Origin of the sequence: Halanaerobium congolense (genome assembly GCF_004366375.1) — a bacterium.
Classification (GTDB): domain Bacteria; phylum Bacillota; class Halanaerobiia; order Halanaerobiales; family Halanaerobiaceae; genus Halanaerobium; species Halanaerobium congolense.
Genome location: NZ_SOEF01000002.1, coordinates 115,343 through 160,907 on the forward strand (window position 1 = coordinate 115,343; position 45,565 = coordinate 160,907).

The 45,565-nt window shown below is 30.9% G+C and carries 42 protein-coding genes, 6 tRNA genes and 1 other RNA gene (1 of these 49 only partly in view); 43 read left to right on the plus strand and 6 right to left on the minus strand.

Annotated features, from left to right (window positions below; all coding sequences use genetic code 11):
- From ssrA to C7954_RS01390, 3 genes are all read left to right on the plus strand, one after another.
- Nucleotides 1–326, plus strand: a transfer-messenger RNA (tmRNA) gene (ssrA, locus tag C7954_RS01380); it begins 31 nt to the left of the window's first position.
- A gap of 215 nt (nucleotides 327–541) precedes the next feature.
- On the plus strand, nucleotides 542–1,693 hold the full coding sequence (locus C7954_RS01385) for a mechanosensitive ion channel family protein (RefSeq protein WP_133505740.1): 1,152 nt from the start codon (nucleotides 542–544) through the stop codon (nucleotides 1,691–1,693).
- Between the two features lie 17 nt (nucleotides 1,694–1,710).
- Nucleotides 1,711–1,992: a DUF503 domain-containing protein gene (locus tag C7954_RS01390; RefSeq protein ID WP_073159637.1), complete on the plus strand. Its 282-nt coding sequence runs from the start codon at nucleotides 1,711–1,713 to the stop codon at nucleotides 1,990–1,992.
- Here C7954_RS01390 and nagB read toward each other — a convergent pair.
- From nagB to C7954_RS01405, 3 genes are all read right to left on the minus strand, one after another.
- Nucleotides 1,960–2,730 carry a glucosamine-6-phosphate deaminase gene (nagB, locus tag C7954_RS01395; RefSeq protein WP_133505735.1) on the minus strand — a complete coding sequence of 257 codons (771 nt, stop codon included), beginning with the start codon at nucleotides 2,728–2,730 and terminating at the stop codon, nucleotides 1,960–1,962. The genes C7954_RS01390 and nagB overlap by 33 nt on opposite strands.
- A 159-nt stretch (nucleotides 2,731–2,889) precedes the next feature.
- Nucleotides 2,890–3,453, minus strand: a complete 564-nt coding sequence (locus tag C7954_RS01400) for a chromate transporter (protein ID WP_073159641.1) — start codon at nucleotides 3,451–3,453, stop codon at nucleotides 2,890–2,892.
- Nucleotides 3,450–4,040 (minus strand): chromate transporter, encoded by a 591-nt coding sequence (locus tag C7954_RS01405; RefSeq protein ID WP_073159643.1) that lies wholly within the window; start codon nucleotides 4,038–4,040, stop codon nucleotides 3,450–3,452. Before C7954_RS01405 ends, C7954_RS01400 begins: the two co-directional genes overlap by 4 nt.
- A gap of 344 nt (nucleotides 4,041–4,384) precedes the next feature.
- Between C7954_RS01405 and C7954_RS01410 the strand changes: the two genes are divergently transcribed.
- The 22 genes from C7954_RS01410 (at nucleotide 4,385) to C7954_RS01515 (ending at nucleotide 23,127) form a co-directional block, all read left to right on the plus strand.
- Complete coding sequence (locus tag C7954_RS01410) at nucleotides 4,385–5,446, plus strand: ABC transporter permease (RefSeq protein ID WP_133505733.1); 1,062 nt, start codon at nucleotides 4,385–4,387, stop codon at nucleotides 5,444–5,446.
- Complete coding sequence (locus tag C7954_RS01415) at nucleotides 5,439–5,936, plus strand: hypothetical protein (RefSeq protein ID WP_235817798.1); 498 nt, start codon at nucleotides 5,439–5,441, stop codon at nucleotides 5,934–5,936. The genes C7954_RS01410 and C7954_RS01415 overlap by 8 nt, the downstream gene beginning before the upstream one ends.
- Nucleotides 5,929–6,852, plus strand: a complete 924-nt coding sequence (locus tag C7954_RS01420; protein ID WP_081374595.1) for an ABC transporter ATP-binding protein — start codon at nucleotides 5,929–5,931, stop codon at nucleotides 6,850–6,852. Before C7954_RS01415 ends, C7954_RS01420 begins: the two co-directional genes overlap by 8 nt.
- 33 nt (nucleotides 6,853–6,885) lie before the next feature.
- Nucleotides 6,886–8,454: a sensor histidine kinase gene (locus C7954_RS01425; protein WP_089655201.1), complete on the plus strand. Its 1,569-nt coding sequence runs from the start codon at nucleotides 6,886–6,888 to the stop codon at nucleotides 8,452–8,454.
- Nucleotides 8,455–8,472: 18 nt separating this feature from the next.
- Nucleotides 8,473–10,728: an N-acetylmuramoyl-L-alanine amidase family protein gene (locus C7954_RS01430; RefSeq protein WP_089719262.1), complete on the plus strand. Its 2,256-nt coding sequence runs from the start codon at nucleotides 8,473–8,475 to the stop codon at nucleotides 10,726–10,728.
- Between the two features lies 1 nt (nucleotide 10,729).
- Nucleotides 10,730–11,269 (plus strand): GerMN domain-containing protein, encoded by a 540-nt coding sequence (locus C7954_RS01435; protein ID WP_073159653.1) that lies wholly within the window; start codon nucleotides 10,730–10,732, stop codon nucleotides 11,267–11,269.
- A 24-nt stretch (nucleotides 11,270–11,293) separates the two neighbouring features.
- The gene (gene murI / locus C7954_RS01440; protein ID WP_073159655.1) at nucleotides 11,294–12,121 is read left to right on the plus strand and encodes a glutamate racemase; all 828 of its coding nucleotides are present in this window, start codon (nucleotides 11,294–11,296) and stop codon (nucleotides 12,119–12,121) included.
- Nucleotides 12,122–12,139: 18 nt separating this feature from the next.
- On the plus strand, nucleotides 12,140–12,859 hold the full coding sequence (rph, locus tag C7954_RS01445) for a ribonuclease PH (protein ID WP_073159657.1): 720 nt from the start codon (nucleotides 12,140–12,142) through the stop codon (nucleotides 12,857–12,859).
- Between the two features lies 1 nt (nucleotide 12,860).
- Nucleotides 12,861–13,463: an XTP/dITP diphosphatase gene (locus C7954_RS01450; protein ID WP_073159659.1), complete on the plus strand. Its 603-nt coding sequence runs from the start codon at nucleotides 12,861–12,863 to the stop codon at nucleotides 13,461–13,463.
- A gap of 136 nt (nucleotides 13,464–13,599) precedes the next feature.
- Nucleotides 13,600–13,676: transfer RNA gene (locus C7954_RS01455), tRNA-Pro, on the plus strand.
- 24 nt (nucleotides 13,677–13,700) lie between these two features.
- Nucleotides 13,701–13,777, plus strand: a tRNA-Gly gene (locus C7954_RS01460).
- Nucleotides 13,778–13,783: 6 nt separating this feature from the next.
- A tRNA-Arg gene (locus C7954_RS01465) sits at nucleotides 13,784–13,861 on the plus strand.
- A gap of 23 nt (nucleotides 13,862–13,884) precedes the next feature.
- Nucleotides 13,885–13,961: transfer RNA gene (locus C7954_RS01470), tRNA-His, on the plus strand.
- 202 nt (nucleotides 13,962–14,163) lie between these two features.
- Nucleotides 14,164–14,796: a TetR/AcrR family transcriptional regulator gene (locus tag C7954_RS01475; protein WP_073159661.1), complete on the plus strand. Its 633-nt coding sequence runs from the start codon at nucleotides 14,164–14,166 to the stop codon at nucleotides 14,794–14,796.
- 28 nt (nucleotides 14,797–14,824) lie between these two features.
- A complete protein-coding gene (locus C7954_RS01480) occupies nucleotides 14,825–15,238 on the plus strand; it encodes a YkvA family protein (protein WP_073159663.1) in 414 nt (137 codons plus the stop codon).
- Between the two features lie 205 nt (nucleotides 15,239–15,443).
- Nucleotides 15,444–15,529: transfer RNA gene (locus C7954_RS01485), tRNA-Leu, on the plus strand.
- A gap of 113 nt (nucleotides 15,530–15,642) precedes the next feature.
- Entirely contained in the window at nucleotides 15,643–16,923 is a 1,281-nt protein-coding gene (gene tig, locus C7954_RS01490) for a trigger factor (RefSeq protein WP_073159665.1), read from the plus strand.
- 116 nt (nucleotides 16,924–17,039) lie between these two features.
- The gene (gene clpP / locus C7954_RS01495; protein ID WP_073159667.1) at nucleotides 17,040–17,636 is read left to right on the plus strand and encodes an ATP-dependent Clp endopeptidase proteolytic subunit ClpP; all 597 of its coding nucleotides are present in this window, start codon (nucleotides 17,040–17,042) and stop codon (nucleotides 17,634–17,636) included.
- A gap of 21 nt (nucleotides 17,637–17,657) precedes the next feature.
- The gene (gene clpX / locus C7954_RS01500) at nucleotides 17,658–18,929 is read left to right on the plus strand and encodes an ATP-dependent Clp protease ATP-binding subunit ClpX (RefSeq protein ID WP_073159669.1); all 1,272 of its coding nucleotides are present in this window, start codon (nucleotides 17,658–17,660) and stop codon (nucleotides 18,927–18,929) included.
- Between the two features lie 325 nt (nucleotides 18,930–19,254).
- The gene (gene lon / locus C7954_RS01505; protein WP_073159671.1) at nucleotides 19,255–21,606 is read left to right on the plus strand and encodes an endopeptidase La; all 2,352 of its coding nucleotides are present in this window, start codon (nucleotides 19,255–19,257) and stop codon (nucleotides 21,604–21,606) included.
- Nucleotides 21,593–22,198 (plus strand): ribosome biogenesis GTP-binding protein YihA/YsxC, encoded by a 606-nt coding sequence (yihA, locus tag C7954_RS01510; protein ID WP_073159673.1) that lies wholly within the window; start codon nucleotides 21,593–21,595, stop codon nucleotides 22,196–22,198. The genes lon and yihA overlap by 14 nt, the downstream gene beginning before the upstream one ends.
- Before the next feature lie 2 nt (nucleotides 22,199–22,200).
- Nucleotides 22,201–23,127: a class I SAM-dependent DNA methyltransferase gene (locus tag C7954_RS01515; RefSeq protein WP_089655209.1), complete on the plus strand. Its 927-nt coding sequence runs from the start codon at nucleotides 22,201–22,203 to the stop codon at nucleotides 23,125–23,127.
- A 230-nt stretch (nucleotides 23,128–23,357) separates the two neighbouring features.
- Here the strand turns inward: C7954_RS01515 and C7954_RS01520 are convergent, their stop codons facing one another.
- On the minus strand, nucleotides 23,358–25,136 hold the full coding sequence (locus tag C7954_RS01520; protein ID WP_134058544.1) for an FAD-dependent oxidoreductase: 1,779 nt from the start codon (nucleotides 25,134–25,136) through the stop codon (nucleotides 23,358–23,360).
- A gap of 310 nt (nucleotides 25,137–25,446) precedes the next feature.
- On the opposite strand from C7954_RS01520, the gene C7954_RS01525 reads away from it, so the two are divergent.
- Both C7954_RS01525 and C7954_RS01530 read left to right on the plus strand, forming a co-directional pair.
- On the plus strand, nucleotides 25,447–26,496 hold the full coding sequence (locus C7954_RS01525; protein ID WP_089719269.1) for an FAD:protein FMN transferase: 1,050 nt from the start codon (nucleotides 25,447–25,449) through the stop codon (nucleotides 26,494–26,496).
- Entirely contained in the window at nucleotides 26,486–27,448 is a 963-nt protein-coding gene (locus C7954_RS01530; protein ID WP_073159681.1) for a polyprenyl synthetase family protein, read from the plus strand. The genes C7954_RS01525 and C7954_RS01530 overlap by 11 nt, the downstream gene beginning before the upstream one ends.
- Before the next feature lie 62 nt (nucleotides 27,449–27,510).
- Here C7954_RS01530 and C7954_RS01535 read toward each other — a convergent pair.
- Nucleotides 27,511–27,587, minus strand: a tRNA-Arg gene (locus C7954_RS01535).
- Between the two features lie 230 nt (nucleotides 27,588–27,817).
- On the opposite strand from C7954_RS01535, the gene C7954_RS13560 reads away from it, so the two are divergent.
- The 7 genes from C7954_RS13560 (at nucleotide 27,818) to C7954_RS01560 (ending at nucleotide 34,620) form a co-directional block, all read left to right on the plus strand.
- A complete protein-coding gene (locus C7954_RS13560) occupies nucleotides 27,818–27,973 on the plus strand; it encodes a hypothetical protein (protein WP_159429252.1) in 156 nt (51 codons plus the stop codon).
- A gap of 300 nt (nucleotides 27,974–28,273) precedes the next feature.
- Nucleotides 28,274–28,426 carry a glucose PTS transporter subunit EIIB gene (locus C7954_RS13565; protein ID WP_159429253.1) on the plus strand — a complete coding sequence of 51 codons (153 nt, stop codon included), beginning with the start codon at nucleotides 28,274–28,276 and terminating at the stop codon, nucleotides 28,424–28,426.
- Between the two features lie 203 nt (nucleotides 28,427–28,629).
- Nucleotides 28,630–30,027, plus strand: a complete 1,398-nt coding sequence (locus tag C7954_RS01540; RefSeq protein ID WP_089655216.1) for a sensor histidine kinase — start codon at nucleotides 28,630–28,632, stop codon at nucleotides 30,025–30,027.
- A 22-nt stretch (nucleotides 30,028–30,049) separates the two neighbouring features.
- Entirely contained in the window at nucleotides 30,050–31,558 is a 1,509-nt protein-coding gene (locus tag C7954_RS01545) for a response regulator transcription factor (RefSeq protein ID WP_166667663.1), read from the plus strand.
- 128 nt (nucleotides 31,559–31,686) lie between these two features.
- A complete protein-coding gene (locus tag C7954_RS01550; RefSeq protein WP_073159113.1) occupies nucleotides 31,687–32,667 on the plus strand; it encodes a TRAP transporter substrate-binding protein in 981 nt (326 codons plus the stop codon).
- Nucleotides 32,668–32,782: 115 nt separating this feature from the next.
- On the plus strand, nucleotides 32,783–33,331 hold the full coding sequence (locus C7954_RS01555; RefSeq protein ID WP_073159115.1) for a TRAP transporter small permease: 549 nt from the start codon (nucleotides 32,783–32,785) through the stop codon (nucleotides 33,329–33,331).
- Nucleotides 33,331–34,620: a TRAP transporter large permease gene (locus tag C7954_RS01560; RefSeq protein ID WP_089655220.1), complete on the plus strand. Its 1,290-nt coding sequence runs from the start codon at nucleotides 33,331–33,333 to the stop codon at nucleotides 34,618–34,620. The genes C7954_RS01555 and C7954_RS01560 overlap by 1 nt, the downstream gene beginning before the upstream one ends.
- 181 nt (nucleotides 34,621–34,801) lie before the next feature.
- On the opposite strand, the gene C7954_RS01565 is transcribed toward C7954_RS01560, so the two are convergent.
- Nucleotides 34,802–35,812 (minus strand): SDR family oxidoreductase, encoded by a 1,011-nt coding sequence (locus C7954_RS01565; RefSeq protein WP_089655222.1) that lies wholly within the window; start codon nucleotides 35,810–35,812, stop codon nucleotides 34,802–34,804.
- Nucleotides 35,813–36,063: 251 nt separating this feature from the next.
- On the opposite strand from C7954_RS01565, the gene C7954_RS01570 reads away from it, so the two are divergent.
- The 9 genes from C7954_RS01570 (at nucleotide 36,064) to holA (ending at nucleotide 45,379) form a co-directional block, all read left to right on the plus strand.
- Nucleotides 36,064–36,333, plus strand: coding sequence for an ACT domain-containing protein (locus C7954_RS01570; RefSeq protein WP_073159121.1), 270 nt, complete (start codon nucleotides 36,064–36,066; stop codon nucleotides 36,331–36,333).
- Nucleotides 36,334–36,393: 60 nt separating this feature from the next.
- On the plus strand, nucleotides 36,394–37,752 hold the full coding sequence (locus tag C7954_RS01575) for a PFL family protein (RefSeq protein WP_073159123.1): 1,359 nt from the start codon (nucleotides 36,394–36,396) through the stop codon (nucleotides 37,750–37,752).
- Between the two features lie 77 nt (nucleotides 37,753–37,829).
- On the plus strand, nucleotides 37,830–38,909 hold the full coding sequence (locus C7954_RS01580) for an aldose epimerase family protein (protein WP_089655224.1): 1,080 nt from the start codon (nucleotides 37,830–37,832) through the stop codon (nucleotides 38,907–38,909).
- A 177-nt stretch (nucleotides 38,910–39,086) separates the two neighbouring features.
- Nucleotides 39,087–40,283, plus strand: coding sequence for a patatin-like phospholipase family protein (locus C7954_RS01585; RefSeq protein ID WP_073159127.1), 1,197 nt, complete (start codon nucleotides 39,087–39,089; stop codon nucleotides 40,281–40,283).
- A 22-nt stretch (nucleotides 40,284–40,305) separates the two neighbouring features.
- Nucleotides 40,306–40,521 (plus strand): hypothetical protein, encoded by a 216-nt coding sequence (locus C7954_RS01590; protein WP_073159259.1) that lies wholly within the window; start codon nucleotides 40,306–40,308, stop codon nucleotides 40,519–40,521.
- Between the two features lie 36 nt (nucleotides 40,522–40,557).
- Nucleotides 40,558–41,169: a uridine kinase gene (udk, locus tag C7954_RS01595; protein WP_073159129.1), complete on the plus strand. Its 612-nt coding sequence runs from the start codon at nucleotides 40,558–40,560 to the stop codon at nucleotides 41,167–41,169.
- A gap of 91 nt (nucleotides 41,170–41,260) precedes the next feature.
- Entirely contained in the window at nucleotides 41,261–41,923 is a 663-nt protein-coding gene (locus C7954_RS01600; RefSeq protein ID WP_089717688.1) for a helix-hairpin-helix domain-containing protein, read from the plus strand.
- Nucleotides 41,920–44,247 (plus strand): DNA internalization-related competence protein ComEC/Rec2, encoded by a 2,328-nt coding sequence (locus C7954_RS01605; protein ID WP_133618212.1) that lies wholly within the window; start codon nucleotides 41,920–41,922, stop codon nucleotides 44,245–44,247. The genes C7954_RS01600 and C7954_RS01605 overlap by 4 nt, the downstream gene beginning before the upstream one ends.
- A gap of 124 nt (nucleotides 44,248–44,371) precedes the next feature.
- Nucleotides 44,372–45,379 carry a DNA polymerase III subunit delta gene (gene holA / locus C7954_RS01610; protein ID WP_073159135.1) on the plus strand — a complete coding sequence of 336 codons (1,008 nt, stop codon included), beginning with the start codon at nucleotides 44,372–44,374 and terminating at the stop codon, nucleotides 45,377–45,379.
- Nucleotides 45,380–45,565 lie beyond the last annotated feature (186 nt).

The following is a 45,565-nucleotide window of genomic DNA, read 5'->3' on the forward strand; positions in this document are numbered from 1 at the left end:
TCTTTTAGAAGCGGGTCGAGGAGTTCCTTTCACTCGTTAAACACTGGGAAATATAAAATTATCTGCAAACGATAATAATTACGCTTTAGCTGCCGCGTAGGCAGTTAACGCCTGAGCGGGTCCTGTCTGTGGAGTCGTTTCAGGTGTCATAAAAAGCAGACTAACCTTCTTCTGATGTCTGTAGGAAGAAGGGACATTTAACAGGCTGGCAGTAAGTAATCCAGTTCAGCGGAGTGCTTACTGTGAGACCAAAAGCTGAACTACACTCGTAGAAACTACTGGGTGAGCCATTCAGTACGTGGGTTCGACTCCCACCACCTCCACCATCAATATCCACAATATAATAAATTTTTTAAACAAAGAACCTGTAATCAGGGTTCTTTTTTTGATTATTTACATAAAAGAAGGAAATTTCTTTAAAACCTTTAATATATATAAGTATAAGGTAGAAGAAATGAGAGGAGTCTTATGTCCAGGAAAAAAAGATCTTAAGAAAATACTAGATAAAAATAAAAATGTAAAATTTGTAGGGGGTAGAATTATGCAGGAACTTGGTCTTGGTACAATGCTTTTAAATAATAGTATTGAGAATTATCTCTTGGCACTGTTATTTATTATGACAGTAGTTATAATTATCAAACTTTTTGATAAGTTTTTGTTAAAGCGGATGGATATTTTTATTAATAAATTTTCACATTCATTTTCGGTTTTGCTGAAAAATATAATACAAAAGAGAATTTATTTTCTTTTGTATTTATTTGCCTTTTATTTGGCTTTTAAAGAGCTTAAAGTAAGTAGTCAGATAGATAATTTTGTCAACTTAATCTTGATGATTCTAACTGTAATTTTTGTAGTTTTAGCTGCTCTTGATATTCTAACTTACAGTCTCAAAAAATACTGGTCCAAAAAACAGCGGAGTGAGGAACAGCAGAAGGTTTTAAATATTTCTTTATTTATGATTAGGATAGTTGTCTGGATTATTGCATTTTTATTTGTTTTAGATAACCTAAACATTCAAATTACAGGCCTGGTTACTGGGCTAGGAATTGGTGGTGTTGCTATTGCCTTTGCTGCTCAAAATGTTTTAACAGATCTTTTTAATTATTTTACAATATTTTTTGATAAACCCTTTGATATTGGTGATTTTATTATTACAGGCGAAAATCGAGGAACGATTGAGCATATTGGGGTTAAAACCACTAGAATTAGAAGTTTAAGTGGTGAGCAGCTTATTATTTCCAATACAGATCTCGTTAACTCACGCATAAACAACTACAAAAGAATGAAGCAGAGGCGGATTAATTTTAGTTTTGGTTTAACTTATAATACTCCATTAGAAAAATTAAAAATGGTTCCAGAGATTGTGGAAGAGATAATTAAATCGACAGACAAAACAGAATTTGATCGTGCTCATTTTGCAGAATTTGCTGCTTCGAGTTTACTTTTCCAGGTGGTTTATTATGTTAAGGATAGTGATTTTAAGGTATATATGGGAATTCAGCAGCAGATTAATTTTAAATTAAAAGCAAGAATAGAAGAATTAGGTCTTAGTTTTGCTTTTCCAACTCAGACTGTTCATTTTGCTCATAAAAATTCTGCTATTAATAATAAGTCAGATGAAATTCAGCATTTTCCAGCATCTGAAAATCAAGCAAATAATTCTGAAAATCAAGCAAATAATAAAGATAATTAAAGTAAGGAGAGTTCAAGATGTTAATTGCCAGCTGTGAATTTAAATTATATTTACCTGGAGCTTCAACTTTGAAAGATAAAAGGAAAATTATAAAAAGTTTGCTGCAGAAAAGCAAAAATAAATTTGAATTTTCTGCAGCTGAAGTAGATGCCCAAGATTATATCCAGACTGCAGTTCTTGGTGTGGCCGCAGTAGGTAATGATTATAATTATCTGCAGAGTAAGATGGATAAATATCTTGATTTTATTGAATCATTTCCAGAGTTTTTAGTCACAAATTTCGAAGTGACAATCAGCTGATAGCTCATCTTGGCTTATTAAGGAAGCAGCCTCTTGATCAAGTAATATTGTTATTTCAGGGTGAGTTTGGAGCAGTGAAGCTGGAATCTCAGTTGAAATTTTACCACTTACAGTTTTTTGGATAGCTTCTGCTTTATTTTCACCGCTGGCCAATAAAATTATTCTATCAGCTTTTAAAATAGTGGCCATTCCCATTGATATAGCTTTTTTAGGCACCTCATCTATGCTGTCAAAATATCTGCTGTTGGCTTCAATTGTTTCATCAGTTAAATTTACAACTTCTGTTGCCACATTTAAACTTTCAGCTGGTTCATTAAAACCTATATGTCCATTAGAGCCAATTCCCAGGATTTGGAGATCAATACCTTTTACTTTTTTAATTGATCTTTCATAATTTCTACACTCCTGTTCGAAATCTTCAGCTCTACCATTAGGAATATGAACATTTTCTTTTTTTATATTAATTTCATTAAAAAAATTGTTATACATATAATAATGATAACTATTTGGATGATCATCTTTTAAACCACAATATTCATCAAGATTAAAGCTTTGAACCTCACTAAAATCAATTTCATCTTTTTTATACATTTCAATTAATTTATCATACATTCCAAGTGGAGTTCCTCCGGTAGCCAAACCCAGGTTGCTGTTTGGCCTTAATGTTATTTGACTTGCTACCATTAGAGCAGCTTTTTTACTCATTGCCTGATAATCCTTTTCTACAATAATTCTCATTTTATAGATCCCCCCATATTTGTCCTAAATGTAAATTATTCTAAATCAAATTTAAATTTAAATTTGTCATTCCTATAATAAGCAGAAGTATACTCTATTATTTTATTATTTAATATCACAGATTCTCTTTCTGAAGGAAGTTTTTAGCCAACCTTAAACTTAAAATTTAAAAATAATCCCTATTACAGCTGCAAAAACTATATAAACTATTGGGTGTTGTTTAAACTTTCTAATTGCAATAAAAATAAAAACCAATAATAATAAAGATTTATAATCAAAAAAGTCCTTAAAATTTTGATTAAGCTGCAGCTTATTTAATTCAAAAATTCCTCCTTGAGCTAATTCGAAAGCTGCTGAAGCAATTAAACCAGCAACAGCTGGTCTAATACCGCTAAAAGCTGATTCCACAAGAGGATGTTCATTAAACTTTTGAAAATAATGAGCAATTATAATGATTATAATAATAGAAGGAGCAGCCAGCCCAAGTGTAGCAGTAATACCGCCAGCAATACCAGTAGTATTATAGCCGATAAAAGTGGCAGTATTAATTCCGATTGCACCTGGGGTAGATTCGGAAATTGCAATCATATTCAGTAATTCTTCAGCAGTCATCCAACCATATTTAATTATTAGGTCCTGCAGAAAGGGGAGAGCAGCTAAACCACCCCCAAGGGCAAATAGACCAACTTTAAAAAATTCAAAAAATAAGGTTAAGTAGATCATAATTGATCACTATCTTTAGTTTCTTCTTTATAATTTTGATAAGCAGTCTGCAGATTACCTCTTAAATACTGAATTAAAATACCAGATCCTGCAGCTCCTAAAACAACAAAGACCGGTGAAATATTGAAAACTACGAGCAGTAAAAAGGACAGTAAAAATAAAAATAGACTCACTTTACTTTTGTCAGATTTCTGCCACATTTTGATAACAATATCAAGAATTAAGGCAACTACAGTAATTTGAACAGCTGCAAAAGCATGTTGAAATAAATTAATTTCCTGAAAACGCTTAAAAAATGAAGCAATAAGGGTTATAATAATAAGAGAGGGAAGAATAAAGCCGGCAGTTGCTGCCAGAGCACCTTTAATTCCCTGCAGGCTGTAACCGGTCATCGTAGCAGTATTAACAGCGATGATTCCTGGAGTGCTTTGACCTATTGCGTAATAATTATATATATCTTTTTCTTTGATCCAGCCTAAATTATCAACTAGCTCTCTTTTTATAATTGGCAGCATTGCATAACCACCGCCAAAGGTAAAGGATCCAATTTTAAAAAAGATGAAGAAAATTTTAAGTATTTTTTTCACTGCTTGATCATCCTCCGGCTAATATTATAACATATAAAAAAAGCTAAAGCTAAAAATTTTAGTAAAATAGTTAACTAAATTCTAGGTAAGCCTGATAATAAAGAGGATAATAGTTTTTTTTGGAGAATAAATAATATATATAGAATTAAATTTCCAAATTTTATCTATGCAGCTGAAAGGAGGAATTTTTATGGCAGAATTAGTAGGAATTATTGTAATAGTTTGGGCTCTTGTTTACTTTTTTGATAGAATGGCTCCATAAGCAAAAACTAGGGAGAAATTAAATAATTTCTCCCTTCTTTGCCATAGGATTAAATAATTAGATTGATTGAGGGAGAGTAATAATGTCTAATGTTAAAGAGGGTTTGAAGATTATATTCTTATTAATCAAAAAAGATTTAAAAGAATCGCTTAAAAATAGAACAGCGATAATGATAATTTTACTGCCGCTTTTTGCTTCTCTGATGTTTTCTTTAGTCAGTTCAGAACAGCTTGTTAGAAATTTTGAATTGGGAATTAGCGGCCGGGAGACAGATCAGCTGGTGAATTTTATCGAACAAAATTTTCGTAATTTTTCTATTCAAGAATTTAAAGAAATTGAAGCTGGAAAATCAGCAACTGCAGCCGGCAGCATTGATGCTGCAATCTATTATGATGCGGAAGCAGAACAATTAGAGGATAGTTACCAAATTTTTTTAGACAGCAGAGATACTGTCAACTTTTTTATATTAAGGGAAAACATAGCTGATTTATTGACGGACTATCATGAACTTGAGCAGGGACCTGATTTTAATTTTCAGCCTGCTGCAGATTTTAAGGTCAGCAGCTCTATTTTACCAGTTTGGTTAACCGTTACAATTACAATGATCGGTTTAATGTTGATATCTGCTTCTTTATCTGAAGAAAAAGATAATAAAACACTTGCAGCTCTTTTAGTAACCAAAGTCAACATTTATCAAATAATTATAGCGAAAACATTTTTCGCCTGGATTTTAACTATAATCACCTCAGTTTTAATGGGATCATTGAATGGAGTTCTGGGTATTGGGATAAAAAGATTACTTTTATCTCTATTGATTGTTAGTACTGCTTCTTTTGTTTTTAGTGGTCTAGGTTTAATTATTAGTCTTTTTACTAAAAGCCAATCATCTGCCAGATCGATTTCAACAGTTATTTATTTTCCGATTATTTTTCCAGCTTTAGTAGCAGATGTTTCTCCTTTGACCCAAAAACTTGCTTTGTTTTTTCCAACCCATTATCTTTATCAGGCTTTAGATAAAGTTTTAGTTTATCAGGGCCAGCACAGTAATTTGTATGTGGAGATATTAGCTCTAATTTTATTTGCAATTATTTTCTATTTAATAATCTTTATTTATATAAGAAAGGCTGATTCTCTTGTTGAATGAAAAAATTATTTTTTTAACTATATTGCTCATTTTGATTTTAGCTCCTCTACTGCAGGCTGAAGAATTCAAAAACTCTGAAGTTTTTACAGAATATATTTACAGTAATTATGCTGAAGAAAATTTTGCCGAGGTATATGAAAATTTTGCAGCTGAATTAAAAAGAATTCTTGCAGAAGAAAAATATGTAGGATTTCAAGAGCAAAATTTCGAAAAATATAATTTGGAATATACTGAGATAAAGGTTGGAGAAGCTCAACCCATTGATTTTTCAGAGATAAAAAAAGAATTTGAATATGCGATGGATTTTGGCAGTTATTATCAACTTCAGGTAAGCTATTTGATAAAGTTTAACCGTTTCGGAAGTCGAGAAGAGCGGTCAGAAAAAACTGTATATTTACGAAAAATTAATGATGATTTTCAGATTTTTTGGGATTATCACAGTGCTATAGATGATGAAAAAGCTGCTGAAGCAGATGATAAGGATGAATGAAACAATAATTGAAATCAATAACTTAAAAAAATCATTTTCTGGATTTAAAGCTCTCCGGGGAATAAATTTAGAAGTCAAAAAGGGAGAAATTATTGGTCTTTTAGGACCAAATGGAGCTGGAAAGAGTACTACAATTAGAATCTTGACCGGACTTTTAAAAGCTGATTCAGGATCTGTTAAAATAATGGGAGAAGAAATAAAGAAAGGACTTCCTGTCTGGATTAAAGAGAAAATTGCTGTTGTTTTCGAAGAGAGTAATCTATATTCAAGGTTGAATGCATTAGATAATTTAAACTTGTTTGCTGGAATAAATAATATCGAAAGCGAGAAAGTGGAAGAGTTACTTTTAGAATTTCAACTGCAGGATTCAGTTAAAAAGGAGGTTAAAACTTTTTCCAAAGGCATGAAAAAACGATTAATGATTTGTAGAGCTTTATTGTCAGATCCAGAAATTTTAATATTAGACGAGGCGACAGGTGGTTTAGATCCCATTTCTGCTGAAATAATAAGAAAAAAAGTTTTAGCCTTTAAAAGGGATTCAAAAACAGTTGTTTTAAGCACTCACTATCTTGAAGAAGCTGATCGCTTATGTGATAAGGTAGCATTTATTAACAGAGGGAAAGTAATTGCTTTTGATAAACCTAGCGCTTTTAAAGATCAGCTCAGCCATAAATATTTAAAAATAAAATTAATCAATGATCAACAGCTGAGTGAAGCTGAGATAAAAAAATATTTAACAGCTGTTTTGTCTGAGGCTGATAATTATTCTCTTGATTCAGATAATTTAATTTTAGAATTAAAGATTTCTCCGAATATATTCGAAAAAGCGGCTGAAATATCTAAAGAATTTAAATTTGTTGATTTAGATCAAATAGAAGCTAATCTGCAGCAGGTTTTCAATAATATTAATAATTAACTTTGATCTTTTTTTAAAACTGGGAGTGATAAGATGGATGAAATCTCAGCTGATTTTAACTTTCTTTTTAATAACTTAAATAAAATTTCATATATATTGAAAGATTCCACCCATTTTGGTTCAGTCAATAAAAAAATGGCTGATTTTTGTGCTTTAGATGTTTCAGAACTTGAGGATAAATCAATCTCAGTTATTTTGGATCAGGAGAAAATTCCAGCTGTTAAAAAATTTAACCAAGAAATATTTCAAAAAGGACTGCGAAAAAATGTTGAAATGGAGATTGAAATTAATAATGAGCAGAAAATAGTAAAGGTTGATACTATCCCTCATTATAATTCAGAATCTGAGGTAGATTATTTACTTTGTTTGGCAGAAGATATTACTGCTGAAATTGAAAAAGAAAGAAAATTTTATCGAAATAAAAAAAGATACAGCAGTATTTTCAAAAAAGCTCCCCTGGCCTTTGTTGTTTCTGATAGAGAAACTAATATAATAGATTGGAATGATAAGGCTGAAGAAATTTTTGGATGGAAAAAAGAAGAAGTGATAAATAAAAACTTTAATATAATTGTAGAAGAAGATTCTTATTTTGAAATTACAGAACTGGTGGAAGCTGTTTTTGAAGGGAAAGAAAGTTATAATATTAATAAGAATGTTGCTAAAGATGGAAGCAAGCTTTTTTGCGAATGGAATACTGCTTTAATTAAGGATAGAAACAATAAAATTGTAGAAATCATCTCCATTGCACAGGATATCACAGAAAAAATTGATACCAAAAAAAGAATTGAAAGTCAAAAAGAAGAGCTTAAATACAGTGAATTGCGGACTCAGTTTTTTGCTAATATTTCACATGAGTTAAAAACTCCATTAAATTTAATTTTTTCTAGTCTGCAGTTATTAGAATATAAGCTTAAAAATACTCTTTCTGCTGATCAAAACCAGTTTAATAAATATCTAGCTTCAATTAGAAATAATGGTTTTAGGCTTTTACGTCTGGTTAATAATTTAATTGATATAACAAAAATTGATGTAAATACCTTTCAGTTACACCGAGGTAATTTTGATATTATTAGGCTGGTGGAAGCTGTTGCTGATAGTACAAAAGATTATTTGAAAACTAAAAATAGAAATTTTCGTTTTGAAAGTGAAGTTGATTCTCAAATTATTGCCTGTGACCCTTTTAATATTGAAAGAGTAATTTTAAATTTAATTTCTAATGCTGTAAAATTTACTGCGGCAGGTGATGAGATTTTATTAAGGATTGTTAAAAAAGAGGATAATATTATTATTTCTCTAAGAGATACCGGTATTGGAATTAAAAAGAAAAATCAGAATATAATATTTGAACAATTTAGACAGGTTGATCAAAATTTCAATAAAAAAAGAGAAGGTAGTGGGATTGGGTTATCACTTGTGAAATCAATTGTTGAAATGCATGGAGGTCAGATAACTTTAGACAGTATATATGGTATCTATAGTAGATTTAATGTAAATTTACCAATAGTAAAATTAGGTGAAGCTGACGTCGAATCCGAAAATTATTCTGCAGATAGTTTATTAAATAAAGTTGAATTAGAATTTAGTGATCTAAACCATATTTAGATGTAAGGAGGGTTTCCCTTGTCAGTTTTTAAAAATAAAAAAATTATAGGACTTTTAATAATTATCTTTTTGTTTTTAATCATGAGCACTGCTTCTGCTCAAAATACAATCTATTTTAATAGTAAAAATATAACTTCAGAAATAAAAACTGTTAGTAGGAATGGTGAGCTTTTAATCAGGGCAAGGGATCTAGCAGAGCTGCTCAATGCAGAGCTAACCTGGAGAGCTGCTTTAAAGTCATTAGAAATGAAATCAGAATCGGTAACAATAAAAATTATGGCAAACAGTCATTATATACAAATTGGAAATGATACTCTTAGAACTAAGGCTGGATTACAGCTGGTAAATAATCAGGCTTATATTCCGCTGGCGAAATCAATAGAAGCTTTTGGCTATTTATTAGAATATCAGCGAGATAATGAAGAATTATATATTTTTCAGCCGGAAACAACTATCAATGGTGTGTCCTGGCAGGAAGATGGTAATCAGCTTCAGATTAAAATGGACGAAATAACTCCTTATCGAGTTTTACATAGTGAAGATGGAACTGAAATAACTATTGAAATAGATAAGGCAGAGATTAATCAGGAGTTCACAGACAATATTTCTAATAATAATTACTATCTTAAAGTTGTAAATGTACCGGATAGAGCCTTATTAAGGCTTGTTATTAAAAGCAGAACTCCCATTCCTTTTCAAATTGATGGGGGTATATATGAACATGAGGACTCTTTAGTTTTAAGTTTTTTACCACAGTTGAAAGATATTAGAATTAATGAAGAAAATCTTTTAACTATTGAAGCAACTGGAGAAATACCAAATGCTAAAACTAAATATTTTTCGGATTCTAAGAAAATGGTTATTGATATTCCATCAGTTGTTATTGGTAATTTCAATCTGGATATTGAGGAACATCCGCTTATTAAGGATATTAAAGTCACTCAACACGATTTAGACCCAGTGGTTTTAAGAATTGAGGTAGTTATGGCTAATGGGGATATTTTTAAACAGCTTCAGCGTCAAAAGAACAATTTGTTGACCTTTAAACCGGGACAACGCTCAGAAATTTCAGATTTACAATATGCAGAGGGAAGTTTTACTTTTACTTCTTCTTCGGCTTTAAACCCTGAGCTGTTTCTGCTGCAATCTCCTCCAAGATTAGTCATGAATCTCTTTCATGTCAATAGAGGAGAAGGAATACTTGATCAAATTGATGTTGATAATACTTTAATTAAAAAAATAAGAACTGCAAGATTTGATGAACAAACAGTGAGAATTGTTGCTGATTTAGAGGAACTAACCGGCTATAATTGGGTTGAAGAAGAAAAAAATGGTCTTTACCACTATACAGTTAATTTAGAAAATAAGTTTTCTGAAATTACAACTCAAGACAATGAGGATTATCAGTATCTTAATATACTTATGGATGCAAAAGCAGTATATGAAGTGAAGAAATTTAACTATCCTCATAGAATTGTTGTTGATTTCCAGAATACTTTAAACAATTTAGAGGAGTTTGAAGCAGTTGAAAAAACTTCTTTAATTAAAGATATTAGAAGTAGTAATTATCAGCTTGATGAGCAGGAAGTCACCAGATTAGTTTTTGAACTTAATGAATATTATAGTCACCAGGTTGATAGTTATCAAAATGGACACGGAATTAAGATTGCCCTTGCTAAAGACTATTTAAAAGAAGAAGGAGAAAAAAGACAGGGAATTGGCAGACATTTAATTGTAGTTGATGCTGGTCATGGAGGATTTGATCCTGGAGCTATTGGCAGCAATGGTTTGGAAGAAAAGATATCAAACTTGGCTATTGCAAAACAGGTGGCTTTACTTTTAGATCAAGCAGAGCAGAATGTTCTTTTAACTAGAAGTTCAGATAGATTCCATTCTTTACAAAATAGAGTCAAGTTTGCTAACCAACGAGGAGCAGATATTTTTGTTAGTATTCATGCTAACTCATTTAATAATTCCAGTACTGGTGGGGTGGAAACATATTATAATCAGAGCAACAGCAATCAAAATCGCTTTTTAGCTGAAAAAATACATGATAAACTGGGTAGAAATTTAGGTCTGATTGATCGAGGAATTAAAGACAGTAATTTTTATGTTATCAAATATACTAAAATGCCTTCTGCTTTAATAGAAGTTGCATTTTTAAGTAATCCGCGAGAAGAAAAATTGCTGGAAACTAAAGATTTTCAAAATAAAGCTGCTTCATTAATAGTAGATGGAATACTTGATTATCTGGAAGAGAATGGAGGGAAATAAAATGGCTGCTAAAAAGAAGGGCTTGAATGGTGATCAGAAGCGAAAAATACTTCTTATACTAAGAATTTTACTTTTAACTGCAGCTGTATTATATCTTTTATTTTTCCTCTATAATAATTATTTTGTTCAAAATAAGGTGGAACTTTATTTTGCTTCAGCTGATGCAAATTATCTGAGAGTTGAAAAAAGAACTATAGATGAAGAAAGTGATTTGTTTATTCAATTATTTGAGGAGCTTAAGGCTGGCCCTGAAAACAGTGAATTAACAAAAACAATACCAACAGCCAGCAGATTATTAAATTATGAATTGGAAGGAAAACTTTTGACTTTAAATTTTAGTCTTGAACTTCGAAGTAATCACTGGGGAGGCAGCACAGGTGAAATCATGACTGTATATTCGATTGTAAATACCTATACCGCTCTGGCTGAAGTTGATAAAGTTAGAATCTTGCTTGATGGTAAACAGGTAGAAACACTTGTTGGACATCTTGACTTAACTGAGCCTTTGATGTACAATCAAAAACTGACTGAGGATAATTAATATTTTAGATAGGAGTTGGTTCTTTTGGAAGCTTCCAACAGGGCTATTGGGCTTTTAGATTCAGGAGTTGGCGGCCTAACTGTTGCTCGAGAAATTTTCAAATTAATGCCAGAAGAAAATATAATTTATTATGGTGATACATTACATCTTCCTTATGGACCTAAAGATTTAAACTTAGTTAGAGAATATGTGGAAGAGATAATCAGTTATTTAATCAAAGAAAAAAAAGTTAAAGCAGTTGTGATAGCATGTAATACAGCAACTTCTGCTGCTTTTGATTATGTAAAACAAAAATTTGAAGTACCGATTTTTGGAATGATTAAAAGTACTGCTGTTAGAGCTGTAAAGCTTAGTCGAAATAAAAAAATAGCAATTATCGGCACTGAAGGTACAGTAAAAAGTAATGCTTATCAGAATGTAATTTTAGAAATTGATTCAGAAGTTAAACTTTTTGCTAAAGCCTGTCCCAAATTTGTTAATTTGGTTGAAGAAGGAAAATTTGATGGAGTTGAAGTAGAAAAAACTGCTCATGATTATCTTGATTTTTTAATAGAAGCTGAGGTTGATTCTTTGATTCTTGGCTGCACTCATTTTCCATATTTAACCCCTATTTTAAGTAAAATTATGGGGGATAAGCTAAGGTTGATTAATCCTGCTCATGAAATGGCATTAGAAGTTAGGGAAAATTTAAGTAACTTAGCTTTACTGAAAAAAAACAATCTAAAATCAAGTAATAAGTTTATTGTTAGCGACAAGGAAAAAATTTCTAAAAGATTTTTAAAATATGGACGACAATTTTTGAAATTGAATGAATTAAAATTTGAAGAAAAAAATATATTTATTAATGAATAAATTGGGAGGAAATATAATATGCGCACAGATGGAAGAAAATTAGATCAGTTAAGAGATGTTGAAATAACGCGAAATTATACAAAATATGCTGAAGGATCTGTACTTGTAGAAACAGGTGATACAATGGTTTTATGTAATGTATCAATTGAAGACAGTGTACCATATTTTTTAAGAGGGCAAAACAAAGGTTGGTTAACAGCTGAATATTCTCTTCTGCCGAGAGCAACTCAGGACCGCAACATTAGAGAAGCAGCTAAAAGAAAATTAAGTGGTAGAACTCAAGAAATTCAGCGTTTAATCGGTAGAAGCCTAAGAGCGATTATTGATCTTGATAAAATGGGAGAAAGAACAATTTGGGTTGATTGTGATGTACTGCAGGCTGATGGTGGAACTAGAACAGCCTCAATTACAGGTGCTTATGTTGCTTTAGTTGATGCAATTAATTTTATGATCAAAGAGGAAAAATTAAAAGAAAGCCCTCTCAAGGGTTTTATGGCTGCTACTAGTGTAGGTATAGTTGATGGAACTCCAATGCTTGATTTATGCTATGAAGAAGATTTTAAAGCACAGGTAGATATGAACATTGCAATGACAGAAGCAGGAGAAATAATAGAAATTCAGGGAACTGCAGAAGAACATCCATTTACAAGAGATGAATTAGATCAGCTTTATGATCTAGCAGAAAAAGGTATTTTAGAGCTGATAGAAGAACAAAGATTGGCTTTAATAGGTGAATAAAATGAAAAAAATTGTTATTGGTAGTGGTAATCAGCATAAAATAGAGGAAATTAAGGCTTATTTTTCTGACCTTAAATTTGATTTTGTTGTTCTAGATCCAGAGCTTGAGCTGCCGGAAGTTATTGAAGATGGAAAGAGTTATCGTGAAAACGCCTTAAAAAAAGCAAGACAAAGGGCTCAAGAATTAAATGAAATAGTTTTAGCAGATGATTCAGGGTTATCAGTAGATTATTTAGATGGTGCTCCTGGTATTTACTCTGCAAGGTTTGGCGGCGAAGATTTAGATGATCAAGCAAAATACTTAAAAGTTTTGGAATTATTAAGAGGATTACCTGAATCAAAAAGGAAGGCTGCTTTTATATCTGTAATTGCGCTTGTTGATCCATTTAATGACCTTGAAATTATAGTAGAAGGAAAGTGCTCTGGATTTATTGCTGAAGAACCAGCTGGTGAGAATGGATTCGGCTATGACCCTATATTTTATCTGCCAAAATATGATAAAACAATGGCTCAAATAAGTCAGGAAAAAAAGAACAAAATTAGTCATCGAGGACACGCTTTAAAGAAAATGAAAAGAGAATTAAAACAGAGATATCAGAAGTAAATAGGAGTAATAATAACTTAATTTATTCTAAAAGTTTATAAGTGCCGTTTTCTTTATTGACCGAAAGCGGCATTTGCTATATACTATTAATTGTCGCCGCGAAAAAAGTTATTAATTTTTGTGGCACAAAACACGTCGGAGCGTGGCGCAGTTTGGTAGCGCACCTGCTTTGGGAGCAGGGGGTCGAAGGTTCAAATCCTTTCGCTCCGACCATTTTAAATTATAGAACATTTTTAAGCGGGAGTAGCTCAGTTGGCTAGAGCATCAGCCTTCCAAGCTGAGGGTCGCGAGTTCGAGTCTCGTTTCCCGCTCCATTTTATGCGCCCGTAGCTCAGCCCGGATAGAGCAACGGACTTCTAATCCGTAGGCCACAGGTTCGAATCCTGTCGGGCGCGCCATTTTAAAATTAAAACCTAATATGGTGGATGTAGCTCAGTTGGCTAGAGCGCAGGATTGTGGCTCCTGAGGCCGTGGGTTCAAGACCCATCATCCACCCCATTTAAATGTTATCACCTGAGAAGGTGATTTTTTTGTGTTTGTTATCAATAATCTTGACTAATAAAGCTTTGATTATATATAATTAAAATAAGCTAGAAATTTAGATTAGACATCTTTTTCCTTTAATTTATTACTAAGTTGTGCTATAATTAATTCACTCTATGCTGACTGTCGGTCAAAAATATAAGTGGAGGTAAAAAGAGTGGCAAAACAAACAGAAAAATCACTTAAGAGGCGTAATACAATTTTAAATGAAGCGGAAAAGCTATTTATAGAAGAAGGGTTTGAAAAAACTACTGTAAAGGATATAGCAGCACGAGCTGGTGTAGCCAAAGGCACATTTTATTATTATTTTGATACAAAAGAAGACATTATTTCTTCTTTATTAGAAAAAAGATACAGAAAGACTGAAAAAAAAGCAAAACATGTTTTAGAAAATGAAAATATGAACTCTTTAGAAAAATTGGAAAAAATAATTTTAAGATTGATCTTTAGCAGAAGAGGTAATTTTAAAGTGTATGAATTTTTTAAGATTGATGAAAATGCAAAATTTATGAAAGAAAGAAATAAGGAATTTTGGAATAAATTCATGCCTATATTTACTGAAATAGTAAAAGAAGGTGTTGAAAGAGGAGAATTTGAAACTGATTATCCAGAAGAGATTACTGAAATATTATTTATGGGTATTGATAACTTTCTTCACCGACATTATGCAAAATTTACAACTGAAGAGATGTATATAGATAAATTTGCTGCTGTAGAAGAACTATTGAATAGGGCTTTAAAAGTTAAGTCAAGAAAAGTAGACTTATCATTAATGAAGCCTGAAAAGTAAGTCTAATTAATAAATTGGTGGTGAAAAAATGAAAAAAGATTTTAATGATAATGATCTGCTTGCTTTTTTAGGTCGATTAACAAATAAATGGGGTACCGGTCATGAAAGTGTAAATAAAATTTTAGATAAAACAAGGAATTTTTTAGACTCTAAAAAATATAAAATTCCTTTTATTGATAAGGTAAGTGAGTTTCTGGAAATGTTAAGTGAACATTCTAAGGGTAATTTTCAATTAAATGATGCAGCAGTTGGTTGGGTTGTAGCAACTTTAGCTTATTTAATTTTACCAACTGACTTAATTCCTGATTTTTTACCTGGTATTGGTTTAACAGATGATGCTGCAGCGTTTATACTTGCTTTTAGACAGCTCACAAGAGAACTTGAAAATTTTCGCAGGTGGAAAGAATTAGAGGCAAAAACAATAGATATTGAAAAAGAGTAAATTAATTTCGAAAAACACTGGATATTTCATTGAATTTATTATATAATTGAAAAGATGGAAATTTTAATTCGAGGTTTTTTAGAAAAATTAATTTTATTTAATAATTTTTCTAAAAACCTTGACAAGAGCAAAAAGCTGTGCTACCATTATATGTGCTTTTTGTGAAAAAGAAAAAAGAATTTTCACTCACAGCATTATTTACTATGCGAAAGTGGCGGAATTGGCAGACGCGCTAGATTTAGGATCTAGTGGGTAATCCCCGTGTGGGTTCGAGTCCCACCTTTCGCACCATTTAATAATTCTGTCATTGACCCCCGATATTGGCCCGGTGCCAGATCGGGGATTATTAACATATAGAGAGTTTTTTAAAAGTTTTATTTAAATATCAGTTAGGAGGAATATTAATGGAAGTGAAAAAAGATGTTTTGGAAGGTAACAAAGTTAAACTGGAAATTGAAATAGAAAGTGATCGTGTCGATGAAGCCTTAGAACAGGCTTATCGTCAGGTAGTTAAAGATGTAGAAATTCCTGGCTTTAGGAAGGGAAAAGCACCAAGAAAAATAATTGAACAAAGATTTGGTGAAGAAGTTCTGCACAAAGATGCACTTGATATTCTGATTCCCCAGGGATATAGTGAAGCAGTTGAAGAAGCTGATATTGAACCTATAGCACAACCTGATATAGAAGATTTCTATATTTCCAAGGGAGAAGCTGCTACCTTCACTGCAATTGTTGAAGTTAAACCAGAGGTTGAACTAGGCGAATATAAAGGTTTAGGTATAGAAAAAGAAGATACTGAAGTAAAAGAAGAAGAAATTTCTCAGCGTCTGGAGAAGATGCAGGATGAACATAGTCAGTTAATGACTGCAGAGCGTGAAGAACTGCAGGAAGGTGACTTTGCAATTATAGATTTCACTGGTTATGTTGATGGTGAAGAATTCCCTGGTGGATCTGCGGAAGAGTACAGTTTAGAAATTGGTTCCGGAAGCTTTATTCCTGGTTTTGAAGAACAGCTTATTGGAATGAAAGTTGGAGAAGAAAAAACTGTAGAAATTACCTTCCCAGAAGATTACAATGCGGAAGATTTAGCTGGTGCTGATGCTTCTTTTGATGTAGTATTAAAAGAAATAAAAGTGAAGCAGAGACCAGAATTAGATGATGACTTTGCTGTTGAAGCAAGTGATTACGAAACCATGGATGAACTAAGAGTTAGTATTGAAGAAGAAATTGCTGAACAAAAGGAAACATCTGCTGAAAATAATTTCAGAGAAAAATTAATTAAAAAAGCAAGTAAAAATGCTGAAGTAAATATTACAGATACTTTGATTGACGAACAATTAGATCAAATGTTTGAAAGACTCTCACAGTCCATTTCACAGCAGGGTTTGGATATGGAAACCTACCTTGGATATATTGGAATGGATGAAGAAACTTGGAGAGAAGATAATAGAGAAACAGCTTCTGATCGTGCTAAAGAGCTGCTTGTACTTGAAGCTATAGCTGATATTGAAGAAATTGAAGTTAGTGATGAAGAGATAGATGAAGAGGTTAATGAAATTGCTGAAATGCATGATCAGGAGCCAGAACAAATCAAAGCTATTCTTCAGATGCAGGGCCAGTTAGCACAGCTAAAAGAGGATATTAGAAGACAAAAAACAATTGAATTTTTAATTGAAAATAACTAAAATTTAATTATATTGTTAAACAATAACTGTTTTTCAGTATAAATTTAGATATAATAGTTATAAGGTAGATGTAGTTTATCTAGCTGCTGGAAATAAATCAGAGGAGGTTTTAATCAATGAGTTTAATCCCAATGGTAGTTGAACAAACAAATCGTGGAGAAAGATCATATGATATTTATTCACGACTTTTAAAGGATAGAATTGTATTTTTGGGTTCACCAGTAACAGATGATGTAGCAAATACTGTTATTGCACAGCTGCTTTTTTTAGAAGCAGATAATCCTGATAAAGATATTTATTTATATATTAATAGTCCGGGTGGTTCAGTAACTGCTGCTCTGGCAATGTATGATACAATGCAGTATATAAAACCTGACGTAGTTACAATTGGTATGGGACAGGCTGCAAGTGCAGGAGCTTTATTGTTGGCTGCAGGTGCAGAAGGTAAGCGTTATGCCCTCCCTTATGCTAGAGTTATGATTCATCAGCCTGCTGGTGGAGCACAGGGTAAGGCAACAGAAGCTGAAATCCATATTAAAGAGTTAATGAGAATTAGAGAATTATTAAACAATATTCTCAGCAAACACACTGGAAAAAGTTCTGAAAAAATTGCTCAAGATGTAGAAAAAGATTATTTCATGACTGCAGAAGAAGCTGTAGATTATGGATTAATTGATGAAGTAATTACTAGAAATGAATTAAGTGAAAAGTAATTTAGCCCAAGAGGTGATATAATGTTTAAATTTGGCGATCACGATCATGAAAATGGGGAACTTAAATGTTCCTTTTGTGGTAAAAGCCAGGATCAGGTAAAAAAATTAGTAGCTGGTCCAGGAGTCTATATTTGTGATGAATGTATAGAACTCTGTAATGAAATTGTAGAAGAAGAATTAGATCAAGAATTGGAACTCGAATTTGAAAGTATTCCTAAACCTAAAGAAATCAAAGAATATTTGGATCAGTATGTAATTGGCCAGGATAGAGCTAAGAAATCATTGTCTGTAGCTGTTTATAACCATTATAAACGAGTTAATTCTAACATGGTAGTAGATGATGTAGAATTACAAAAAAGTAATATTATGATGGTTGGACCTACTGGCTGTGGTAAAACGTTGATGGCTCAAACTCTGGCTAAGATAATAGATGTACCAATTGCAATAACTGATGCTACTTCCTTAACAGAAGCTGGTTATGTTGGAGAAGATGTAGAAAACATTCTGCTCAAACTAATCCAGGCAGCTGATTATGATGTAGAAAAAGCAGAAAAAGGTATAATTTATGTTGATGAAATTGATAAAATAGCTAGAAAATCTGAAAACACATCTATTACAAGAGATGTTTCTGGAGAAGGAGTACAGCAGGCACTCCTTAAAATAATTGAAGGTACTGTTGCCAGTGTTCCACCTCAGGGTGGCAGAAAACATCCTCATCAGGAATTTATCCAGATTGATACAACCAATATTCTCTTTATTGCTGGTGGAGCTTTTGATGGTCTGGAGAAATTGATTGACTCCCGCATCAGTGAAAAAGTAATGGGTTTTGGTGCTGATATTAAAACTAAAGAAGATAATAAAAATATTGGAGATACTTTAAAGCATATTCAACCTCAGGACTTATTACATTATGGTTTAATTCCTGAATTCATTGGTAGAATGCCGGTTCAGGTTACTTTAGATCAGCTTGAGGCAGAAGATATGGTTCGGATTATGAAGGAGCCAAGAAATGCTTTGGTTAAACAGTATGAAAAGTTCTTTGCTATGGATAATATAGAGCTTGAATTTACTGATGAAGCATTAAAAGCAATAGCGTCTAAAGCTTTAGAGCGTGATACTGGTGCTCGAGGTTTAAGATCAGTTGTTGAAAATACCGTTTTAGATATAATGTATGATCTACCATCAAGACCTGAAATTAGAAAGTGTATTATTACTAAGGAAGTTATAGATGATAACGCTGATCCAATTCTGGAGATTGAAGATGAACATCTAGAAGAGGAAGAAAGCGCCTAACAGCTGAATGATAAAATAATGTAAATGTTTAATTTAAATTAAGCTGTAGTAGATTTAGAGATAATATTACTCCTAAAGAGTGAGTGGTATTATCTCTTTCGTTTTTTATTAGTTAGGAAATTATACCTGATGGTTTGTTGTGAATAATATTTATAGTTTCATAATTTCCGCTATCAACAAAATTTAACCTTATTATATTACAGATTATCCGAAGGACATTTTGTTCATATATTAAAAGGGAAAATTTTAGTTATCTAGAACTATAAAACAGAATTAATTATAAGTGATTAAATTACTTAAATATAATAGATTGAGGTGAAAGTAAATGGCCAATAATAATGAAATAAAAGAAGTTATGGAATTACCTTTACTGGCTTCTCGTGGTGTGATTGTTTTTCCTCATATGGTTATCCCTCTTTTAGTAGGTCGGGATAAATCAATTGCTGCTTTAGAAGAGGCAATGATGGAAGAAAAGAAGATTATAATTGCAGCCCAAAAAGATGAAACAGTTGAGGAACCTGAAATAGACGAAATTTATCAATTTGGTACAATAGCTGAGGTTAAGCAGCTGGTTAAACTTCCTAATGGGATGATAAAAGTTGTAGTTGAAGGAATAGAAAGAGCTGAAGTTATTGAATATCTTGATACAGAAGAATATTTTTTAGCTGAGGTTGAAAGTCGCCCGGAAGAGAAAGTAGAAGTCAATACAGATATCAAGGCACTAATGAGAACAGTAGTTAAAGAGTTTGAAGAATATATAAAATATAATAGAAATTTACCGGCTGAAACTATTATGTCAGCAAGTAATATTGAAGAACCTGGACGTTTAGCAGATGTTATTTCTTCTCAAGTTGAATTGAAATATCAGCAGCTGCAGGAACTTTTAGAAGCAACTGATATAGTGGAACGTTTAGAAAAAATGTTAAGTCTGCTGCAGGATGAAATAGAAGTTTTAAAAATTGAGCAGGATATCAATAAGCGGGTAAAAAAGAAAGTAGAAAAAAATCAAAAAGAATATTATTTAAGAGAAAAAATGAAGGTTATCCAGGATGAATTAGATGAAGATAAGAGTTTATCTGATGAGATAGAAGAGTACTATAAAAAACTAGAGAAAGCTGAACTACCTGATAATGTGGCTGAAAAAGTGGAAGAGGAGATAGAAAAACTTGACCGCACACCAAACATGTCTCCTGAAGCTACAGTTATTAGAAATTATTTGGATTGTATATTAGATCTTCCCTGGAATAAAGTAAAAGAAGAAGAAATTGATATTAAAAATTCTGAAGAAATCTTAGAAGCTGATCATTATGGTTTAAAAGATGTGAAAGAAAGAATTTTGGAATATTTAGCTGTCAGAAAGATGGCTCCAGCCAAAAAGAGTCCAATTTTATGTTTAGTTGGTGCTCCAGGTGTTGGTAAAACTTCATTAGGGAGATCAATTGCAAGAGCCTTAGATAGAGATTTTGTTCGTTTATCATTAGGTGGTGTCAGAGATGAGGCAGAGATAAGAGGTCATCGCAGAACTTATATTGGTTCTCGACCTGGCCGAATAATAAATGCTATGCGTGATGCTGGCAGTAAAAATCCTGTATTTCTTTTAGATGAAGTTGATAAAATGAGTTCTGATTTTAGAGGTGATCCCGCTTCAGCAATGCTGGAGGTTTTAGATCCAGAACAGAACAAAGAATTTGGAGATCATTATTTAGAAGTTCCTTTTGATCTTTCACAGGTCTTATTTGTTACAACGGCTAATGTTGCTCATACGATACCAGCTCCACTTTTAGACAGAATGGAGTTAATAGAAATTCCAGGTTATACTGAAGATGAAAAACTTAAAATTGCAGAAGGACATCTGCTCCCTAAAATTTATGAAGATCATGGACTTAAAGATGAACAGATTAATATATCTTCAAATGCAATTTTAAAAGTTATTAGAGAATATACTAGAGAGGCAGGAGTTAGAAATCTTGAGCGCAAATTAGCTGCTATTACAAGAAAAGTTGCTAAAGAATTTGTTGAAGGTAGGGAAAACAAAGCTCTTGTTGCTGTAAACAGTGTAGAAAAATACTTAGGTTTAGCTGATTATGAACATCAAGAAAGTGATCTTGAAGATAGAATTGGCGTTGCAACAGGACTTGCCTATAATCAGGCAGGTGGAGATATTTTAGATATTGAGGTTGCAGTAGTTCCAGGCAAAGGAGAACTGACTCTGACCGGTTCTTTGGGGGATGTCATGAAAGAATCTGCTCAAGCTGCCTTAAGCTATGTTCGTTCCAAACAGAACGATTTAAACCTAAGTGATGGATTTTATAAGAAGTTTGACATCCATATTCATGTACCACAGGGTGCAGTTCCCAAGGATGGACCGTCAGCTGGAATTACAATTGCTATAGCTCTCGCTTCTGCTTTAACTGGTCGCAAGGTTAGAGGAGATTATGCAATGACTGGAGAAATTTCACTGAGGGGAAGAGTCCTCCCAATTGGTGGTCTAAAAACAAAAATCCTGGCCGGTAGAAGAGCTGGAATAAATAAATTTATTTTACCGAAAAAAAATGAAAATAAGTTTAAAGAAATAGAGAAAGAAATTACTAGAGGTTTAGATGTAACTTTTGTTTCTCACATGGACCAGGTAATGGATATTTTACTATTAGAGGATGAGAATCATGCAGATTACTAATGCTGAATTCTATAAAAGTGTATATAAATATGAAGACTGCCCCAGGCTTCAGCAGCCTGAGGTAGCCTTTAGTGGTCGTTCTAATGTAGGTAAATCATCTTTGATCAACAGACTTACCAGACAAAAAAAATTAGCCAGAACTAGTAATACACCCGGTAGAACTCAGTGTCTAAATTATTTTAATGTAGATGATAAATTTTATTTAGTTGATTTACCTGGTTATGGATTTGCAAATGTTCCTCAAAAAGTAAAAGATGATTGGGCTGAATTAATAGACACCTATTTAAATTATCGAGAAAATTTAATTGGAGTAGTTCAAATTATCGATTCTCGCCATAAACCAACTAAAGATGATAAAATGATGGTGGAATGGCTGCAGGCAAGTGGCTTGAGTTATTTAATTGCAGCTACTAAAGTAGATAAAATTTCCAATAATAAAAAAGCTAAACAAAAAAAGCTGATTTATAAAGAATTAAATTTAATAGAAGAGGATAATTTTACATTCTTTTCAGCTCAAACTGGAGAAGGAAGCAGAGAAGTTTATGAATATCTTGACTTTTTACTGCAGCTGGCTAATAAAGATAGGGGCTAAAAATGAAGTACAGTTACACCACATATTTTGCTGAAATTTATGATGAAGTGATGAAAAATGTTCCTTATCAATATTGGTTTCGCTATTTAAAAGATATTTTAAAATATTATAAATGTCAACCAAATAAAATTCTTGAATTAGCTTCTGGAACTTCAAATATGACTTTTAATTTAATTAATTTGGAATCAGTTAATACGATTACTGCTTTAGACTTGTCAAAAGCAATGATTTCAAAAGCAGCTGAAAAGTTAGAGTATAGAACTTTAAATCAAAAAAAATTTGAAAAATTTAATTTGATTAAAAATGATGATAACTATCAACTGCAGAATTCCAGTAGAAGTTTAAAGATTAAATTTTCTGTTCAAAATATGATTGACTTTTCTTTTGCAGAAGAGTTTGATTTAATTCTTTCTTTTTTTGATAGTCTTAATTATTTAACTGATATTGATCAACTGCAGGGTTGTTTTGATAATGCTGCCAGTTCTTTATCTGAATCGGGTTTATTTATCTTTGATATGAACTCAATTGGTAGGATCAAAACAATAGCAGAAAAATCATTTATGATTGAAGGAGATAATTATGAATGTTTTTGGGAAGACATTGTAAATGAGAAAGAAAATTTGTGGCAGGTTAAATTAAAAATCTGTCCGGATAATGATCAACTTCCCTGTTTTGAAGAAGTTCATAGTGAGCGTGGGTATAAGATTAAAACAATATTGAGATTATTGAAGCATAGTGGTTTTAAGGCGGTAGATGTTTATAATGCTTTTAGTTTTGCGAGAGGGAAAAACAATTCAGACAGATTATATTTTGTAGCTGCTTTAGATGAAAATAGGCTGCAGAATAATGAAGGTCAGCTTAAAAAAATATATTATAGTACAAAAAATAGAATAGATTACTTTTTAGTCAGTTTAAGATATTTATTTTAGTGCTTATTTAAAGATATTTTAAAGCTAAAAAATAAAATTAATATGTAAATTATAAAAGCAGGAGCTTTAATTAAAGCTCCTGCTTTTATTTGTTTGCCTGGCATAAATATTTGCTAATCAGTGCAAGTCTGATGAGAAATATAAACTGTATAAAAGGCACAATCCTGTATAAAAAGGTTAAATGCTAAAATATATGAGGGACTCGTTTTATTACTTAATAGATTGTCCGATTATTTTTTAACTACTTTTTGCAGATCCTGATCTTTATTTTTTGGTCTGCTCCAGATTTTATTTTTAAGCCAGGGTAAGACATAATAGTCTAAACCGAAAGAACGTCCGGAACCAATTAAAGTTATTGAAGCAAACAAAAACCAGAATAGGGGACTAAAATGTCCAGGATAGTCACTGGACCAGTGTGCATACTGACCGGCCAGTAAAAAGTTAATTGAAAATCCAACAGAACCCAGTGCACCAAGAGTTGCAAACAATCCAAAGATTAAGGAAATACCGATTCCTATCATACTTAGAGTTACTACAATTTGAAAGAAGAGTGGAAACTTAAAGATAATAGCTTCATTTAGCCAGACATACCAGCCGACAGCATAGTCACCAATCGGTGAGGCTGAAGCTCCAGAAACCAAATAATCTGCTGATGTCAACCAGCCATCTCTCACTTTAGTATAACCTTCATAAAGCCACATGATTCCAACAAAAATACGCAAAAGAACTAACCAGAGTGATCTTGAAGTCTCACTGACAAAGCCAAACAGCTGCGGCAGTAAGCCTTTATGAGAAGCCTGTTCTTTCATATATTCAGTAATTAAACTATATGTTTCTTTGATTCCTCCAATTTCAAAACGGTAGAACATATTTACAGAGTGTTTCATAAACATAGCTGGAATTCCTGTTAAAGATAGTCCCATTACTTCAGCTACTGCATAGCTGCTTCCAACTGAAACCATTACACCATGTAAATTGGGATCGAGTTCTTCTTTTGAGCCACCTTTAATTTCTGCTACAATATTTTTAGCTGCACATTCACCTGTCTGCTGAGCAGATTCTACTAATGCCGGCAGTATCTGATCATCATCCCAGGGAGCTGCTGCATTATCACCAATTGCATAAACATTGGCATAATCTTCTGTCTGCAGATATTTATTTACTTTTATTCTATTTGCCCGGTCAGTAGCCAGGCCAGAATTTGCAGCAAAGTCAGCTGCCTCTACACCACAGGTCCAAATAATAGTCTCTGCATTGACTTCCATTCCGTCATTTAAAATTATCTTATTTTTTTCTATTTTGTTAACAAACTCACCTGTTTTAACATTAACTCCGTTATCTCTCATATAATTCATTGCCTTTTCAACCAGCTCATCACTGAGATTGGGAAGTATTTGATCAAGGCCTTCAAAGTTATAAATTTCTATTTCATTGCGTGGTATATTATATTCTTTGCTGTACTCATCAAGCCATTCAATTAATTCTCCAACCATTTCAACTCCGGTAAAACCTCCACCGGCAACTGCAAATGAAAGCAGTTCCTTTCTTTTGGCTGGATCATCTGTCATTCTTGCTTCCTGCATACATTTTTCAACATGTTTTTTGATACTATTGGCATCATCCATAGACCACAAAGTAAAGGCATGTTCCGCTACCCCTTCAACTCCACAGTGACTCGGTTTGCTTCCGGCCCCCATAATTAAATAATCATAGGTATATTGATGTTCCTCAGAACTTAAAGTTTGATTTTCAAAATCAATATTATTGATCTCATCTTGGATTATGTTTACCTTTGTTGAAGAAAAGATTCTCTCTAAGTCAATTTTAAGAGCATCTTCTTCAATCCTATTACCTGCTACCTCATGTAATTCTGTTAACAGGGTATGATATGAATTCCTGTCAATGAGAGTAATTGTTGAGTCAGGATGTTTTTTTAATTTTTTATGGAGAGTTTGGGCAGCTGCTACTCCACCATATCCTGCTCCAAGTACTATAATATTATTACTCAATGTTTTTACCTCCTTTAATATTTTTCGTTACGTCAAATCTAATAATTTTTTAAAAAATATTACCCATAATCAATTTTATCAAGATAAAATTTATAATTTCACATACTTTATTAAAAAATTATGAGTTATTTTTTTCACACTTTAATTATAGCATAATAAAATTAAATTGCAAGTAACTCTCTCGGAATTAATTTTGCAAAATGATAATTTTATGATAAAATGTAAGTGATTTACCCGGAATTAATAATTTTTAAAGGTTTTTGTGTAAAAATTAACTTAACTATAAATATATAATTTAGGATGTGATATTTTGTTAAATAAAAAGACTATAATTACTTTGACTATATTACTAATATTTCCATTGATTTTAACTGCCTGCAGTAATGATACAGTAGAAGTTAAAACAGCTGAAGATAATGCTTTTTTAATGGACACTTTAGTTCAAATGAGGGCACATGGTGAAAATGCAGATGCAGCTGTTGAGGAAAGTATGAAACGAATTGAAGAGATTGAAAATTTAATGAGTAAAACGATTGAAACAAGTGATATTTATCAATTGAATAATAATCCAAATCAAAAAATAGAAGTAAGCAAGCAGAGTTTAGAAGTTCTAAAAAAGGCTAAAAATTATGCTGAAATAACTGAAGGTGATTTTGATCCAACAATAGGTGCTTTAGTTGAGTTATGGGGAATTGGAACTAAAAATGCTTCAGTACCACCAGAAAATAAAATAAAAGCAGCTTTAGCAAATACTGGTTACCAATATTTAAATTTAGATGATAATTATGCTAAAATTATAAAAGCTGGTGTAAAACTTGATCTTGGAGGTATAGCCAAAGGTTATGCAGCAGAAGAAGTGAAAAAAATTGTAGAAAAAAACGGGGTTGAGCATGCATTTGTTAATCTTGGTGGAAATGTTTTGGTAATTGGAGATAAAGTTGATGGGTCTTCCTGGAAAATTGGAATTCAGGATCCTAGAGCTGGAAGAGGAGATGTGATGGCAATTATTGATGCTGTTGATTTAACTATAGTTACTTCAGGTAATTATGAAAGATATTTTGAAGAAAATGGTAAACTTTATCATCATATTATAGACCCGAAAACAGGTTATCCAGCTGAAAATAATCTTTTGAGTGTAAGTATAATTAGTCATAACTCTTTTGATGCAGACGCTCTTTCTACTGCTGTTTATGTAATGGGATTGGAAAAAGGAATGGAATTTATTGAAAATATTGATGATGTTGGTGTTATGTTTATCACAAAAGAACTTGATGTTTATCTTTCTTCAGGTTTAGAAGAAATTGTTAATATTAATGATCCAGATTTTAATTTAATTGAAGGTGAATATAGTGTTAATTGAAGATAAACTTTATCAAAAAATATATACTAAGTTAAATAAAAATATAATAGAAATTACTAATTCTAAAAGAACTATTGTCAACGAGGCAGTTAAAGATTTAGTTGAGGGGGGAGGGAAAAAATTACGTCCATTTTTGATGTTTCTTGCAGCTTCTTTTGGAGATGATTATGATAAAGACAAATTAATTCAGTTGGGAAGTGGAATTGAATTACTTCATATGGCATCTTTGGTTCATGATGATATAATTGATGATGCTGATCTTCGTCGGGGTAAAGAAAGTGCTCAAAAAAAATTTGGTAAAAAAGAGGCAGTTTTTATTGGAGATTTTCTTTTATCTAAGACCTTTGATATCTTTTTTGATTATCTAGATAGAGATGTACTAAAAAAAATGAATAAACATTTGAGATTATTATGTGAAGGAGAAATTGAACAGTCTGAAAAACGTTATGAACTTCAAATCGGAGTCCGTGATTATTATAGACGAATAAGGCATAAAACAGCTCTTCTATTTGCCTTAAGCAGTTATTTAGGTGGATATGTGAGTGGAATAAGAGGAAAAAAACTCAATATTTTATATAAATTAGGTCTAGAAATTGGGATGGCCTTTCAAATTCAAGATGATCTATTAGATTTTGAAGGTGATGAAAATAATACAGGGAAAGTACTCGCTAGAGATTTAAAAGAGGGTATCGTTACTCTGCCAGTAATATTACTGATGGGAAAAAATGAATATAATGATAAGTATCAGATTTATAATAAAAATGTTTTAGACGAGTCTGTAGTAAATGACATAATAACGGATGTTAAAGAAAGTGATGTTTTAAAAGAGAGTCGAGAAATTTTGCTTGTTTTTATTAAGAGAGTAGAAAAATACATGGACAGGCTGCCTAACAATAGGGCCAAAAAAAAATTGAAAAAACTAATTGAACTGCAGGTTGATCGGAAATTTTAATGTATTCAAAAAACCAGCCAATATTGGCTGGTTGAATTATTTTAATTATATTTTTCAATAGATGGTGGGGTTAGGCGGATTTGAACCGCCGGCCTACAGATTAGGAATCTGTTGCTCTATCCAGCTGAGCTATAACCCCAGAAATTATTATTTATTATTTCATCTTACTTCAATAATAATACAATATTTATTTGTTTTTTTCAAATATAAAATAAAATTGAGTAAAATGGTGAGAAGGGTTTTTAGAATTCATCTTCTGAAAAATTAATTATACTTGATTATAAAATTATTGGGTTATATAATTAAAATAAGAAATTTTTTAATTTTCCAAACAAATAAAATCATAAAAGAGCAAGGGGGGCTATAATAATGGCTAATATTAATATTGATTTACTAATTGAAAAATTAAGGGAAATTGAAGGCAATTACAGAATGGATAATAATAAATTAAATTATAACAATGGCTTTGCTGATGGGGTTCAAAAATCAATTGAAGAAATTGAAAAAATGTTAGATAATAATTAAGACTTATAATTTTTATAAGTACATTGTCATTAAAGTGATCTAAAATCATTTGATCTTAATTATTAAATTTCATACAATTGCTTTATAATATTTTGGGACCGTTCCCAAAAATAAAAATTAGAAAATATAAAATTTAAGTAGGATTATAATGGATTAGAACAAAATGTCCTTCGGACAATCTGTAATACAGTAAGGTTAAATTTTGTTGATAGCGGAAATTATGAAAACTATAAATATTATCCACAACAAACCATCAGGTATAATTTCCTGGTATTATATAATGTTGATAGTGTGGATTGTATGATAAGATTAAGACTTGTTTTAAAAGATAAAACTAAGAGTGATCAAAAGGCAGTTAAAAATATTGATGGAGTTAAAGGAACCTTTGTTAATTCAGGACAATTTCAAATTATAATTGGTCAGGGATCAGTAAACTCAGTCTTAAATGGCTGAGCTTTTTTTTTGAAATTAATTCAAATGATATTTTGACACTTTAGTAATTAAAGTAGTATCATTATAATAGTAGTCTTTAAAAAAATGTCAGCAAATTCTTGGAGGTGTTAATTATATTTTCCAGAATTATAGATTTCATAAAAAAGCCAAAAAGATCTATTAGAAGTAGAATTATAAGTATTTTTATTATTATTATATTAATATTGAATGTAGTTTTTTTCCTTTCTTTTCTTCGAAGAGATAAAGAGATTGAGGTTTATCAAAATAATGTAGATACCAACTTTAAACTTAACCAATTATCATTGAAAATAACAGAAAACTCTCGTTATTTTGATCAATATTTTCAGGAAAGAAGTGAAGAAAATAATGAGCTTTATCAAAATTCACGAGCTGAAATAGCAGCATTAATGACTGAAATTGAAGATGAAATCAGTAGGGACCAAAAAAGCAAGACTTTTTATAGAAATCTCAGTAATATGCTGGAATATCATGATCAATTAGTTTCAAGTTTATTTAACTCTAATATTCTAAATCAAAACACTTATCAAATGTTAATAGATATTGATACTCTTTATTCATATATAAGCAGTCACACACAGAATTTAATTAATTCCTATCTTGCTTATCACAGCAGCAATTATGTTAATTTATTATTAGACACTCAAAACAGAACTAAAAGCATCTATTTTTTTGTTATTTTAATTAGTATAGCGGTTTTTATTTTTGCTGTTTTAATGGCAAATAATATTTTAGAGACTATAGAAAAATTGTCTTCATTTGCCCGTTATTTATCTTTGGGCCACTGGGAAATTGAAAATATAGAAGAAATAAATTACAGAGAATTAAATATTTTAGGACAGACATTTAATTTAATGAAAAATAATATTAGCAAATATATCAAAGAATTAAAAGAAAAATCAGAGGTGGAGAATAAACTAAATCAGGAAAAGATGCAGAATATAGAAAAAGAGAGGCTGTTGAAAGAATCTCAACTTTTAAATCTGCAGATGCAGATGGATCCTCATTTTTTATTTAACACCTTAAATACAGTTTCTAGAACTGCAATGTTTGAAAATGCAGCTAAAACTCAAGAGCTTATTATCGCAATTTCTAAGATAATGAGATATAACTTAGATCATAAAGGGAAAATGGTTGAATTAAATAAAGAAATTGAAGTTTTAAAAGCTTATTTAACGATTCAGGAAACCAGATTCAAAGAACAGATGAATTTTAGAATTAAAACTGAAGGTGATTTATCCAATTTTAAAATTCCGCCGATGATTATCCAGCCAATTGTTGAAAATTCTATAATTCATGGTCTAGCTGATATTGAATCAGAAGGTAAGGTTTTAATAGAGATTGATAAAGAAGAGGATTATTTAATAATTAAGATTATAGATAACGGAATTGGCATAGAAAAACAGAAGTTAGTAGATATCTTAAATGAAGAACACAAAATTGAATCTGATAAAAGGAAAAGTCTTGGTCTTTTAAATGTGATTAAAAGATTAAAATTACATTATGGTAAAAATTTATTAAATATTAATTCAAAAGTTAATAAAGGAACAGAAGTAATAATTAGAATTCCTATTGATGAATAAAATATTTCAAAAGGAGGATATAATGATAAATATCTTAATAGCTGAGGATGAACATTTAGAAAGAAAAGCAATAAAATTCTTTATTCAAAAACTATATAGTCAGGAAATAGAAATTAAAGCTGAAGTTAGTAATGGGGAGGAAGCAGTCTTTCAGGCGTTAGAAAATGATGTAGATTTAGTTTTAATGGATATTCAGATGCCTAAAATGAGCGGTTTGAAAGCGGCAGAAATACTAAAAGAAAAATCCTCAAAAGTCGAAGTTATAATTTTAACTGCCCACAGTGAGTTTGACTATGCAAGAAAATCAATTCAAATTGGAGTTAGTGATTATTTAGTTAAACCATATGTAGAAAAGGATTTTAAAGAGGTAATGGATAAGGCATTAGAAAAAATAAAAAACAGAAAAAAAGCAAAAGAAAAAGAGACTAAAATGTTGGAAAAAATAAAAAATATCACTCCTGTTTTAGAGAAAGAAATCATCTTAAATATAATTTATAATACTAATTCTTCTTTAAAAAGTTTTTTAGAACATAAAAAAATGCTTGGATTAGAGGGGAATAATTATATTTTTTTAACTGTTAATTTTCAAGACAATAGTAAAATAGATGACTCTTTTTATCATGATTTAAGAATTAAATTTAAAAATAAATTTGCTGGGGTTATTTCATATAATGGCTTAATCAACAGTATATTTATGATTATTGATGATGATCTAAAATTGAAGCTTAGATCTAAGGAATTTCAGCAAATAGAAGAGTTAATAAAAACTGAAGCTATATCAAATAAAAAAGAAATTAATTTAATAAAAAGTGAGATAGCAGATGATTTTAAAAAGGTTAGTGAAATTTATAATCAAACTAAAAAAACTGTCAAAGATGAACAGTTTTCGATGAACAGTTATCCTTATCAAAGAGAGAAAAAAGTTTTTGCTAAAATTATTGATAAAAATAAAAAGCTTGCAAAATTGGAGTTCAATAAGATATACAGCTATTTAGTAAAAGAAGAAAAAGAAAATCTAAATAGAATAAAATCATTCCTCCATAGATTTTTAATTTTTCTTAACCGCAGATTAATGGAATATTATAATGAACAGCATCCATATTTAGAGATGCAAAAATTAGAAGCAGAAATTGAATTGATAAATAATTTAAAAGGATTAAAGATTTATTTTGAAAAAATTCTTGAAGACTTAATTGATGAGCTATGTGATAATGCTAAAGAAGAAAAAGTAGAAATAATTGAAACTGTAAAAGATTATATAAATGAAAATTATAGTGAAGATATTAATTTAGATGATATTGCTGATTACATTTCATTTAGCAAATATTATCTCAGCAAATTATTTAAAGAGGTTGAAGGAATTAATTATAAAGATTATTTAATAAAAGTTAGAATGGAAGAGGCTAAAAAAAGACTTAAAAATGGAGATAAAATAAAAGTGGTAGCTTCTGAAGTAGGTTACTCTGATAGAAATTATTTCAGTAGAGCTTTTAAAAAATATACTGGAATTTCTCCCGGGAAATTTAAATAATTCAGCTTTAGCTTTAATTTTCTGAAAATAACCAAAAAAATGAATAAGATAACAATTTAGTCTATAGTTTTTATTAATTTCTATTGATACAATAAATTTAGAAAATAACATAAGGGGGAAGAAAAACAATGAAAAAAGTTTTAGTTTTGGTTTTAGCAAGTCTTTTGATTTTTTCTTTTGCAGTCTCAGCTCAGGAAATGACCTTACGTTTGGCAGACAATCAGCCTGAAGGTTATCCGACTGTTGTTGGTGCTAGAGAATTTGCACGTCTGGTTGAAGAAAGAACAGATGGCAGAATTAAGATCGAAGTTTATCCTGGTGGAGTTTTAGGAGACGAAAGTTCTACAATTGAACAAGTTCAGTTTGGTGCTATTGATTTTGTAAGAACTTCAATTACTCCAATGGCAAACTTTGAGCCAGCAATGAATGTTTTATCTCTTCCATACCTATATCCCAGTGAAGAATACATGTTTCAGGTATTATTCAGTGAGGTAGGAGATGGAGTATTAGAGGGTCTTAAAGATGCAGGTATTGTTGGCTTAACCTGGTATGACTCTGGTGCTCGTAGTTTCTATACTGCTGATACAAAGGTTACAAGTCCTGAAGATTTAGAAGGTTTAAGAATTCGGGTTCAGGAAAGTCAGTTAATGATGGATATGGTTCAGGCTCTAGGTGCCTCACCCACTCCGATCGCCTGGGGTGAAGTTTACAGTGCACTGCAGACTGGTGTAGTAGATGCTGGTGAAAACAACTACCCTGGCTGGTATTACAACAGTCACCACGAAGTTGCTCCATATTTTGTTGAGGATGCACACAACCGTATTCCTGAATTGATAATTATGAGTAAAATAACCTGGGATAAATTAAGTGCAGAAGACCAGAAAATTATCAAGCAGGCTGCTGTAGATTCTACTGTTGTACAGCGGGAAGCATGGGATCAGCGTACTGAAGAAGCAAAAAAATTAGCAGTAGAAGAAGGCGCTACAATTACTACTTTAAATGCTGAACAGAAGCAGGCTTTTCAGGACAAAGTTAAAGGTTTATATCCTAAGTACAGTGAAGGTTATGAAGAACTTCTAAACAGTATTTTAGAATTCGAAATGGAATAAGAAAGTTTGGCAAATTAAGTCGACTGATTAATTTAGTTTAATTAGCTTAAGTAAATATCATAATTAAGGATGGTGGAGGATTTTGTCCTCCACTTCTTATTAAAGGGTGAATTATATGAAAGAAAAAAATAAAAAAAAGGAGATTATCTTATCATTTCTTGAACTGTCAGAAAAACTAATAAATTATCTGGCAATGATTTTTTTAGTGGCGATGATTATAATTGTCAGTGCAACAGTTTTTACTAGATATTTATTTAATTTTACTTTTCGCTGGTCAGATGAGGTTGCACTATTAATGATGATCTGGTTTGGCTTTTTAGGGATGGCTCTAGGAGTTAAAAATTCTGTTCATTTGAGTATTGAATTTTTTATGAGTCTTTTTCCAGAAAACTATCAAAAATACATTTATAAAATTGAGGATATTTTAGTAGGTGTGTTTGGGGGGTTTATGTTAAAATACGGCTGGGATCTGTATAATGCTACTAAAGCTACAGTTTTACCAGCAACTCAATGGACCAGGGGTCTTTTATTTATTATGTTACCACTTGCAGGTATTTTAATTATAATTTATTCTATAGCTAAGTTTTTTGGTGTTTTACGAGAAGAACACTTCACTATTCAATCTGAAACAATAAAACAAAAAGAAGTAAAGGGGGAAGAATAGTGGATCCAGCAGTATATATATTATTAGGTTCATTTTTATTTATGTTATTTATTCGAATCCCCATTGCTTTTAGTTTAGGCCTTTCAACAATGTTTACAGCCTTTTATGTGGGTTTACCGCCAATGGTGGTTATGCAGCAGATGGTAAAGGGCATTAATTCTTTTTCATTGATGGCAATTCCATTTTTTATTATAGCTGGAGAAATTATGGGGCAGGGTGGAATTTCTGATCGATTAATTAAATTTTCTAATGTAATTATTGGCTGGATGCGTGGTGGATTAGCCATGGTTAATATTTTGGCCAGTATGTTTTTTGGCGGAATCTCTGGTTCTTCTGTAGCTGATGTTTCATCAATTGGTTCAATTATGATTCCAATGATGGAGAAGAAGGGCTATGATAAAGATTATTCTATCAATGTAACAATTACTTCTTCAGTTCAGGGAATTATTATCCCTCCAAGTCATAATATGATTATTTATTCATTGGCTGCTGGAGGCGGAATTTCAGTTGCTAAGTTATTTCTTGGTGGTATTGTACCGGGAGTTCTTTTGGGTATAGCTTTGATGATCTTAAGTTATGCTATAGCAGTTAAAAGGGACTATCCAAGAGAAGAAAAAGTATCTTTTAAGGAAGCATTAAGAATTACTAGAGATAGCATGCTTGGGCTTTTAACAGCAGTTATAATTATTGGTGGAGTTACCACTGGAGTATTTACAGCTACCGAATCAGCTGCTATTGCAGCAGTATATGCTTTTATAATTACCTTCTTTGTTTATAGAGATATACCAATAAGTAAATTTGTTGATATTTTAAGAAGTTCATTAAGTACTTTAGCAATGGTAGTGGCAATTATTGCAACTTCCAGTGCTTTTGCCTGGATGATGTCGTATTTGCAGGTTCCTAAGATGATAACAGATTCTTTACTTCATCTATCAGATAATCCAATTATTATCTTATTAATTGTCAATCTGATCCTTTTATTTTTGGGAACTATTATGGATATGGCTCCACTTATTTTAATTGCAACTCCAATTTTACTACCGGTTGTAAGAAGTGTAGGCATGAATCCAATTACTTTTGGTGTTGTAATGATGCTTAATCTTGGAGTAGGATTATTAACTCCACCGGTTGGTTCAACCTTATTTGTAGGTTGTTCGATTGGTAATGCTCCAATAGAGGATATTGCAAAATCACTAATGCCATTTTATATAGTGTTAGTAATTATGGTATTGCTTTTAACTTTTGTTCCAGGTTTGACACTATGGTTACCTACTTTCTTGATGGGTTAAAATAAATTTAGTTCATTAAGGATGAGATTGAGATTGAGATTGATAACAATATTAGATAATACTAAAGCAGATATTTTTTTTATTATGTTAATGTTTGCAAAAAAAAACGGTCCCTGCCTGGGGTCCGCTTTTTTCTTACTTAAAATTATTTTTATCGTCAGGAATAAAAATTTTAGCTGTTTTACAAATTAGAATATTTACTTTCATTTTCTTCAATTATTTTATCCATCAAATCATTCCAATCCTGGTCGATACGCTGCAGTTCAGGATGAGAATCATACCAGTTTATAGAATCCTTAACACCTTCAGCAAAGGGGACAATCGCCTTAAAACTAGGTACAAAGCGTTTGATCTTAGAATTATCAAAAACAACACTTGCAGCTTTATCACCAAGTAATTTACCAATATATATGTCATTATACTCAGCAATTTTTCTGGAAGCAACATGAACAAGTTTAGGATTATCTACTCCAGCAGCTGCGGCCAAAGCTTTGTAAATTTGGTTCCAGTTTAAACTTTCATCAGAAGTAATTTGAAAAGCATGTCCCACTGCCTGTATATTACCGATTAATCCTATAAAAGCTTTAGCAAAATCACTATTATGAGTCATTGTCCAGAGTGAGCTGCCATCTCCATGGACCAGTATTTTTTTCCCTTTTCGCATTCTATCAATTAAAGTCCAGGGGGCTTTAGAACTATTAATAGCAGCTGGAATTGAAGTCTTTCCATAAGTATGTGAGGGCCTCACAATTGTAATTGGGAAATCATTTTTTCTATATTCAGCCATCAAAATATTTTCACAGGCAATTTTTTTCTGTGAATACTCCCAATAAGGATTGGAAAGAGGAGTTGATTCATCTATAAGATAGCTGGTTTGTGGTTTTTGATAAGCTGAAGCTGAACTTATAAAGATATACTGATCAGTTTTATCCCTGAAAATTTCTATATCATTCTTTACATGTTCTGGGTCAAAAGCTACCCAATCCACAATAACATCAAATTTATAGTCTTTTAATTTTTGTGCTGCATCTTTAGGATTGCGAATATTACCTTCAATTATTTTTGCATTTTTAGGTGCCAGATGATTATTGTTCCCTCGATTAAATAAATAGAGTTCTATACCCTTTTTTACTGCAAGCTCTGATACCGCCTGACTAATTGTTCCGGTTCCACCAATAAATAATACTTTCATTATCCTTTCACTCCTTTGATATATATTAAGATTATTTGATCTCTTATATAATATATTCACTATCTTTTAAATTATTCCTTTAAAAACTGGAGCTTTGATGGATCCATAAATTCAATTATTCACTATATTTTAAAAGACTTTTGTTGTAAAGAAATAAAATAAGTGATAAGATAAATGATAAGAATTATAATTTACTAAGTTAAAGTAATAGAGTTTTACAATAATTATATAATATGGAAAGGAAGATTTTTGTGAGAGCTATAATTACTGTTATTGGTGTGGATAGAATAGGAATAATTGCTGAAGTAAGCACTTTGTTAGCGGAAGCAAATGTTAATATTTTAGATATTAACCAAACAGTTCTTGATGATTACTTTACTATGACTATGTTGGTAAGTTTGGAAGCACTTGAGATTTCTTTAGAAGAGTTGAAAAAGGAATTAGTAGAAAGTGGCGAAAAATTAGGAGTATCTATTCGCTTACAGCATGAAGATATATTCCGCTCAATGCATAGAATTTAATCTTTATTATTTAGAGGTATCTTTGGATATTAATTTTTGAGTTAGAAGGGAAGTGGATTAATGTTAAATACATATGAAATAATGGAAACTATCAGGATGCTGGAAGAAGAAAAATTGGATATAAGGACTGTCACTATGGGAATTTCACTAAGTGATTGTGCAGATGGTGATGGGGAAAGAGCAAGAGAAAAAATATATAATAAGATAGTTAATTATGCTGGTGATTTAGTTAAAGTTGCTGAAGAAATTGAAATTAAGTATGATATTCCGATTATAAATAAAAGAATATCTGTCACCCCAATTTCACTTATTGCAGCAGCTTGTGAGGATAAAGATTACATAGAATTTGCTAAAACTCTTGATCAAGCAGCCAAAGAAGTGGGGGTTGATTTTATAGGTGGATTTTCAGCTCTCGTACATAAAGGAATGACTGCAGCTGATAAAAAACTTATAAACTCTATTCCAGAAGCATTAGCTCAAACCGAAAGAGTTTGTTCTTCAGTTAATATTGGAACTACAAGGGCAGGATTAAATATGGATGCTGTTGCACAAATGGGTCGGATAGTTAAAGAATGTGCTGAACTTACTGCTGATAATGGAGGAGTAGCTGCCAGTAAATTAGTTGTTTTTGCTAATGCTCCTGAAGATAATCCGTTTATGGCGGGTGCTTTCCATGGCGTTGGTGAAGGTGAATGCATGATTAATGTTGGTATTTCGGGTCCTGGTGCAGTAAAAGCTGCTTTAACAAAAGTTAAGGGCGAGCCCTTTGATCAGGTTGCTGAAACAATTAAGAAGACAGCTTTTAAAATTACAAGAATGGGACAGTTGGTTGCTAAAGAAGCTTCAGAAAAGTTAGGGGTAACTGCTGGTATTGTCGACTTATCTTTAGCTCCTACCCCTGCAGTTGGTGATAGTGTGGCTCGTATTTTAGAAGAAATGGGTGTAGAGGTTGCTGGAGCTCACGGAACTACAGCTGCACTTGCGTTATTAAATGATGCAGTAAAAAAGGGTGGAGTAATGGCTTCCTCCCATGTGGGAGGCTTAAGTGGAGCATTTATACCTGTTAGTGAGGATGCAGGAATGATCGAAGCTGTAGAGAAGGGAGCCCTGAGTTTAGAAAAATTAGAAGCAATGACTGCTGTTTGCTCTGTTGGACTGGATATGATAGCTTTACCTGGTAAAACAACTGCAGCTACTATTTCAGCAATCATTGCTGATGAGGCTGCTATTGGTATGGTTAATCATAAAACAACTGCTGTGAGAGTTATTCCTGTGCCAGGTAAGGATGTAGGAGAAGAAGTTGTATATGGAGGCTTATTTGGGCGAGCTCCAATTATGAAGGTCAGCGAATTTTCCAGCATTGATTTTATTGCTAGAGGTGGAAGAATTCCAGCCCCACTTCAGAGTTTGAAAAATTAATAATAAAACACTGTTCATAGGTGTTTAGATAATTGATGAAAAATTATCTTATTAATTTCTAAGAGAGGGGAAATTTGATGGGAGAAATAGCTATTACTAAAAGAAAAATTTCTGAACTACCTGATGGAAGAACTGCAGATTTATTTACTCTAGAAAATGATAATGGAGTTAAAGTTGATATCACAAATTATGGTGGTATTATAGTTCGTCTTTGGCTTCCAGATCGGAATGGTAATTTTGATGATGTAGTTTTAGGTTATGATAAATTAGAACAGTATTTTAATGATCAAAATTATTTTGGAGCAATAATAGGTCGTTATGCAAATAGAATAGCTGAAGGTGAATTTGAACTAGATGATCGAAAATATCAATTAGAAATAAATGAAAAATTTGATTCTGGAAGCTGTACTTTACATGGAGGTAATAGCGGTTTTAATTCTAAATTATGGACAGCAGAAGAAATAAAAATTGATGGTGAAAAAGCCCTTAAACTAACATACTTAAGTAAAGATGGTGAAGGAGGATTCCCTGGTAATTTAGAGACAGCAGTTTATTATTCTTTAACTGATGATAATAAACTGAGAATAGAATATGAAGCAGAAACAGATAAAGCAACAATTATAAATCTAACCCAACACAGCTATTTTAATTTAAAAGGCCATGGTCAGGGAACAATAGAAGATCATTTAGTTTATATTAATTCAAACAAATTTACTCCAGTAAATAATTCGATGATTCCAACTGGTGAAGTTAAAGATGTTGAAAATACTCCCTTTGATTTTAGTGTAATCAAAGAAGTTTCTATGGATATTAATGAAAATATCGAACAGCTAAAGATTACTGGTGGTTATGACCATAACTGGATTTTAAATAAAAAAGGTAATAGTTTTGAACTTGCCGCTCGGGTAATAGAAACTAAGACGGGTAGACAAATGGAAGTATGGACAACAGAGCCCGGTATACAATTCTATACTGGTAATGCTATTTCTGTTTGCGGAAAGGCCAAAAATGATAAAAAATATCCAAAAAGAGGAGCATTATGTCTAGAAACACAGCATTTTCCTAATTCTCCAAATCAAAAAGAATTTCCAACAACTGTTCTAAGACCTGGAGAAACTTACAAAACAAAAACTGAGTTTCACTTCACATTAATTTAGTTAATTAAAAGACTAAAAACTGCTGTAAATTCACTTGATGAAAAATAATAATAATGTTAGAATTATTATAGCAAACAAAAGCAACTATTTTGACTGCAGTCTTTGGGCTGTAGTTTATTTTTGTTTTTAATTTTACTGTTCATAAATATTGATTATATTTTACTGAGGTGCATTTTTATGTATGGATTAGTTTTAGAAGGTGGAGGGGCTAAGGGAGCTTATCATATTGGTGCTCTTAAAGCTTTAGAAGAATTGAATATTGAAATTGAAGCAGTTGCAGGTACTTCTATTGGGGCAATGAACGGGGCAATGTTTGTTCAAAACAAACTCGATCTTGCTTATGATTACTGGTATAATATTTCCACATCTAAAGTTTTAGATATTGAAGATCAATATTTATCAGAACTTCTAAATTTAAGTATTAATCAGAATAATATATCCTATTTTATTAAAAAGGCCAAAGAAGTACTGCAGAACAGGGGTTTAGATAATTCTTTTTTAAAAGAGATTTTAGAAAATAACATTGATGAGGAAAGTTTAAGAAATTCTGAAATAGATTTTGCGATTGTTACTCTATCTTTAAGTGACTTAAAACCTTTAGAACTATTTATTGATGATATTCCAAAGGGTAAAGTTATTGATTATATAATGGCTAGTTCGTATCTACCTGCTTTTAAAATGCAGAGAATAGACGGTAAAATATTAATTGATGGTGGTTTTTATGAAAATTTACCACTAAATACTCTTTTAAATAAAGGATATAAAAAAATTATTGCAATTAGAACTTATGGTCTAGGTGAGATAGAAAAAAGAGTTGATGATAACAAAGAAATAATATTTATTAACCCCAGTCAAGAACTAGGAAGAATGCTCAATTTTGATCAAAAAAATGCAAGGAAAAATATTAAAATGGGTTATTTTGATACAATGCGATATTTTAAAGGTTTAGCAGGAAAAAAATATTATTTAAATATCAAAAAAGATGAGAGTTTTTTTGTTAATTATTTATTAAATTTGGATGAAAAGGTTATTAAAAAATTATTAAAACAGCTTTCTTTAACAGAAGAGCCATATTTTCGTTCTTTTTTTGAAAATTTAATTCCTAAATTAGTTAATTTATTAGAAATAAGTTATCAAGCAAATTATACAGTGATTGTTATTCGTTTATTAGAAGAACTAGCGGCTTATTTAAAAATTGATAGATATAAAATCTATACTTTTGAGGAGTTACTAAGGATAGTTCGGGAAAACTATCAAAAAAAAGATAAAAAGCTAAGCAGTAAGCTGCCAGCGTTTATTAAAACAAGCAGTCTACTTCCTAAACAGATAAAGGAAGATTTGATTTTAGACATTGCTGAGAAATTATTTATTTAAATTGGGAGGATTTAATTTTTTTATGAAAAGCAAGGGAGAAAATATAAATGCTGAAATGGAAATGATTAAAGATTTGAGAAAAAGAATTTATGGTGATTCTGAGTCTAGTTTTAAAAATAAGTATTCTAATCATCAATGTGTTTTTTGTGGATCAGAAAACAATTTACATCTGTATAAAAAAAAGCATATCTGTCATACCTGTCTTTCAGATTTGAGAAAAAATGATTTTAATAATTAATTTATATGAGATTAAAATTTATAAAAGGGGTTAAATATGAGTGCACTTTTAATAGGAATAGCAGGAGGAACAGCATCTGGTAAAACTACACTTGCCAGAATTTTAAAGGATTCTTTTCAGGATAAGGTCACAATTTTAAAACATGATTATTACTATTATGACAGAAGTCATTTTAAAGTGGCTGATCATAAAATTAATTTTGATCATCCAGATTCTTTCGAAACAGATTTATTAATAAAACAACTTGAGGAATTAAAGGTCGGAAAAGCAGTAGAGAGGCCTGTATATTCCTATAAAACTAATGAACGCTTAGTCGAAACTAAAGAAATAAAACCAGCACCAATTATTATAGTTGAGGGGATTTTAATTTTTTATTATGAGAAATTAAAGGATCTTTTTGATTTGAAAATTTATGTTGATACTGATGCAGATATTAGATTATTAAGGAGAATAAGCAGAGATATCAAAGAAAGAGATAGGACATTTGAGTCAGTTAAAAGTCAATATTTAAGAACAGTAAAGCCAATGCATCAAAAATTTGTAGAGCCGAGTAAATATCAGGCCGATATAATTATTCCTCATGGAGGCTTAAATGAAATAGCAAATGATTTAATTATAAAGAAAATAAAAGATCATTTACGTCAATAGCAGCTTGGCTGCTATATTTTTTTGCATTAATTGTTAAAATATTACAGGAAATATAATATTTATCTCGAATAGTATTTTAGGAGGTGTTTTTATGTTAAAAATTTCCACTAAACAGCTTTTGATTTTAGTCACTATAGTTTTTATTTTATTTTTAGCTTATTATAATCAAGCGATTGAAGAAAATGAAGTCTTAAATTCAGCTTCAAATTTCACTTTAGAAGTTAAAAATGAAGCCGCAGAAAAAGCAAATAGAGTTGAAATTAAAAATGATAACCAAGAAATAATAGTTCATTTGAGTGGAGAGGTTAAAAATCCTGGTGTTTATAAATTGAAAAGTAAAGAAAGATTAATTGATTTGATTAAAGCAGCTGGAGGATTAAAAAATAAAGCTGATTTAGAGCAAATTAATCTTGCTGAAAAAATATTTGATGGACAAAAGGTGGTAATTCCAAGTGTTTTGGATAGAAATTCAAATCAGGCTGCTGATCATAATTTTATAGAATCTGGTAATTTTAATGTGGAAGGAAAGCTTGTCAGCAGTTATTCTAAGTCAGCTGAGAAGGAGTTAGTAAATATTAATCTAGCTGGTCAAGATCTGCTTGAATCACTTAGTGGAATTGGTCCTGCCAAAGCTAAAGCAATAATAAAATATAGAAATCAAAATTCTTTTAATAAAAAAGAAGACCTGCTTAATATAAGTGGAATTGGTGAAAAAACTTTGGAAAATTTAGAGAACGAGATAACTGTAAAATGAAAATAACTAGAAGACCAGCGTTTTTAATTGCTATTTCTTTAGCAGTAGGAATAATTACCAGTTATTTTATGATAAAAAACAAATATTTTTTAAGCTTAAAAATAATTTTAATAATCGAGTTAATTTATTTTCTATTTTATTTATTTTTTATTTTTGATAACTCAAAAAAATCAATTTATATATTGTTAATAATTTTATTTTTTATTTTAGGAAGTTTCTTGTCTGCTAATTTAGAATATCAATACCAGCATAAACTTTCAATAAATAAATTTTCTAATTTGAGTTCAGCTCAAATTGTAGCTGAGCTTGTCTTTGATTTAGGTGATTTAGAAAGTGATAAGCTTTATTTAAAACCATATTTAATTAATGGGCAAAAAGTAAGATACGGAAAAATATTAGTTCATTCTCAATTGTTGAAAGCTTATAATAATGGAGATTTAATTAGTCTAGAACTAGATACTGCTCTGCCTCCATCTCCTTTAAATCCTGGAGGGTTTAATTATCTGCAGTATTTAAAAAATAAAAAAATTTTTTTGCAGGGATGGAATTTAAAAAACATTAATTTAATTCAAAGAAAAAACCAAATAAAAAACATCTTAATCCAATTTAAATTATCAATGTTAAATAATATTAATAACTTGTTTAGCAAAGATAATGCTGCCTTTATAAAATCAATTTTACTTGGAGAAAAAGAGTATTTAAGTTATCAGCAGGAAAATCTGCTCAGAACAGTCGGTGCAAGTCATATATTAGCTATTTCTGGTCTGCATATGGGAATAATTATTTTGTGTTTCTCTTCAATTTTATTTAAAATTTTTTCTAAACGGATAAATGCTCTTTATTTGCTCAGCCTTTTTTCTTTAATTTATATTATATTAGTTGGGACATCTGTTTCGATTGTTCGAGCAGCACTGCTGGCACTTCTTTTTCTTTTTTCATCCGAATTTAATCGTGAAGGCGATTTTTTAAATATAATTTCTGTAACTTTAATTATAAATTTGATTCTAGATCCTTCAGCTTTATTTACAGTTTCATTACAGCTTTCATATCTATTAGTTTTGGCATTGTTTTATATTACTCCACTTTTGAGTCAGCTTTTAACTCCTGTTTTAGCAGTATCTTTTTCAGCACAGCTTGCTTCAATAGCAGTAACGGCTTATTATTTTAATGAATATGCTTATCTAGCACTAATTACAAATTTGTGGTTGATTCCATATATTACAATTTTGTTACCATTTATTTTTGGCTTAACTATTTTATCATTAATTAGTTATAGTTTTTTTGAGCCACTTGCATTTATTGTAGAAACTGGACTTAATTTTTTATTTAAGGGCTTAGAATTGATGACTGTATTTCAGGAAAGGCCTTTAGTTATTGCAAAACCAGGATTATTTTTAATTGTTATTTATTATTTGTTGTTATTTTCTTTGCCTTATCTTTTTCAAAAAAGATATATTTATATTAGGGCAAGAAAATATTTAATTTGGCAAAAAATTATTCCAATTATTTTAATAATAATCATCATTTCTTTTTTTATAAATCCCAGTTCTAATAAACTAGAAGTTAATTTTATAGCAGTTGGGCAGGGAGATGGAATTTTAATTAATTTTCCTAATGGAGAAGTCATGCTGGTGGATACCGGCCCCCCCGGAAATGATGGTAGGAGTATTGAATACAATATAATTTCATTTTTAAATAATCAGGGGATAAAAAATATAGATTATTTAATGCTGAGTCATTTTGATGCAGATCATGCAGGTGGTATGCCTCATTTATTTAAAAGGAAAAAAGTTAAGCGGGTCTTAATTCCTCCTTTTAAAGAAAAAACAGAACTTCATAATACTTTAGAAGCAGAAATAAAGAAAAAGAAAATCAGTTTGAACTTTTTAAATTCTAAGATGATGTTTAAAATTGCTGATTGTAAAATTGATATTTTAAATCCAGAATTAAACAACTTAAAGGAAGATCGGAATGAAAATTCAATAGTTTTTTTATTAACACATCAAAATAATAGCTTTTTATTTACAGGGGACTTATCAAAAGAAGGAGAAAATAAAATAATTCAAAAATATAAGCTGGCAGATGTTGATGTTTTAAAAGCAGGCCATCACGGCAGTAAGAATTCAAGTGGAAGTGAATTTTTGGATCAAATTAACCCTAAAATTGTTATTATTTCTGTAGGTAGAAATAATTTTGGCCATCCAGCAGCTGAAGTTATAGCAAAATATAATGAAAAATCAATTAACTATCTTAGAACCGATCAGCGGGGGATGATAAAATGTATTTCTGATGGTGATAATATTTTAATTAATACTTTTAAGTGAATTAATGAATTAAAAAAGGAAGCTTAAAGACTGGAGAGCTTATCTTAAATATGTTAAAATAAATTAGAAGAACAGTTAAAATAGATTAAAAGAACAAATGAAGCGGAGTATGAGGTGTAATTAAATGGATATAGAAACTTTTATAAATAAAGAAAAAAAACTAAAAAAAGTATATTATATTTATGCTGAAAATTCATATTTAAGAAATAAATTTAAAGAAGAATTTATTGCTGAATTCATACCAGAAGCAATTAGAGATTTTAACCTTTCGTCTGTAAACCCAGGAGATGAATATTTAAAAAGATTGAAAAACGCTGTGCAAACCCCTCCGATCGGAGCAGAAAAAAGATTTATTATTTCTCACTTTGAAGAGGGAGATTCTTTAAATAAAGGCGAAAAAGAAAAACTTTTAGATATTTTTAAAAATATTAATCAAAGCAGTACCCTTGTTTTTTTAACTGCTAATAAAATTGATAAAAGAAAAAAGTTTTACAGAACTTTAAAAAATCATGTTTTATATCAGGAATTTGAAACACCACGCTATGGTGATTTGGATCAGTGGATTGTTTCTCGTTTTAAAGAACACGGTAAAAAAATTGATAAGCAGAGTCTTAAAATACTTGAAAATATGTTTAGTAATAAATTAGAAATTTTAAATAGTGAAATTGAAAAGATAGTAACTCGCTATCCAGATAAAGATAAAATTTCATATTATGATATCAAAAAAATAATTAGTAGAGAAAAGTTTATTGAAGATGAAGAAATATTTAAGTTTCTAGATTTAATAGGAGATAAACGAATAGACCAGGCTCTGCTAACTTTAAAAGAGATGTTAAATAGAGGTGTTTATCCTTTATATCTATTGACAATGTTAAAAAATCAAATTGAACTTTTAATGCAGGTGAAATTTTATAGTCAATATACACATGATAATAGAAAAATTGCTAAAAAAATCAATAAACACCCTTATCCGGTAAAAAAAGCGCTTCAGAGAAGTAGAAATTTTACTCAAAAAGAATTGGAAAAAATCTTAGAAGAAATTTTAAGGGCTAATTATCATTTTTTAACAGGCTATTACCCTGATCAAAATACCGCCTTAGAAATGATAATTATTAAATCTATTGCTTATTGATTTATTCTTTAATTAAATATCGAAAAATATTATTTCTGATATTAGTTTCTAATCTTTATAGAAAACAAAAAAACTCATCCATTAGGATGAGTGCTTTTGTCAAGCGAAAAATGTACCACCCTACCAATCGAATTGTGTACCACCTAGTTTAAAAAAGAGAAGGAGAAGAAAATACTCCTTCTGTAG

Coding starts and splice junctions, on each gene's coding strand:
- C7954_RS01385 (WP_133505740.1), top strand. CDS start 542: ATGCAGGAACTTGGTCTTGGTACAATGCTTTTAAATAATAGTATTGAG.
- C7954_RS01390 (WP_073159637.1), top strand. CDS start 1,711: ATGTTAATTGCCAGCTGTGAATTTAAATTATATTTACCTGGAGCTTCA.
- nagB (WP_133505735.1), bottom strand. CDS start 2,730: ATGAGAATTATTGTAGAAAAGGATTATCAGGCAATGAGTAAAAAAGCT.
- C7954_RS01400 (WP_073159641.1), bottom strand. CDS start 3,453: ATGATCTACTTAACCTTATTTTTTGAATTTTTTAAAGTTGGTCTATTT.
- C7954_RS01410 (WP_133505733.1), top strand. CDS start 4,385: ATGTCTAATGTTAAAGAGGGTTTGAAGATTATATTCTTATTAATCAAA.
- C7954_RS01420 (WP_081374595.1), top strand. CDS start 5,929: ATGAATGAAACAATAATTGAAATCAATAACTTAAAAAAATCATTTTCT.
- C7954_RS01425 (WP_089655201.1), top strand. CDS start 6,886: ATGGATGAAATCTCAGCTGATTTTAACTTTCTTTTTAATAACTTAAAT.
- C7954_RS01435 (WP_073159653.1), top strand. CDS start 10,730: ATGGCTGCTAAAAAGAAGGGCTTGAATGGTGATCAGAAGCGAAAAATA.
- rph (WP_073159657.1), top strand. CDS start 12,140: ATGCGCACAGATGGAAGAAAATTAGATCAGTTAAGAGATGTTGAAATA.
- C7954_RS01450 (WP_073159659.1), top strand. CDS start 12,861: ATGAAAAAAATTGTTATTGGTAGTGGTAATCAGCATAAAATAGAGGAA.
- C7954_RS01480 (WP_073159663.1), top strand. CDS start 14,825: ATGAAAAAAGATTTTAATGATAATGATCTGCTTGCTTTTTTAGGTCGA.
- tig (WP_073159665.1), top strand. CDS start 15,643: ATGGAAGTGAAAAAAGATGTTTTGGAAGGTAACAAAGTTAAACTGGAA.
- clpP (WP_073159667.1), top strand. CDS start 17,040: ATGAGTTTAATCCCAATGGTAGTTGAACAAACAAATCGTGGAGAAAGA.
- clpX (WP_073159669.1), top strand. CDS start 17,658: ATGTTTAAATTTGGCGATCACGATCATGAAAATGGGGAACTTAAATGT.
- lon (WP_073159671.1), top strand. CDS start 19,255: ATGGCCAATAATAATGAAATAAAAGAAGTTATGGAATTACCTTTACTG.
- yihA (WP_073159673.1), top strand. CDS start 21,593: ATGCAGATTACTAATGCTGAATTCTATAAAAGTGTATATAAATATGAA.
- C7954_RS01515 (WP_089655209.1), top strand. CDS start 22,201: ATGAAGTACAGTTACACCACATATTTTGCTGAAATTTATGATGAAGTG.
- C7954_RS13560 (WP_159429252.1), top strand. CDS start 27,818: ATGGCTAATATTAATATTGATTTACTAATTGAAAAATTAAGGGAAATT.
- C7954_RS13565 (WP_159429253.1), top strand. CDS start 28,274: ATGATAAGATTAAGACTTGTTTTAAAAGATAAAACTAAGAGTGATCAA.
- C7954_RS01545 (WP_166667663.1), top strand. CDS start 30,050: ATGATAAATATCTTAATAGCTGAGGATGAACATTTAGAAAGAAAAGCA.
- C7954_RS01550 (WP_073159113.1), top strand. CDS start 31,687: ATGAAAAAAGTTTTAGTTTTGGTTTTAGCAAGTCTTTTGATTTTTTCT.
- C7954_RS01555 (WP_073159115.1), top strand. CDS start 32,783: ATGAAAGAAAAAAATAAAAAAAAGGAGATTATCTTATCATTTCTTGAA.
- C7954_RS01565 (WP_089655222.1), bottom strand. CDS start 35,812: ATGAAAGTATTATTTATTGGTGGAACCGGAACAATTAGTCAGGCGGTA.
- C7954_RS01575 (WP_073159123.1), top strand. CDS start 36,394: ATGTTAAATACATATGAAATAATGGAAACTATCAGGATGCTGGAAGAA.
- C7954_RS01580 (WP_089655224.1), top strand. CDS start 37,830: ATGGGAGAAATAGCTATTACTAAAAGAAAAATTTCTGAACTACCTGAT.
- C7954_RS01585 (WP_073159127.1), top strand. CDS start 39,087: ATGTATGGATTAGTTTTAGAAGGTGGAGGGGCTAAGGGAGCTTATCAT.
- C7954_RS01590 (WP_073159259.1), top strand. CDS start 40,306: ATGAAAAGCAAGGGAGAAAATATAAATGCTGAAATGGAAATGATTAAA.
- udk (WP_073159129.1), top strand. CDS start 40,558: ATGAGTGCACTTTTAATAGGAATAGCAGGAGGAACAGCATCTGGTAAA.
- C7954_RS01600 (WP_089717688.1), top strand. CDS start 41,261: ATGTTAAAAATTTCCACTAAACAGCTTTTGATTTTAGTCACTATAGTT.
- C7954_RS01605 (WP_133618212.1), top strand. CDS start 41,920: ATGAAAATAACTAGAAGACCAGCGTTTTTAATTGCTATTTCTTTAGCA.
- holA (WP_073159135.1), top strand. CDS start 44,372: ATGGATATAGAAACTTTTATAAATAAAGAAAAAAAACTAAAAAAAGTA.